The sequence below is a fragment of the Streptomyces sp. NPDC058457 genome (assembly GCF_042720695.1).
Taxonomy (GTDB): domain Bacteria; phylum Actinomycetota; class Actinomycetes; order Streptomycetales; family Streptomycetaceae; genus Streptomyces.
This window is the reverse complement of record NZ_JBHXLU010000051.1, coordinates 22,177-79,443: the sequence shown is the minus strand read 5'-3', so window position 1 is coordinate 79,443 and position 57,267 is coordinate 22,177. Positions and strand designations below refer to the sequence as shown.

Here is a 57,267-nt window from a genome sequence, read left to right as displayed (position 1 = left end):
CCGTTCACCACCAGTCCGTGGTCGGCGGGGTTGACGGTCCAGCCCACGCCCTGGGCGCCGTTGGTGTTGCCCACCTGCCCACGCCACAGCCATGTGTTGTCGAGGAGCACGTGATCGCTGTTGACCTCCACGCTCGTGGTGGCCAGACCGGGGCGGGGGCCGCCGACCCGGACGGAAAGGTCGTGGAACGTCGTCGGGTCGGCGGCGTGTCCACTGTGTCCGCCATGTCTGCCGTGCCCGCCCGGTGTGCCCACGCGGACCAGGACGTTGGAGCGGACGGGACCGGCGTCCACAGTGACGCCGGAGACGACCACTCCGTCGACGTCACCGATCTCCAGGGCGGCGGTCCCGCTGGTCGGGGTGAGCGTGGCGTAGCCGAGCCCCATGACCACCGTGTTCGGACGCGAAACGCGGATCGGCGCATCGAGGGAGTAGACGCCCGGGGTGAGCAGCAGATTCCTTCCGGAGGCCAGCGCCCGGTTGATCGTCTCCGCGGTGTCGGTGGGCCTGGCGATGTAGAAGCGGTCGATCGGGATCCGCCGGCCGGCGTTCTGCGCGGTTGACCAGTTCGCTCCCGCGGTGGCGGTCCTCGCGTAGGGGGCGAAGACCGTGTACCGGTTGTGGTCCAGGAACAGGAACGGCGCCTGCCGCGAGAGGGGCGTCCGGGAGAGCGTGGTCGTGCCGGCCGGGTCGAAGTCGCCCGCTGGAGCACCTTGCACGCCGGAGAAGACCAGGTTGACCCCGGTGCCGTTCCAGCCCCCGATCCGGCTGTCGCGCGTGTACCACTGGGCTTGCGCTCTGCCAGTCAGTCCGTCGCCACTGATGACGGTGCCACCGACCCGGCTGTCAGCGAGGTAGGACCCGAACCCGAAAGCGCCGTATCTGCCGTTGAGGTCGAGATTGCCCTCGATGTTGACACGGCGGAGCGGAGTGGCCTGTGACACGGCCCACCGCATGGTGTGGGGGTCTTCCAGTCCCTGCGGACGAGCACTGGCCGCGTCCGACCCCACGGGGCGCTGAATGGGGTTGATGGTCAGGTCTCCCAAGGACCGCCAGAAGTTCGTGAGCGCGATGTCCCCGACGCGTGGTGCTGTCTGCGGCTCGACATGCAGCGCGCCGTTGATGACGACGTCCTTCGGGGACGAGCCCAGTCCGGCGATCGATGTGTAGTAGCCGACCTGTGCGTTGACGATGCCTGTGGCGGTCGCGGGGTCGTCGGCGCCTGCGGCACTCCCGTAGGTGCCGGGCTCGAAGAACACTGCGTGCCGGTTCGCGCTGAAGGCGCCTTCCTGCGATATCGACTGCAGGTAGGCGTTGATCTCTTCGACAGGGGTGCTTGGGGAGAAGATTCTTACGTTCGGCCCGAAATCCGGGACGCTTCGGCCCGCTGCCAGGGCTGAGGAGGGTGACAGCCCGGCGAGCGTGAGCGCGGCCGCCGCACCGTGCAGGACGAGAGTCCGGACTCTCCCCCTCTGACTCATGAACACCTTCATGTATTTCCTTTTTGTGCTAATTGCTGAGGATGCTCTTGCAGGCGCAAGGGCGGAGCCATTCGGCCGCGGTGTCACACTCCCCACCGCGAAATCGCTGCTACACCGCTCCCCCGAGCCGGGTCGCCGTCCGGCGGCGGTCGAGCAGCAGACCGCCGGCCGTCAGAAGCGCGCCGAGGCCGAGGACGCCGACGGCGGTGGCCAGGCTGCCGATGGCCGATTCCAGGCCGATCAGGACGAGCGGGCAGATGAACTCGCCCGCGAAGAAGGCGGACAGCCACAGTCCGGTGCCGCGGCCCCGGTCGGCGTACTCCAGCCTGGACATCGCGATGGTGAGCAGCGAGGGCAGCAGCATGCCGGTGCCGAGGCAGTTGAGCACCGCGCCGACGATCACGACCGCCGGGCTGTTCGCCAGGGCGATCACCAGAAAGCCGGCCGCGCACAGGGTGAAGACCAGGGGCAGTCTGGCGGCCGGGTCGCCGGAGACTCTCGTGAAGGCGACGGAACCGGCCACGGTGGCGGCGCTGGCGACCGCGGTGGCCAGGCCGATGACGCCGGTGGACTTCACGCCGAGGTCGTCGAGCAGGTAGGACATCTCGACGGGCACGGTGTAGAAGACCATCGCGCCGAACACGGTGAGTGCGCAGATGCCCGCCAGCCGGCGCACGGGGAACGGCGTCTTCTCGCCCGTGGCTTCTTCCACGGGCGCCGTGACGCCTCCCGGCCGGGGCCGGGACAGGGTGAGCGCCATGGTGGGGGCCAGCAGCAGACCCACGGCGTAGATCCAGAAGGGGGCGCGCCAGCCCGCCGAGCCGGCGGCGCCGCCGATCACGAAGAACGCGGTGGCGGAGACGGAGGCACACATGGTCTGCAGGGCCAGATAGCGCTCGCGTTGCCGGCCGCTGTAGTAGTCGCCGATCAGCGTGATGCAGCAGGTCATGATGCCCGCCTCGACGATGCCGAGCAGCGCCCGGCTGATCACGATGGCGCCCAACGAGTCCAGCCACAGCGGGGCGGTGCCGAGCAGCGCGTACAGCGCCGTCGCCCAGACCAGCAGCCGGACCCGGCCGAGGCGGTCCACGATGACGCCCGCGAAGGGGGCCAGCAGGGCCAGGGCCAGGGCAGGGACGGTCAGGACGACCGGGACGAGGGCTTTCGCGCCGGGCACGGCCGAGAAGTGCTCCTGCATCTTCGGCAGGATCGGCGCGAGCAGGACGGCGCCCAGCACAGGCAGACAGCTGCCCGCCATGAGGAGCACGGCGCGCAGCGGCCCCGCACCCTCGGCGCTCGGGCGGAGACCGTCTGCGGCGGACGCGGGCGGGGAAACGGATCTGGACATGCCGGACTCCACAGGTGGCGGCGGGGGTGCGACGCCGAGCCGCTGCGGCTTGTCCACGCAGCGGGGCGCCTGAGCACCCGAGTGAGCACGCCCGGGACAGCGGGCGTCGGGGACTGCACCCGACTATGAGCCAGGCCTCACCCCGCGCCTACCCCTCGCGTGATCGAACTGCCGGATCCTCGTCATCCGTGCTGCGGATGGGGCGCGCCCGTACGGCCGACGCGGCGCGGGCCGCCGTGTCGCGCAGCCAGGTGTGCCCGGCGTCGTGGGTGTGGACGGGGTGCCACCACAGCGCCTCTCGCAGGGGGACGGTCTCGTAGGGCGGTGCCATGACCCGCACCGCCGCGATCCCGCGAAGACGTTCGGCGAGCAGCGCCGGGACGAGGGCGATCCGGCGGGTGCCGGCGATCAGGAAGGGCAGCACCGTGAAACTGTCGACGGAGACACTCACCCGCGGTTCGATGCCGAGGGTGCCGAGTTGGCGGATGGCCGGGCTGTCGTAGGCGCGCAGGTACGTCACCCACGGCAGCCGCGCCAGGTCGTCGTGGGAGAGATGGTCGCCCACCTCGGGGTTGTCCTCGGCGACGAGGAAGACCCAGCCGTCCTCGTACAGCTCGGTGGCGGGAAAGTCCCTGATGAGGCCGTGCGGCACGATCACACCGTCCAGGGTGCTCAGTACGGCGCCGGCCGTCTCGGTGATGCCGGCCGGGACCTGGACGAAGCGCACGCGGATGCCGGGTGCCTCACGGTCGAGGATCCGTGTGAAATCGCCCCCGAAGACGGCCACCGAGTAGTCGCTGACGCCCAGGGTGAATTCGCGGGACTCGACCGCCGGATCGAAGTCGGCCTGGCTGGTGAAGAGGCGTTCCAGCAGCTCGCAGGCGGTGGAGGTGCGGTCGAGCAGGACCTGGCCGAGGGCAGTCAGTTCGTAGTGGCCGCCGACGCGGGCGAGCAGGTCGTCGTCGAAGTGTCTGCGCAGGCGGGACAGCGCGCCGCTCATCGCGGGCTGGCTCAGACCGATGCGCCGGCCCGCCCTGGTGACGTTGCGTTCTTCCAGCAGGGCGCGCAGGGCGACGACCAGATTGAGATCAAGGCTTGCCAGGTTCACGGCGGGCTCACTCCAGCGTGCGAAAAACGGCGACGCGATAAGTCTGACGGATGACCGTCATCCAGATAATCGATTTCCCTTATCTCTAAGGCTGCGGCCAGATTAGTCCTGTCGCAATCAGGAGGACACGTTCGTGAAACCCGCAGCCGCGTCCGTCCCTTTCACCGGACCTTTCGCCCTCGGTACTCTCTCGGCCTCTGACGGGGTCCCGTTTCCCGCTCTCGTCACACCGGACGGCCGCGCCCTCGACCTGCGCGCCGTCCTCGGTGAGCGGCAGCCGACCACCCGCGCGCTCCTGGAGGACTGGGCCGGGACACTGCCTCGCCTGCACGCCCTTGCCGGGGACGACACGGCCGCCTGGCAGCCCCTGGAGGGTCTGCGGGTGCACGCGCCGATCGAGCCCCGGCAGATCTTCCAGTCCGGGGCCAACTACCGGCAGCACGTGATCGACCTGGAGGTCGCCCACCGCTCGCCCGACGACCCCCGGTCGGTCGAGGAGGCGCGTGCGGAGATCGCCGCGGTGATGGACCGGCGGGCGGCGGAGGACCTGCCGTACGTCTTCATCGGTCTGCCGAGCGCGATCACCGGCCCCTACGACGATGTCGTCCTCCCCGGTTGGGCCGAACAGCCTGACTGGGAACTGGAGTTGGCGGCCGTCATCGGCAGGACCGCTCATCGGGTGTCCGTCGAGGAGGCCCTGGAGCATGTCGCCGGGTACGCGATCGCCAACGACCTCACCGACCGGGCCGGCGTCTTCCGCCGGGACATGAAGGCCATCGGGACCGACTGGCTGCGCTCCAAGAACGCCCCCGGCTTCACCCCACTCGGGCCCTGGATCGTGCCGGCCGGATCGGTCGCCGACCCGGGTGATCTGCGGGTCACGCTGAAGCTCAACGGTGAGACCATGCAGGACGAGTTCACCAAGGACATGCTGTTCGGGGTCGCGCGGCTGGTGTCGTACATCTCGCAGACCGCCCGGCTCCTGCCCGGCGACCTGGTGTTGACCGGCAGTCCGGCGGGCAACGGCATCCACTGGGGACGGCTGCTGTGCGACGGCGACGTGATGGAGGCGTCCATCACCGGCCTCGGCACGCAGCGCACCCGATGTGCCGGGGAGTCCGAGTGAACCGGGACGACCCCGAGGGCGCGATCGCCGAGGCCGCCAAGGCGTACTCCAACTGGGGGCGTTGGGGCGAGGACGATGTGCTCGGCACGCTGAACTTCCTCGACGCGGCCAAGCGGCGCGAGGGCGCGGCGCTCGTCCGGCGGGGTGCGAGCTTCTCGTTGTCGCAGCGGTTCGACATGAACGGGCCGCAGAAGGGCTGGCGCCGGCGCACCAACCCCGTGCACACCATGCTGGACACCGGCACCGACGCGGCGCTCGGCAACCAGGGCTTCCCGCACGGCATCGGTGGCGCCGACGACGTGATCGCGATGCCGTTGCAGTGCTCCACGCAGTGGGACGGGCTCGGGCACATCTTCGACCACGGCAAAGCGTGGAACGGGCGGGCGGCCGAGAAGGTCGTCACCTCCGACGGCGACCTCGTCACCGGCATCGAGCACATGGCGCCGTACGTGGCGGGACGCGGTGTACTCCTCGACGTCGGCCAAGTCCTTGGCTTCGACGGCGAGTTGGCCGACGGGTTCGCCATCACCGAGGAGCATCTGACCGCGACCGCACAGGCGCACGGGGTGGCCGTGGGCCGCGGTGACATCGTCCTCGTCCGCACCGGACAGCTCGCCCGCGCCCGGCGCGACGGCTGGGGCGACTACGCGGGCGGGCCCGCGCCCGGCCTGTCGTTCACCACGGCCGGCTGGCTGCACCGCACCGAGATCGCCGCGATCGCCACCGACACCTGGGGCTTCGAGGTACGGCCCAACGAGTTCGAGCACGCCTTCCAGCCCCTGCACCAGGTCGTCATCCCCAACACGGGCCTGCTGATCGGCGAGATGTGGGATCTCGACGCGCTCGCCGCGGACTGCGCCGAGGACGGGGTGTACGAGTTCTGGCTCACCGCCGCTCCCCTGCCCATCACCGGCGCCGTCGGCTCCCCGGTCAACCCCATCGCCGTCAAGTAGCCCAGCGCATCGCGCTACCAGAGGAACGCAGGAGTTCCCCCATGAACACACCCCAGAGCACATCCCTGAGATCACCCCGTACCGTCCTGGTCGTCGGCGGCGGATCGGCCGGCAACGCCGTCACGATCCTGCTGCGCCGGGCCGGACTGACCGTGGACCTCATCGAGGGAAGGGAGGACTGGAACGCCACCGCGGGTTCCGGCATCACCGTGCAGGGCAACGCCCTGCGGGTCCTGCGTGAACTGGGCGTGTGGGAGCAGGTGCGGGCGTCCGGATTCGGATTCGGATCGCTCGGCATCACCGCGCCGGACGGCACCGTCCTGCATGTCGCCGAGGACATCCGCACCGGTGGAGACGACCTGCCCGCCACCATGGGCATGCAGCGCCCCCAGTTGCAGCGGATCCTCATCGACGCCGTCCGGGCGAGCGGTGCCTCGGTGCGCCTCGGTGTCCGCGTCGAGACCCTCGACCAGGACACCGACGGCGTACGGGTGCGCTTCACCGACGGCAGCGAGGGCCGCTACGACCTGGTGATCGCGGCGGACGGCATGGGGTCGACCACCCGGGCCGCGATCGGCATCCCCGACCGTCCGGTGCCGACCGGCATGGCAATCTGGCGCATCGCTGCTCCTCGTCCCGAGGGCCTGGAGCGCACCGACCTCACCTACGGCGGCAACGCCTACATCGTCGGCTACTGCCCCACCAGCCGGAACACCATCTACGCCTATGTCGTCGAGGCCAACCGCGACCGTGCGTCCCTGCCCCCCGAGAGCCACGCCGACGAGATGCGCCGTCTTCTGAAGGGGTACGGCGGCCACTGGACGGAGATCGTCGAGCACATCGACGATCCGGCGAAGGTCAACTACACGTGGTTCGACCGGATGCTGGTGGAGGGCTCCTGGCATCGCGGCCGGGTCGTGCTGATCGGCGACGCGGCCCACTGCTGCCCACCCACCATCGCCCAGGGCGCCGCGATGTCCCTGGAGGACGCGCTCGTCCTCGCCGAGCTGCTCACCGGCACCGACACGTGGGACGACCAGCTGCTGCTGAAGTACTACGAGCGCCGGATCCGGCGGGTGCGCGCGGTGGTGGAGGCCTCCGTGCAGATCGGGCAGTGGCAGCTCGACGGGGTGCGCGACGCCGATGTGCCAGGCCTGGTCCACCGTATGGCGACCATGCTCAGGGAGCTGCCGTGACCAGCCGCCCCCGTCCCACGGTCGATGTGCACGCCCATGTCCTCCTGCCCGAGGTCGAGGCGCTGGTGGACGGTCTGCCGGGCCTGGCCGAGGCGAGGGCGCTCGACGCCCGCCGCAACGGACCGGCCGCGCTCGCCGTCAACGGGCCCATGGTGCGCCGGCGGATACCCCGGCTCACCGACGCCGGAGTGCGGCTGGCCGCGATGGACGCCCAGGGCGTCGACATACAGCTGGTCAGCCCGTCCCCGTCGCACTACCACCACTGGACGGACGAGACGACCGCCAAAAACCTCTGCCGACTGGCCAACGAGGCGACGGCGGCGCACTGTTCGGCCGCTCCGGACCGGCTCAAGGGGCTCGGCCTGGTCCCCTTGCACCACCCCAGCCTGGCCGTCCCAGCACTCGAACACGCCCTGGAACAGCGGCTGTTGGGCCTGGAGATCTCCAGTCACGCCCCGGGCCGCGAGCTGTCGGACCCGGCGTACGAGCCCTTGTGGCGGCGGGCCGAGGAGACCGGGGCGATTCTCTTCCTGCACCCGTTCGGCTGCACGCTCGACGAGCGGCTCGACCGGTGGTACCTGTCCAACACCGTCGGCCAGCCCACCGAGAACGCCGTCGCGCTGTCCCACCTCATCTTCTCCGGGGTCCTGGACCGCCACCCGGACCTGAAGCTGATCGCGGCGCACGGCGGCGGCTATCTCCCCACCCACATCGGCCGCGCCGACCACGCCTGGTCCGCCCGCTCCGACGCGGGCCCGGACTGCGCCCATCTGCCCAGCAGCTACCTCAAGCGGCTCCACTTCGACTCCCTGGTCCACGACCCGCACGTGCTGCGGGAGTTGATCCGCGTCGTGGGCGCCGACCGGGTCCTGCTCGGCTCCGACTTCCCCTTCGACATGGGCACCGAGGACCCCGTCGGGGCACTGCGCGCCGCCCGTCTGTCCGAAGCCGACTTCCACGCGGTGCGGAGCGGCAACGCCGCCGCCCTGCTCGACCTCGCCTGAAAGGGAACCCCCATGAGCGACCGCCTGCTCACCCATCTGCGCCACGTCGACCTCGCCGTGCCCGACTACGACAAACAACTCGACTTCTACTCCGGCGTCTGGGGCCTGACCAAGGTCGCCGAGGACTCCGGCATCTCCTTCCTGGCCGCCGAGGGCTCCCCCGAGCAGTACGTCGTACGGCTGCGCAGGGCCGAGGAGAAGCGCCTCGATCTCGTCTCGTACGGCGCCGCCTCGGCGGCCGACGTGGACACCCTCGCCGAGCGGTTCCTCGCCGACGGCGTCCAGTTGATCTCGCAGCCGGGGAAGGTCGACACCCCCGGCGGCGGCTACGGCTTCCGCTTCTTCGACGTCGACGGCCGCACCATCGAGGTCTCCGCCGACGTCGCCGCCCGGCAGCACCGCAGGATCGAGGAGAAGGAGTCCATCCCGGTCAAGCTGTCGCACGTCGTCCTCAACTCCCCCGATCTGAACCTCACCCGAGAGTGGTACGAGCGCCACCTGGGCTTCCGGCTCACCGACACCCTCCAATCGCCGCACATGGGCGAGGTCATGCACTTCATGCGGATCTCCAACCAGCACCACTCCATGGCGATCGCGCAGGGCCCGCATACCGCCCTGCACCACGTCTCCTTCGAGATGCGCGGCATAGACGAGTACATGCGCGGCTCCGGCCGGGTGATCCGCTCCGGCGCCCACAAGGTCTGGGGACCCGGCCGGCACACGGCCGGCGACAACACCTTCACCTACTTCCTCGACCCGCACGGCAACACCGTCGAGTACACGACCGAGCTGGAGATCCTCGACGAGGACACCTGGCACCCCCATGTCTACGACTTCTCCCAGCCCGAGGTCTCCGACCAGTGGGGCACTGCCAACCCCATGAACGAACTCGTCGCCAAGGAGTCGTTCAACGACGTCGACCGCGGGGTGTTCGTCGCCCCGCCGGTCTGATCCCCACCCCGCACTCCGGGGGCGCGTCGGCCCTGTCCCTGCCCTGACCCGGCATCCGCGCCCCCGGCCCCCCATCCCCCGAGAACCCCGCAATCCCGAGTCTGGAGCCGCACATGCGTTTCGCCGCGTACGAGCACCGCCACCGGCGCCAGGTCGCCGTCGTCGGCGAGGACGGCCGCCTCCACCCGGTCCCCGGCGAGCGCACCCTCACCGAGCTGATCGCGGCCGACGCGCTCCCGGAGGCGGGGGCCACGGCCCTCGACGCCCCAGCCGGACCGCATGTCTCCCAGGTGCGGCTGTTGCCGCCGCTCCAGCCTGCCTCCGTACGGGACTTCGTCACCTTCGAGGAACACGTCGAGGGCGTACGCCGCTCGGTCGACGGGGCGAGCGGGGTTCCGGACGCCTGGTACACCGCGCCGACCTTCTACTTCACCAACCCCCACGCCGTGTTCGGGCCGTACGAAGACATTCCCGTGCCCCCGGGGTCCCAGGTCCTGGACTTCGAACTGGAGGTCGCCGCCGTCATCGGCCGCGAGGGCCGCGATCTCACCCCCGAGCAGGCCCGTGAGCACATTCTCGGCTACACGGTCTTCAACGACTGGTCGGCGCGCGACCTCCAGTCCGCCGAGATGAAGGTCGGTCTCGGCCCCTGCAAGGGCAAGGACACCGCCACCACCCTCGGCCCGTACCTGGTCACCGCCGACGAACTGGAGCCGTACCGCGAGGCCGACGGCTTTCTGCGCCTGGCGCTGACCGCCGAGGTCAACGGGGAGGTCGTCGGCACGGACCTGCTGTCCAACATGAGCTGGACCTTCGAGGAGATGGTCGCCTACGCCTCCCGGGGCACCCGGGTCGTCCCAGGTGACGTCCTGGGCTCGGGCACCTGCGGCAACGGCGGCTGTCTCGCCGAACTGTGGGGCGTACGCGGGGAGCGGACCCCGCCGCCGCTCAAGCCCGGCGACACCGTCACCCTCACCGTCGAGGGCATCGGCAGCCTCACCAACACCGTCGCCCCCGGCTCCGAACCCGTACCGCTCCCTGCAGGCCGGCGTCGCTCCCGGGAGCGGCCATGAGCGACTTCCACCCCGAGCGTCTGCTGGGCAAGGTCGTGGTGGTGACCGGAGCGGCCCGGGGCCAGGGTGCCGCCGAGGCCGAGGCCCTGACCCGCGAGGGCGCCCGTGTCATCGCCACCGACGTCGAACCCGCCGAGGGGTGCCGCCGCCTCGACGTCACCGACGAGCGGCAGTGGGCCGAACTCGCCGCCGAACTGCGGGAGTCGTACGGTCAGGTGCATGGACTGGTCAACAACGCGGGCGTCACCTGGCGCGCACGCGTCGGTGAGGTCCGGCCCGAGGACATGGCCCGCGTCCACGCGGTCAACGTCATCGGCCCCCTGCTCGGCATCCAGCACCTCACCCCGCTGATGCCGCCCGGCTCCGCCGTCGTCAACGTCGGCTCCTCGGCCGCCCTCACCGCCCACTACCCGGTCGCCTACACGTCCAGCAAGTGGGCGCTGCGTGGCCTGTCGAGGACGGCCGCGCTGGAACTCGGCCCACGCGGCATCCGCGTCAACACGATCCACCCGGGCTTCATCGAGACCGGGATGACAGCCTCGGCGGCCCCCGTCTTCCGCGATTCCAACATCCGCGAGACCCCGCTCGGCCGCACCGGGAGCGTCGACGAGGTGGCCCCGCTCGTGGTCTTCCTGCTGTCGGACGAGGCGTCCTTCATCACGGGCGCCGAGATCCCCGTGGACGGCGGTATGACCGCCCACGGCGGCGTCAAGTCCGTCTCGGACGCGCTGCTGCCGGGAGGCGCCGCGTGAGGCGGCCCGGTCCCGGGCGGCACGGGCAGGCCGTCGCCGCGTTCGGTGACGTGGGCACCGGATACGCCGGCGCAGGCGCCGTCCGCTTCGGGGCGACCGACGGTCAGCCGTACGACGACTTCGTGCCCGCCCCGCGCACCGAGCCGAACCCGGTGCGCGGCATCACCACTTGAAAGGACCTCCGCACGTGAACAAAGTCCAGGGCGGCGCCGCCGAGGCCGTCGCCGATATTCCGGACGGCTCTTCGTTGGCCGTGGGTGGCTTCGGGCTCAGTGGCGTACCCGAAGTCCTCGTCCGGGCTCTGTACGCGCAGGGCGCGGGCGGTCTGGAGGTCGTCTCCAACAACTGCGGAGTCGACGGCCGCGGTCTCGGCGTTCTCCTGGCCGCGGGCCGCATCGCCCGGGTGACCGGCTCCTACGTCGGCGAGAACAAGGAGTTCGCCCGCCAGTACCTGTCCGGCGAGCTGGAGGTGGAACTGGTTCCGCAGGGCACCCTCGCCGAGCGGCTGCGCGCGGGCGGCGCGGGCATCCCCGCCTTCTACACCCCGGCGGGCGTCGGCACCCAGGTCGCCCAGGGCGGACTTCCCTGGCGGTACGCGGCTGGGGGCACCTCCCGGACGTCGTCTGGGGGAGGCTCGGTCGCTCTCGCCTCCCCGCCCAAGGAGACCCGCGACTTCCACGGCCGTACGCATGTCCTGGAGCACGGCATCACCACCGACTTCGCCCTCGTGCGGGCCTGGCGCGGTGACCGGCACGGCAACCTCCGCTTCCGCGGGGCCGCCGCGAACTTCAACCCCCTCGCCGCCATGGCCGGCCGGATCACCGTCGCCGAGGTGGAGGAACTGGTCGAGCCGGGCGAGCTGGCTCCCGACGAGGTCCACCTGCCCGGCGTCTACGTCCAGCGGGTCGTCGCGCTCACCGCCGAAGAGGCCGCCGACAAGGAAATCGAGAAGAGGACGGTACGTTCCTGATGCCCTGGACCCGCGACCAGATGGCCGCCCGTGCCGCCGCCGAACTCACCGACGGCTCCTACGTCAACCTCGGCATCGGCCTGCCGACCCTGATCCCCGGTCATCTGCCGGCCAACGTGCACGTCGTCCTGCACTCCGAGAACGGCATCCTCGGCACCGGGCCCTACCCCACCGAGGACGAGGTCGACCCCGACCTCATCAACGCCGGCAAGGAAACCGTCACCGTCCTGCCCGGCGCGAGCTTCTTCGACTCGGCGCTGTCCTTCGGGATGATCCGCGGCGGGCACATCGACACCGCCGTCCTGGGCGCCATGCAGGTGTCTGCCGCCGGTGATCTGGCCAACTGGATGATCCCCGGGAAGATGGTCAAGGGCATGGGTGGCGCCATGGACCTCGTCCACGGTGCCCGGCGCGTCATCGTCCTGACGGATCACACCGCCAAGGACGGCACCCCCAAGATCGTCCGGGAGTGCACCCTGCCGCTGACCGGCGAGCGGTGCGTGCACCGGGTCATCACCGACCTCGGCGTCCTGGACGTCACGCCGGACGGCCTCGCGCTCGTCGAGACGGCCCCCGGGGTCACCGTCGAGGACATCCGCGCCCGCACCGGCGCGCCGCTGCACACCGACGCCCGTACGGCCGCCTGCTGATCCCCTCCCCTTGCCCGCCCCTTCCCGCCGCAGGGAGCCCCGAGATGACCCTCTTCCTCACCGACGCCGACGTCAGAGCCGCCTTCGACTGGGCCGCCGCCATCACGGCACTGCGGGACGCCTACGCCGCACCGCCCGACGGGGCTCGCTTCCCGCCCCGCGCGATGGCCCGCGGAGACGGCCTGTGGCTGCGCACGCTCAGCGGTGTGCCGGGCGACGGCAGCCCCATGGGGGCCAAGCTGATCGCCGCCTCACCCCGGCACCGGCGCGCCTCGTATCTGATCTCACTGTTCGACCAGGAGAGCATGGAGCTGACGGCGCTCCTGGACGGGAACTCCGTCACCGGCTTCCGTACCGCCGCCACCTCGGCGCTCGCCGCCGACCTGCTGGCCCCCGCCGGCCCCCTGCGCGTCGGGGTGATCGGCTCCGGCTTCGAGGCGCAGAACCACGTCCGTGCCCTGGCGGCGGTCCGCACGCTGTCCTCTGTCACGGTGTTCAGCCCCAACCCGGCCAGCCGCGACCGGTTCACCCGGGAACTCGCCGATCTGGGGCTGCCGCTCGCCACCGCGGAGAGCCCCGGGGCGGCCGTCGCCGATGCCGGTCTGGTGATCTGCGCGGCCCGCTCCCGGGACGAGCAGCCGACCCTGCGGGAGGTGCCGGCCGGCGTCACCGTCGTGTCGATCGGGTCCACCCTCCCCGAACAGCGCGAACTGGCGACCGAGGTGCTGGCCCACGCCACGGTGATCGTCGCCGACATGGCCGACGAGGTCGCCGAGGACACGGGAGACCTGATCGCGGCACGGAAGGCGGGCGTCGACCTCACGGGCCGGGTGGTCCCGCTCGCCGACGTCGTCTCCGGCCGCGCGCCCGGCCGGCCGGCGGACGATCCGGACGCGGTCGTGATCTACAAGTCCGTCGGTTCGGCGGCGCAGGACCTCGCCGTCGCCGCGATGTGCGCCCGGCGGGCCGCCGAACTGTCCCTGGGCACCGAACTGCCCGTCACCATCTCCCCCATATCGAAGTGAGCAGCACCATGAGCGACGCCGTGCGCCGAGAACTCGACGACCCGTCCCTGCTGAGGACCGCCGCATACGTCGACGGCACCTGGATCACCACCGACGCCACCCTCGCCGTGCACAACCCGTCCACCGGCGACCTGCTGGCCGAGGTGCCGCTCCTCGACCGGGCGCGCACGGCCGCCGCGATCGACGCGGCCCACCGCGCGCTCCCGGCCTGGCGGTCCCGCCCGGCCAAGGAGCGGTCCCGGCTGCTGCGGCGGTGGTTCGACCTGGTCACCGAGCACGCGCAGGACCTGGCGCGGCTGATCGTCCTGGAGGAGGGCAAGCCGTACGCGGAGGCCGTCGGCGAGGTCGCTTACGCGGCGTCGTTCCTGGAATGGTTCGCCGAGGAGGCCAAGCGCATCCGGGGTGATGTGATGGAGGCGCCGGAGGCCTCGCGCAGAATCGTCGTCCTGAAGGAGCCGGTCGGGGTGTGCGCGGCGATCACCCCGTGGAACTTCCCCGCCGCGATGATCACCCGCAAAGCGGGGCCCGCGCTCGCCGCGGGCTGCACGATGGTCCTCAAGCCCGCCGAGCAGACCCCTCTGACCGCCCTGGCACTCGCCGAACTCGCCGAACGGGCGGGCATCCCGTCGGGCGTGTTCAACGTGGTCACCGGTGATCCGCGCGAGATCGGCCCCGAGCTGACCGGCAACCCACTGGTCCGCAAGATCACCTTCACCGGCTCCACGGAGGTCGGCCGGCTGCTGCTGGCCCAGACGGCGCGGACGGTGAAGAAGGCGTCGATGGAGCTGGGCGGCAACGCGCCCGTCCTCGTCTTCGACGACGCCGATCTCGACGAGGCGGTCGAGGGCCTGATCGCCACCAAGTACCGCAACACCGGTCAGGCGTGCATCAGCGCCAACCGTGTCTACGTCCAGGACGGGATCCACGACGCGTTCGCGGAGCGGCTCGCCGAACGGGTCGCCGCCCTCGCCGTCGGCGACGGTTTCGAGGAGGGCGTCCAGCAGGGCCCGCTCATCGACGAGGACGCGGTGGTGAAGGTGGAGTCCCATGTCGCCGACGCCGTCGCCCACGGGGCCGTGGTCCTGCACGGCGGCAGGCGCCACGCGCGGGGCGGCCTCTTCTACGAGCCGACCGTGCTGACCGGTGTCACCGCCGGGATGGCCGTCACCCGCGAGGAGACCTTCGGCCCGGTGACCCCGCTGGTGCGGTTCACCGACGAGAGCGACGCCGTCCGCATGGCCAACGACACCGAATTCGGCCTCGCCGCCTACCTGTTCACAAAGGACGCCGAACGCGTCTGGCGTGTCGCCGCCGCCCTGGAGGCGGGCATGGTCGGCATCAACACCGGCCTGATCTCCAACGAGACCGCCCCCTTCGGCGGGGTCAAGCAGTCCGGTCTCGGCCGCGAGGGCTCGGTCTACGGCCTTGAGGAGTTCCTGGAGCTCAAGTACCTCGCCTGGGAAGGCGCGAGGTCCCCCGCCGCCGCTGCGGCCCCCGAATCCGTCTGAATCACACCCGAGGAGCACAGCATGGCCCGCTACACCCGCGCCGAAGCCCGTGACTGGGCACGCGAGAACCTCGTCGGCGTCGTCAACTGCACCATCCCGTCCTTCACCGCCGACCTGAAGGCGATCAACGAGAAGGCGATCCGCCACGACACCCGCCTCGCCGTCGAGCACGGCTTCATGGGCACCCTCGGCGTCTCGGAGGTCTCCATCCAGCTTCCCGAGTACCTGGACTTCCTGCGCATCATCAAGGACGAGGCGGGCGACCGGCTGCTGCTCACCCACCACGCCAGCTGGGGCGACCTGGAGCAGAACATCGAGGCCGTGAAGGGCGCGGAGGAGGCGGGCGCCGAGTTGGTGCTGCTGTCGTACCCGCCGAACTTCTACCCCGAGACCGAGCAGGAGATCTACGACTACACCAAGGCCGTCTGCGACGCGACGAACCTCGGCGTCATGCTCTTCCCGATGTACCTGTGGGGCTTCAGCCCGCGTATCCACCCCTCCGACATCCCCGTACGCCTGATCCGGCGGCTCATCGACGACTGCCCCAACATCGTCGCCATCAAGGCCGAGGGTGGCTTCCCCAGCATCCAGAGCGTCATCGAGTGCCACCGGCTCTTCGGTGACGAGGTCGTCATCTCGATGCCCATCGAGGGCGAGCTGATCCCGCTGTCGCAGATCATGCCGATCCAGTTCTCCGCGACCAGCGACCACGAGTACTACGGTCCGATGATCCCGCGGGTCTTCCAGCTGCTGCGGGAGGGCAAGTACGACGACGCCGCCGAGATCTACTGGCAGCTCCACCCGGCCCGCAAGATCAAGTCGGGGCTCGCCCCGGCCCTGCACGGCGGCGCGTTCATCAACCGCCAGGCATGGAAGTTCCAGGGCTGGCTCCAGGGCTACAACGGAGGCCCCCTGCGCATGCCCACCCAGCGCATTCACGACGCCCAGATGAACGCCCTGCGCAAGGGCCTCGTCGACGCCGGTCTCGAACCGAGCACGGACCCGTTCCGCGAGTTCTTCATCGGCCGCAACCCGGCTTGAGACGCGGGTTCTTCAGGTCCAGGTCGCCGGCCGTGGCGGTCAGCAGCGACCACTCCTCGTTACGGTTGCGCCCGGTGGAGCGCTTCTCGCGGCGCACCGCCTGTGTGACTCTGTGTTGTCGGCGGTCTGTGGCAACGAGAGGAACTCGCTTACGGAGCGGGGATGTCCACGACCCGCCATCTGTCCCTTCAGGACCTCGATGTCCCTCACTTCAGGAGGCCGTCGGCGAAGTTCCGCAGTCCGTGGCTCTCGTCCGTGCGGGCGTCGGCGATCCACTGGGGCAGTCGGTCCGCGCTGTGGGCGGCCATCGTGACAGCGAAGGATCGGACATGTCCGGTGACAGCCTCCAACTCCGGGCAGCGCGGAAGAATTTCCGAGAGTCTCTGCCGGTCGCCCTGGCTCACGCCGGACCATGGCAACACCGGTGGAGGACTGCGTCTACCACTGCTACGGCGACCCCGTCGCGATCGAGCAGCGGGGCGGGCGGGTCGCCGACAGGGACACGGTGCGCGCGAACTACCTGGAGAACATGGCCAACGGCATGCTGGCGATGGACAGCCTCGAAGTCGAGGTCGAGCACTTCTTCGTCAGCGACGACGCCATCGCCTGGGACGGCTACACGCGACTTCGGCTGCCTGGTACGGCGCTGGCCGAGGCGGGCGTGCCCCTGCCGGACGGGGGAACGGCCGACGACGTGTTCGTGCTCACGGCGAGGCAGGCCATCGTCATCCCGTTCCGCGACGGTCTGATGGTCGGAGAGGACTTCTACCTCGACGGTCAGGGCACCTGGGAAAAGGTGGCCTGACCGCTCGCCGGCCACGAGGGCGGAGCCACCATCCGCGGGCGGTGTCGGCGAGGGCGAAGGGGACGGCGAGTCAGCCGTACGGGCGGCGGGTCTCGTTCGCACCTGCGGCGTCGAATCCCGTCGGCCGGGCGCGCAGCGGCTCCGGAGGGCAGCGGGTGGCGCTCCTGCTCCGGTGTCAGCGGCCCTCCGGGGACTGGTTCGCGGCGGGTGGAGCGGCAGTCTCCGGGATCTGCCGCGTGAAGCTCCGGGAGAGGGCGTCGGCGCCGCGTGCCAGCAGGCCCACGTCCACACCGACCGCGGTGAACGTGGTCCCGAGGTCGATGCACCGTCGCGCGAACGTGGGGTTGGTCGTCAGCACGCCGGCCGGTCTGTCCGTCGCGCGCACGCGTCCGATTGCCTCCTCCACCGCCGCGATGACGCTCGGCGCGTTCGGGTCTCCGGGGTGACCGAGACTGGCGGCCAGGTCGCTGGGGCCGATGAAGATCCCGTCCACGCCGTCGACGGACGCGATTGCCTCGATCTGCTCGATGGCGTGCCGCGATTCGACCTGCACGAGGACGCACAGTTCGGTGTGTGCCAGCTCGGCGTAGTCCTTGACCCGACCGAACCGGGTGGCCCTGGTCAGTGCGGCCACACCGCGGACGCCCAGGGGGGCGTAGCGGGTGGCGGCGACCGCGGCGCGCGCTTCCTCGGCCGACTCGACCTGCGGTATCAGCAGCGACTGCGCGCCTACGTCCAGGAGCCGCTTGATCACGACGGGATCGTTGACCGGGGGACGCACCACTGGCGAGCAGGGATATGGGGCGACCGCCTGGAGTTGTGAGAGCACGGTCGCGACATCGGCGTGCGAGTGCTCGGTGTCGAGGAGCAGCCAGTCGAAGCCAGCGCCGGCGATGATCTCGGCCGGGTACGGGTCGGCCAGCGAGCACCACATGCCGATCAGCTGCTCGCCCCGGGAAAGCGCCGCCTTGAACGCGTTCGGCGGCAGCGGCCACCGGCCCGGCGCGGGCTGCGGCGCGCCTGTCGGCGGGTGGGGCGTGGTCACCGGAACGCCACCCCGATCGAGCCCAAGGGGCCGTAGTCGGCGTGGATGACGGTGTTCGGTTCGACCGAGACGGGTCGGGTGAACGAGCCCGACAGCAGCAGCTGACCGGCTTCGAGGTACCGGCCGACCGCGGCGAGCTTGTTCCCGAGCCAGGCGATGCCTGCCGCCGGGTGTCCCATGACGGCGGCCGAGACGCCGGACTCCTCGATCACCCCGTTCTTCGACAGCGTGGCGGCCACCCACCGGATGTCGACGTCCATCGGGCGTACGACGCGACCGCCGACGACCATGGCCGCGGCGGCGGCGTTGTCCGCGATGGTGTCGGTGATCGAACGCGGCACCTCGGTGCGGTAGTCGATGACCTCGAGGGCGGGGACGACGTACTCCGTCGCCCGTAGGACGTCGTGGACGCGTAGGTTCGGCCCGTGCAGGTCCGCGCCGAGCACGAACGCGAGCTCGACCTCCAGTCTGGGCTTCGTGTAGCGGTCCGCGTCGAGAGTGGCGCCGTCGCCCACGACCATGTCGTCGGTGAGGAAGCCGTAGTCGGGCTCCGTCATCTGCGAGGCCATCTGCATGGCGCGGGACGTCAGTCCGATCTTGTGTCCGACGAGCCGGGCGCCTGCCGCCACACGCTCCGCCGCCCAGAGTTGCTGGATGGCATAGGCGTCGACGATCTCGAGATCGGGATAGGTGTGGCTGAGCTGGGTGATCGGTCGCCGATCGCGGTCGGCCTGTATGAGGGCAGCCGCGGCCGCGCGACGTTCTGCTTCGGTGATCACTGGGTTCCTCTCGGTCGCGTCACGCGCTGTCCGGCTTGTGTCGCGCTTGGGCCGACACGGGCGGGGTCGGCAGCCATGCCTCACCCGGCTCGACGACGAAGGTGAACTCGAGGCTGTACCAGGGCTCGGTCACGTCCGGGTCCGGCGCCGGCTCGTTCTCGTGGCGCTCATAGGTACCGATGAGGCGCTGTACGACGCCGAACTGCGCGTCGGTCTCCAGAATGGGGTCGTCGTGGCTGTAGAGCTGGGAGGCGATGGTCTTGTAACCCGGTTTGTAGATCAGCGCATGGAGATGGGCCGGCCGGAAGGGATGGCGCTTCAGCGCGGCCAGGAGATCGCCCACGGGCCCGTCCGTGGGTATCGGGTAACCGGAAGGCTTGATACTGCGGAAGGCGAAGACCCCTTCCGCGTCGCTGAAGAACTTCCCGCGGAGATTCCACTCGGCCTGCTCGGGATCCTGGTTCTCGTAGAGGCCGGCCGGTGACGCATGCCAGACGTCGACTTCAGCGCCGGCGACCGCGTTCCCCTCGGTGTCGACGATCCGGCCGGAGAAGAACAGCGGCGGTCCCTCGGTGGGCGAGCGGACGATCGACTCGCCGTTGTCCATCCTCGGACTGCCCTGGCGCCAGAACGGGCCGAGCAGGTTCGCCGAGGTCGGATCGTCCTCGGTGCCGTTGTTCATCAGGGAGACCAGCGTCGACAAACCCAGCGAGCCCGCCATCAGCCTGACTTCGTTGTGACTGGACGTGGTGAGCCGCCCCAGCCTCGTCACGATGTCGAGAGAGGCATCGAACTCCTTCTCGGTCAGCCGTACTTCGCGGGCGAAGTCGTGCAGGTGCCGCACCAGAGCCTGGACGATCTCCTTGACGCGCGGGTCGCCGGCCCGCTCCGTCTCGGCAAGTACCGCTGCGGTGAGCTGCTCTTCGTCTTGGATGATCACGTCGGTGTCCCCTGGTGACGGCCGGCCGCCGACTCGCGGCAAGCACTGCCACGCGAGTATCCGAAGGCCGTCCGGCCCGCGCAACGCCACTGTTCATCCAGTGAACAACGAGGCGCCGCGACCTGTACGAAGCTCCGCAGACGGTGTTCGTTCAACGGTCACTGCTGTGGTCTCTCAAGCCGAGTCCATGCAGCATGGCCGGTCAGGACTTTCCACGGGCCTCGGGTTCGCGCGCCCAGGCTCGGAATGTCGGCGAGCCGCCGCACGGACAGGGAGGAAGCCATGTCCAGCCACGACAGTACTGCCCACGTCGGGCCCGAGGCCTCGTGCTGCCCTTACCCGCTCTATGACCGAATGCGAGAACAAGGTGTGGCCTTCGTCGAGGAGGCCAACGCCTTCATGGTCACTCGGGCCGACGACATCGACGCGGTGCTGCGTGATGTCGAGACGTTCTCCTCTCTCGACGCGCTCGGACTCCCGCCGATCGAGCCGGGGAACGAGCCGACGAGGACGGGGTTCTATCTGATCACCAGTGATCCACCGGAACACACCGGGCGCCGTCGCCTGGCGGCCAGGGCGTTCACGTCCCGCCGGATCGCACCCTTCGAGCCGCAGATCCGGGCGATGTCCACGGAGCTGATCGAGGGGCTGCGCGGGCGCGACGAGGTCGATTTCGTGGCCGACTTCGCCGTCAAGCTGCCCATCGCTGTCATCGCCACGGTGCTGGGCGTACCGGAAGCGGACACCGCCGAGATGCGGCGGCTCTCGGAGAAGGTGCTCGCCTTCCTCACCTACTCACCCGACCTGCAAGGCTTCATACGGGCCTGCGAGGAGTTCGGCGCGCTTCTGACGCCGGCACTGGAGGCGGCGGCAGGCGTCGAGGAGGAGACCACCATTCTCCATACGATCGCGGCATCCGGGCTCGGCGCGGAGGACGCCACCCGGTTCGTCCTCGAGCTGCTGTTCGCCGGCAATGTGACGACCGCCGATGCCATCAGCAGCGGCGCCAGGCTGCTGGCCGAGGATCCGCTGCTGGCCGACCAGTTGCGGCAGGACCCGTCGCGGCTGGCCACGTTCCTGGAGGAGTTGCTGCGCCTGGAATCACCGGTTCAGGGGCTGTACCGGACCGCGACCCGTGACACCGAGCTCGGCGGCACCCCGATTCCGGCCGGCGCTCGCCTCCTGGTGAGTTTCGGAGCTGGCAATCGTGACGCGAAGCTGGCCGAACGGCCCGATGAGATCGACCTGGACCGTGTCTCGCCCCACGCGCACCTCGCGTTCGGCCGGGGAGAGCACACGTGCCTGGGGCATGCCCTCGCCCGTGTCGAGGCACGCACGGCTCTGGAGGTGCTGCTGGGCACGGTGCCACGCTTCGAGTTGGCGATTCCAGCGGAGCAGCTCGACTACCAGCCCGGCCTCAACGTGAGGCATCTGCAGTCTCTGCCGCTTCGTCTGCGCTGGTCCTGAAGTACTGTGCGGAGAAGTTGCTGGGGCGGCCTTCCTCCGATCCTGTGCTCCGTCCGAGGCCGAGAGGCTTCCGCCGATGCGCGCACCGGAGGGCTGCCGCAGACGTCCACCACCTCCGCCGACCTGGTGGAGGAGGACGGCGACCAGCGCCTGGATTCGATGCGTACAGGGCGTCGGCGGACTCGTCGCCGCCATAGGAGTTGGAGACGACCTTGGCTCCGGGACGGACCGCGGTGTTCACGGCGGTCCCCAGGTCGTCGAAGCTCGCGGAGTCGGCGCCGGCGTAGAGGATCTTGCAGTCCGGGCAGGCGGCCGAGACCATCTCGAGGTCGAGCATCTCCTCGACGCCCCAGTTCACGTTGGCCTCCAGCAGTGTGGAGCCGCCGTCCTGGTTCACCTGGGTGATGTCGGCCGGTCCGAGACCGAACCGACTGCGGTAGATGTTGAGCGACGCCACCGCGTCCGGATTCGCGTAGGCATCGACGACCGCGGCTGTCGTCGCCCGGGACGCGCCCGTGAGCCCGTACGCTGTCTGCAACTGGGGCGCCGAGAGGCCGTCCTCGTAGTCGGCGGTGACCAGTGGCTGCTGGGACTGGTCGGCGGCTATCTTCACCCCGCAGGCGATGCCGTCCACCACCACGTCACCGCAGACCGACGCCGCCTGACGAGAGCGGTCCAGGATCGGATGGTCCCGTCCAGCCGTCGCGGACCTCGCCAGGTGCCGGGTGTCCGAGAGGTCGAGCAGCTCCTGAGCGCCCGGCGTGTGCGGGGAGACAGCGGCCCGGGAGGAGGACCGGGTACCGACCGGGGCGAGAAAGCCCGAGGGACGCGCGAGGTCGTAGACGTAACCGGCACCGGCGGGATAGTTGTACGAGACCGTGGGCGCGCCCAGCAGCGCGGTGCGGCCGTCGGTGGACAGCGAGACGGAATTACCGGCTCCGGCCAGCACCATCCATCCCGCGTACTCCGAAGGCACCAGCACCGCCTTCGGGGCGTAGTGCTCCCGACCGTTCGAAGACCTGGGCGGCGCCCTGCAGCGTGTTGCGGGCCGGGAGTCCGACCATCAGCGCGGAACCGTCGCACGACGCGGCCACGGAGACGGCGTCACTGGGGTAGTCGGACTTCTGGGTCGGCTGGAGGGTCTCGCCCGTGGTCCAGCCGTCGCCCCGGAGACGGTAGGCGTAGGCGAGACCGTGGCCGTGATAGGGCGCGCTGGCGATCAGCGCTTTCCCGTCACCCGCGAGGGCCACACCGTTGCCGAACCGCTCAGCCGGCACACCGTCGGCGCAGGTGAGCTCGGCGGTCGGGGACCATGCGCCACCGTCCCGGTCGAAGGTGTGGACGGCACCGTCATACTTGGACCGGCCCTTGGCGCCTACCGCGAGTCGTGAGCCGCCGGACGAGAGGGAGATCGCGGACCCGAAGAGGTCGTTGGGCGCGGAGTCGGTGCCGGCGATCTGGGTGGGGTTGGGCCAGCCGCCGTCGACCTTCGCGGAGACGAAGGCCGAGCCTCGCCTCGCGTCATCGAACTGGTCGGCGATGGCGATGGTCGTGCCGTCACCGGATATCGAGACGGAGCCTCCGAAGTCGTCGACCGTGAGCCCGGGCACGGTGAGGGTGGCGCTGAGCTGCCATCCGGCTGTCCGCGTGAGTGCGAACACGTAGGCCCGGCCGCCCTGTTGGAACGGCGCACCGGCCACGATCGTCCGGCCGTCGTCCGAGATGGCCACCGAGAACCCGAGCTTCTGGTACCGCGTGCCGGGAACGTCGAGGACCGTCGGCTGCGCCCAGCCGGTGCGTGTCCTGTCGTAGACGTAGACGGCTCCGTTCAGGTCGTCGGCGGTGGGTGCGTCCAGGACCGCCCGGCGCCCGTTCGCGGAGAGCGCCGAGGACCAGCCGATCGTCGTGCCTTCGGGTGCATCGGCGGTGAGGACGCCGTCGAAGACACCTCTCTCTGCGTCACCGTCGGTTCGGCGGCCGCTATGCCGTCCATGCCAGTGGACCCGAGAATCACCACGGCGGAGACCAACAGGGCCAGGCGGGCTCTGAGACGCCTGAACTTCTTCCGCATCGTCTGCCTTTCATCGGTGGTGCCGAAAGGCTCCCGCGTGTTGCGGGCACCGAGGTATGGCAGACGTGGGTGAATGTTGGGCAACGGGGGGGGTGAATCAACTCGTGCCGAACGGCGCGGGAGCTCCCTCCGGAATGCATCGGTCACGCTGTCACCGGCCAGCACGCCCGGGATTTCGCGGCCGCGTCCCCGCTGATGCCGGTGGCGATCACCGCGGCCCGGGAGAGGATCCGGTGGTTCACGCGCGCCTTGTGGCCACGGCGGCCGGTCCGGTTCCCGCACCATCCGACCACGCCCCGCGGGGTGGCACCCTCCCATGGGTGGACGGCGGGTGCTCGGGGGCGTGGGCCCGCGTGAATCTCCGCTCACCGGCGGACGAGTCATGCCCATCTCTGCCGTCGGGAACGGGAGTTCACGCGGACCCACTCGGAGTCGGAGAAACCGGAACTCTTCTCAGACCCAGCCGACGACCGGTACGAACCGGTTGACCAGGTGGGTGATCTGCCCGTCGGCGTTGACGGTGGCCTGCTCGATGCCGCTCTGTCCGATGAGGCGGCCGTCGGTCCCGCGGGCGGCCTGGATCCAGTGGCACTCCAGCCTGCCGTCGTCGAGCTCCGTGACGGTCCAGAAGTGCTTGCTGTCGGCCATGCCCTTGGCCAGGTGCTCATACACCGCCATGATCGCGGGCAGACCGGTCGCCGGTGGCATGCCGTCGGCGAGCTCGACGGTGGCGTCCGGTGCGAAGATCGACTCAAGCTCCTTCAGGGCCTCGGGCTCGTACGCCGTACGGTCGTAGATACTGATGTAGCGGTCGATGACGGTGTCCTTCACGGGGGTTATCCCGGTCGTTTCGGTCATGTTGTTGCCTCCGTCGTCTCTCAACTCGAACCGGAAACGCTCCGGTTCTGGACTGTGTGTTCTCTCGGGTCAGGTGGCGATCAGGGCGAGCACGGCGTCGCGTCGCTCGCGCAGCAGACGCAGGCCTTCCTCGGCGGCTGCGCGGGTCTCGGCCGGGCCGGCTTCCTCGGGGCCGAGCAGGGCCGTCACCGTGGCGGCCATGACCCGGTGGGGGTCGTCGACGGTGACGACGCTCGGGGCCTGCGGCCCGGTGACGGCGCAGAGGAAGCCGGTCATGAGTGCTTGCAGGGCGTAGGCCTGTTCATCGAGGGGCCAGTCGGTCCGTACCAGTCGGTGCTCGCGCCACACCGGCAGGACCGTGTACATCAGCGCTGTGGGGCCCAACAGGTCGAGCAGTTCCACGCTGCGCGGATGCTGGGCGAGAACGCCCAACAGGTCGTCGTCGCCGGTCTGCATCGCGCGCACGAACGGGTAGCTCACGGCGTTGCGGGCGATCTGCGGCAAGAGCACATGCGGACGGCAGATGGTGGGGTCCGCGCGCAGCGTTTCGATCTCACCCTCCAGGAACGTCAGGAAGTCCCTGGCGAACAGCCCGAACAGAAGGTCGTGCTTGGTGCCCCAGTACAGGTACACCGTGCCCTTGCCGACGTGTGCCTTCTCCGCGATCTCGGCAACGGTCAGCCCTTTGACGCCACGCTTGAGGACCAGTTTCCTGGTCGTGACGAGAATCCGGGCCGCCGTGGCGGAGTCGTGTTCGGCCAGTGCTGTCATCGTCGCTTCCTTGCTGTTTCGCGTGGGCCCATGGGCGCCGAGCCGGTCTCATACCAGGGCGAGGTCGCGGTCCTTGAGCAGGCCGGCCTTGTTGCCGGTCACCATCCGTTTGAGCAGGGGTGAGATACCTGGAGCCCGCATTCCCACGTTCAGGGCCTTGCGTATCGCCAGCTCTTTGCTGTTGGCGGGCACGAAGAACACGCGCTGGTCGAGGCCGTTCTGCTGGAACACGTCCACATGGGGGCGCAGGGTCTGTTCCCATGCGGACAGGGCATGGCGCACATCTGTGGGATTGCGGTCCAGCATCGTACCGAGGAGGTCCGCCCCGGTGATCCCCATCGAGACGCCCATGCCGGCGTAGAGGCTGACGCACCAGGCGGAGTCGCCCACGAGTACGACCCGGCCGCGACACCAGGTGTCCATCCGCGCCTGCTCGACCGAGTCGAACAACAGGTCGTCGGCGGTGTCGAGCGCGTCGAGCACCTCGCCCAGCAGGCGGCCGGTGGGCTCGGAACCGAACGCCGCGCGTACACGCCGGGCCGGCGTCTCGCTGAACTCTGCGTCCACATCGTCGGTGTGGTAGTTGAGCAGCACCGTCTGCAGACCACCGTTGAAGGGGAAGACCCACAGCGACCGGTTGGGCTCGAACAGGGTGGCGCCGTCGTCCGGATGGAGTTCGCTGAGCGGGCCGGGAAGCTGGTAGGCGACCGCCATGTAGTTCATCCGGTGCAGGAACTTCTCGTGTGGTCCGAACACGAGGGACCGCACGGTGGAGCGCAGCCCGTCCGCACCGACCACCAGATCGAACCGCTCCGTGACCGAGGTGTCGTCCATGGTGTCGGTCAGCGTGACGTCCACGCCATGGGCATCCTGTTCGATATGGGTCGGCACCGTCGAGTAGCGGATCTCGACATCGTCGGGCAACGCCATGAAGGCGGCCTCCTCGACATCGCCGCGCACCGTCATCCAGGGAGTGCCGGGCAGGTCGGCGTAACTGAGGGCACCACGCCGACGGCTCCCGGCGCGGTCGAACTCGTACTGGACGGTCCCCGAAGGGGTGCGGTTGCTCAGTTTGTCGAGGATGCCCAGGCGCTGTGCCGGGTGCCGGCCGCCACCGAACAGTGCGATGAAGTACCCGCCGGTGCGCCGGGCGGGGGCCCGCTCGACGACGACCGGCGTCCACCCGATCTGCCGCAGCCGCAAGGCGGCCGCGATTCCGCTGATACCGAGCCCGACCACAAGGGCCCGGCGTTCCTTGCCGCTCTGTACCTCCATGCCTCCATACCTCCTGAGCTGGCAGTTTGCATGAGCTGACCAAATTCGTCATTTGGTCAGCTCACGAGATGGTTCATACAGGAGGGCAGGGCCACGCCAGGCGTGCGAGGAGCCTCGGCCGTCCTGTGGGTGCCGGCGATGAGCCGCAGCTGTCCGCGGCGGGCCGGTCGACGAAGAGGCGGACTGAACCGCCCCGGGTTCGATGGAGTTGTCGGGCTGTCCCGACTCTGGTGGAACCGTGCGTCAGCCGGTGGACAGCGGCTTGATGTTGAAGTTGTGGCTGAACAGGTTGGTGGGGTCGTACTCCGTCTTGATCCTGCGGAGTCGCTCGTACTTGCCGGCTCCGAACACGTCGGCCAGCGCGTTCTCGCCCGGCTCGAAGTTCAGGTTCACGTAGGACGTGCTCAGGTCGAGCAGCGACTTGGTCTTCGTCCATGTGTCGCGGGTCCAGGGCACGATGCGCTCACGGTCCTCGGCGGTGGTGAAGCCGACCTCGACGCCGATGTGCCACTCGGCGGCCCGTCCGCTGTACGCGGTGGCGTCGTCGTCCAGGTCCTGGACCGCGCCGCCGAGCGACTGCACCGCGAAGACCTCGCGCTGGACAGCGCCGGACGAGATCTTGTCGTGGTACTCCACGGCGTGCTCGACCACACCCTCGACGAGGGGCTGGGACAGCTCGCGCGTCAGTCCGGACTTCATGTACCAGCCCGCGCCGTACCCCGCGATCTCGTCGAAGGCCGTCTGTATCACGCGGAAGTCATTGATCGCGACCGCGTCGAACAAGGGCTTGCCCACACTGCGCACCTCGCGCAGGATCTCGTCGTCCGGCTCCCCACGGTAGACGACGTTGGCCACGAGCAGCCGGTGTCCACCCGCCGCCTCCGTGGCGGGCGGGATCTGCTTGGCGTCCAGGCCCAGGGCGCAGGTGATGCTCAGCGTGCGGGGCGCCTGCTTCATGAGCTGCCCGAACCTGTACAGCACCTCGACGGCGTCCGCCATCGAGTAGACCAGCGGACCCCCCTGGACCGGCCCGAGAACCTGCGTATTGCATTCGAACTCGGTGACGACCCCGAAGTTGCCGCCACCGCCGCGCAGGGCCCAGAAGAGGTCGGGATTCTCCTCCGCGCTCGCGTGGATGATCTCGCCCTCGGCCGTGACCAGGCGCAGCCGGACGAAGGAGTCGCAGGTCATGCCGAACGACCGCGTGAGGTAACCGATCCCGCCGCCGAGAGCCAGGCCGGCCAGTCCGGTGTGGGACACGATTCCGGCCGGCATGACCAGCCCGTGCTGGAGGGTCGCGGTGTCCACGCTGCCGAGGAGAGCACCTCCTTGCGCGCGCACGCGCCGCGTCATGGGGTCCGCGACGACGTTCCCCATCCTCGACAGATCCAGCGTTATCCCGTCGTCGCACATCGAGTGGCCGGGGTAGCTGTGGCCGCCGCCGCGAATGGCCAACGGCAGTTCGGCCTCTCGGGCCAGTCGGACGGCGGCGACGACATCGTCGTCGTCGGTGGCCTTGACGACCGCCAGCGGCCTGCGGTCGATGTCCCCGTTCCACAGGCTGCGCGCCGTGTCGTACGAGGGTGACGTGGCCGTGATGACGTCGCCCTTGAACGTGGACAGAAAAGCGGCTCCCCCGGGGACTTTCTCGATCGAGCTCATGTGAACTCCTCTCGGCTGTGTTGGCTTGTGTCCTGATGGACCCGGGGTCAGTGCGCCGCTTCGCGCTTCATGAGGTCCGCGAGGTATTCGCCGACCATCATCGCGGTCGCGTTCGGACCGCGGGACGTGATCGTCGGGAAGATCGAGGTGTCGGCGACCCTCAGCCCGTCGATTCCGTGCACGCGCAGATGCTGGTCCACGACGGCCTGGTCGTCGGAGGCCGGTCCCATCCGGCAGGTGCCCGAAGGGTGGCCGCCGCCGACGCGGTCGAACGCCCATTGGTCCAGCTTCTTGTCGTCGCCCACCGTCTTGGCGTCCAGCCCGACGATCGAGGCGCCGATCCCGCGCAGCCCGGCGGAGTTGAAGATCTCGAACGCCACGCGGATCGCCGCACGGAAGCGAACATGGTCCTGCGGCTCGCTCAACAGGTTCCATCGCAGGTCGGGCAGCTGGTCGGGGTCGCCCGACACGAGCGTGACCGCGCCACGGCTCTCCTGCTTCTCGACGACGATCCCCAGCATCGCGTGTCGCAGCGCGCGCGCCTGCCGTGTGACGGCCTTCGCCGAGGTGCCGCGCATCGCCTTGGCGGCTTGGACGGGCCGCGCGAAGACGTCCGTCATGCCCAGCATGTCGCTGTTCTTCGTGACGAACGGAAGGATCTCCAGATCCGAGCCTTCGTCGGTCCAGTGGAGCACGGAGGTCATCGCACCGCGCTCGGGCTGCTTGACCAGATCGAGGCGCGAGTCCCACGCGGCGCTCACCATGGGATGGTCCGTCATGTGCCGGCCGACGCCGGACAGGTCGTGGACGACGTCGACGCCGTGTTCCCGCAGGTGTTCCGCCGGGCCGATACCCGAGACCATCAGCAGGTGCGGCGAGCGCAGCGCTCCGGCCGAGATGACGATCTCGTCCCCGCGGAAGACCTGAGGGCGGCCGTCGACGATGGCCTCGATGCCCACCGCGCGCGACTTCTCGGTCAGCACGCGCCGCGCGACCGCGTTGCCCACGATGGTGAGGTTCGGCCGGCCCGTCGCGGGCAGCAGGTAGGCGAGGGCGGTGCCGATCCGGCGGCCCTCGAAGATGTTCAGCGGGACGGGTCCCACACCGCCCTCGGGCCGAGGGTCGTTCTTGTCCGGGTCGGGCCCGAAGCCCAGGGCGTGACAGCCGTCGTCGAACGCCGACGTGAACTCCGGGGCCCGGTCCAGGGGCTCGCGCATGACCGGGATCGGCCCGTCGGAGCCATGGGCGTCCCCGTCGAAGTCGAGGTCACGCTCCATGCGCTTGTAGTACTGCTGAACCTTGTCGAAGGCCCACTCGTCGTTGCCGAGCTTGACCCAGGTGTCGAAGTCGTCCTTGAGGCCCCGGATGTAGTAGCACCCGTTGATCGAGCTGGAGCCTCCCAGCCCCTTGCCGCGCGGATAGGGGATGCGGAGGCCGGGCCGGACCTCTCCCATGTAGGCCCAGTTGTTCGGGTGCCCGGGTGCTCCGGCGGCGACGATGGCGGGGGCCAGCAGCTCCTGGGGCATCTCCTCGGCGGTCGAGTAGACCGGGCCGCCTTCCAGCAGGAGCACGGTGAGGTCGGGATCCTCACTGAGTCTCGCCGCGAGGGCCCCGCCGGTGGATCCCGCACCCACGATGATCACGTCAAATGTTCCAGCCACAAGTCCGCTCCGTTCTCGGGTTCAGACATGCGGGACGCGCTGATTGCGGCTCAGTCGTCCCTGTGCGGTCGCCGGCGGCTCACGGGAAGACTCCCGGGCATCCGTCGTCGGCGACTGACTGGCAGTCAAGTCTGCCCGAATACTGACACCCGTCAGACCGCGCGTCAACCGCCTCGTTCCGAGAGGTTTCGCCGCGATCGACAGCCCCCGCACAGGCTCGGGTCGGGGCATGCATACCTCTTGACGCCGCTGGTCGGCGGGGGCATTCTGTGGCGCACTGACTGGCAGTCAGTCCCCTTCGGCGGGGCCGTGCCTCCGACCGGACACGGAACAGGTCCGCAGTCTCCGGTCGCGGTGGCGCGAGCACCCCCGTTCATCAGTGGCGGCGTGCGGTCGCCGACCGACCCCAGTGCCGTGCGGTCTTCAGTCGATCCATGTCAGCCCTCCCGTCGAGAGAGCGACCGCGCATGCGGTCCGGTCACGGACGAGGCAGAGGCCGGTCCGAGAACCCCGTTTCTTGAGAGCGACTGATCCCGAGGCACGTGTGAGGAGAACCCGATGGCGATTGTTGACCAGTCCAAAACCAGGATCGACGGCAGGTGGGAGATCACGTTGCGCCCGGACCTGAGTCCTGCGCACAGCGCGGTGCTGGAGTTGTCCCGGGACGGCGACTCGCTGTCGGTGAAGATCGAAAGCGCCGACGGCTCGGGCACCGGCGAAGGGGTGGTGGACGGGAGCCGGCTCTCGTGGACGGGGACCTTCGGGCATCTGCCGGCTCCGTGGCGGTTCAGCGCGGAGGTCGACGGGGATGTCCTGCAGGGGCGAGCGGAGGCGGAGTTCGGCCAGTTCAAGATGATCGCGTCGATGGAGGGCGTGCGCGCCGGTTCCGATGCCCGGGTGGGGTTTCGTGAGGGCTCGGAGGCCCTTGTCGAGACACTGACCGCGTGCGGGGTGGAGTACGTCTTCGGCTACTCCGGCGGCATGACCACCTCCGTGCAGCGGAGCGTCGTCGGGCAGGGCGTGCAGAACATGAACGCCCGCAACGAGTTGTCGGCGGCATGGATGTCGTACGGCTACAACCGCGTGAAGCGGCGGGCCGCCTCGGCGACGCTGATGTGGTGTGTCGGCTCGCTGCACGCGGCGCCCGTGGTGCTCGCGGCCAAGCTCGACTCCACACCCCTGGTGTACATGCTGATGGAGAACTCGGCGGTGTGGGATCTTCGCGACGCGTTGCAGGACGGCACGGAGCTGTATTCGGCGTTCAAGCCTTTGGCGAAGTACGTCAGGCGGATCGTCGACGGCCAGGACCTGCCGCTGGCCGTGCGCCAGGCAGTGCTCGCGGCGAGCACCGGCAAGTTCGGCCCGGCGGTGCTCGACCTGACGCACGAGGCGATGTACCAGAAGACCACGATCAAGACCGAGCCGCTCACGCTGCCGTCGCCGCCCGCGGCGGACGAGGAAGCGGTGCAGCGGACGATCGAGCTGATCAAGTCGGCCACCAGGCCGGTGCTGCTCGCGGGCGCGGGGATCCACATGGCCGACGCGACGGCCGAACTGCGCCGGTTCGTCGAGGCCACCGGGATCCCGGTCGTCTCCAGCGGTCCGGGCGGTCGGGGGGTGCTGCCCGACGACCATCCCCTGTACGCGGGCGACATGACCGGCTGGGGCTACTTCGGCACCGGCACCCGACTGGCCGAAGAGGCCGACCTGTGGATCGCGGTCGGGTTCTCGTTCTCGCAGACGGCGACCGCGTCGTGGTCGCTGGCCAAGCCGGAGAAGGTCGTCCACGTCGATGTCGAGCAGTCGCAGCTGGGACGGATCTTCCAGCCGACCGTCGGCGTCGTCGCCGACGCCGGCAAGTTCCTGGCCCAGCTCAACGGCCGGCTGGAGGCATCCGGCCTCCAGCGTGCGGACGGCGGCGAACCGGCCACGCTGGCGGAGATCGCCCGGGCCAAGGAGTCCTACCTTGAACTCCTGCGCTCCTTCACCGGGGCCGACCCGATCATGCCCGCCGCCGTCGGCCAGGCGCTGTCGGAGGAGGTCCCGCCGGACACCATCCTCGTCAACGACGAGGGCTTCATGGTGCCCGGGATGGTCTTCCGGGAGGACAAGTACCCGTCCGGGTTCGCCAACCCGCTGGGCTTTCACTACGACTCGCTGGGGTCGACGCTGCCCGTGGCGATCGGCGCCAAGCTCGCCGCGCCCGACCGGCTGGTGGTCAGCGTCGGCGGCGACGGCGGCTTCTACTACGACTGCAGCGACCTCTCCGTGCTTGCCGAGCGCAACCTCAAGGTCGTGTGCATCCTGCTCAACAACGGCGGCCTGTACGGCGGCCGACGCGGCCGTGAGCACGGCGTCAACGCGCTGCCCCTGACACACTGGACGGACCTTCCCGAGGAGACCGACTACACCACGATCGCCAGGAGCATGGGAGTGCCCGGCGAACGGGTCGAGAAGGCGGACGACATCGCGCCGGCGATCCGGCGCGCGATCGAAGCGGACGGCCCCTACTTCATCGAGGTGATGACGTCAGGGAGCACCCTGCACCTCTCGCTCAACGGGTGGCCCGACCCGGACCCCAAGACCATCCGCAAATTCGGCCACGGCGACCGTTCCGTGGAGGGCTCGTGGCCGAGCTGACGCGCAACGGCCCGATGCGCTCGGTGACCTCTAGGTCTAGGTGCTCGCCGAGCGCACTCTCGCGGTCGTGTGCGTCCTGCTCAACATGGGTGCCCCGTAGGGCCGGTGGGCGCGGCCGCGCCATTCCGCTGCCCTTGGCGCTCGACAGAGGAGTGCCCGCCCGTAACACGTGTCAGCGCGTCCAGCTCCGCCGCGGCGTCCGTCGGCATCTTGTAGGCACTGCGGACGGAAGCCACCAGGACCTGGGCGCACATGTCGGTGACGTCTTCGGCGCTGAGCTGGTCGAGGTTGTCGAGGTAGGTCACCGTGACGGCGTCGACATAGCCGCTCCAGCCGGTGAGCGCCGCCTGCAGCTGCGGCGGCGGGCTTTCCGGGCATCCCAGTGACACGGAGATCTCGGCCAGCGCGTCGAGTCGGGCTGCCTGGAGCACCTCCCGGACCTTCTCATCCGCGTGGCCCGTCCTCATCATGATCGCGAATCGCTCGGGGTGCCGACGCGCGTACTCGAAGTGCCGGAACAGAAAGCCGTGGACACGCTCGACGGCCGTCAGCTCCGTGTCACGTGGCTTCTCATAGGAGACGAGTTCTTCCCATGCCTGCCGAATGGCGGCCGCAAAGAGGCCGCGCTTCCCTCCGAAGTGGTACGACAACAGGCCGTGCGCGACTCCGGCCCGCCCACAGACCTCGTCGACCGAGACGTCCTCGTACGGCTTTCTGGCGAACAGTTCAAGCGCCGCCGCGATGAGCGCTGCGCGGCGATCGACATTGCTCTCACCGACGGCGCCTTCGCCGGGCACGTTCTCGGCTTGTATCGGGGGCACTCTTCGAGTGTCACTGGTAGTCGCCACGGAGGGAATTCTAGGGCAGCGAAAACCTGCACCTGCCAAGTTCTCCCGTCACCACGTCGGCGACCGGGGCGGAGCAACCGCGAGACGGACGGCTCCCCCTCGCTCACGGTGCCCCCCTTCGAACGGAGCACGCGGGCCGGCTGTGAAACCTGAGTCGAGCCGGGCAACGACGAGCAGTCCCCCGACAGGGCCCTGCCCTGCTCCACGCGCGGCGAGACCGACCGCGCCATCGCCAACGAAAGGAATCGGCATGAAGATCATCGCTCTGGAGGAGCACTTCCTTACCCAGGCACTGCGGGAAGCGTCCGCCGACCATCCGGTCAGCCGTCTGTACGAGGAGACGATCCCTCACTTCATCGGCCCGCTCCTCGACCTGGGTGAGCGACGCCTCGCGGACATGGACGCCGCGGGCATCGACGTCCAGGTGCTCTCCCACACCGTGCCCGGCCCGGAGAGCCTCCCGGCGGACACGGCCGTACGGCTGTCCGTGGTGGCCAACGACGCCCTGGCCGAGGCGGTCGCCGCCCACCCCGACCGGTTCGCCGGCTTCGCCATCCTGCCCATGCCCGACCCCAGGGCCGCCGCGCGGGAACTCGACCGGGCTGTCACCGACCTGGGCTTCGTCGGCGCGATGATCAACGGCCATGTCGGCGGCCGTTACCTGGACGACGAGTTCTTCTGGCCGGTGTTCGAGGCCGCCCAAAGCCTCGGCGTGCCGGTCTATCTGCACCCCAACCGGCCGCCCGAGCCGGTGGTCCGGGCCTGCTACGCGGGCTTCGCCCCTGTCGTCAGCGAGATCCTGGCCAATGCGGCCTGGGGCTGGCACATCGATACCGGACTGCATGTGCTGCGGCTGATCCTGGGCGGTGTGTTCGACCGCTTCTCGAACCTGCAGATCATCATCGGGCATATGGGCGAGGCGCTTCCGTCGATGATCTGGCGGGCGAACTCGGTACTCAACGCGGTCGCCGGCCTGGACAGGCCCGTCGTCGACTACTTCACCGACAACCTCTACGTCACCACCAGCGGGCTGTTCGACTACGCGCCCTTTGCGGCGGCCCTGCACGCGCTGGGCACCGACCGCATCCTGTTCTCCGTCGACTACCCCTTCAGCGGCAACACGGCGGCTCGTGAGTTCCTCGACCGCCTGCCCTTGAGCCGACCGGACAAGGAGAAGATCGCCCATCTCAACACCGAAAAGCTGCTCAGGCTGGGCAAGTGATCCGCTGAATGTACCGGTGGTGAACCCGGCAACTGGGCCCTTCCTCCGCTCGGTTACCGCCTCCCTGGTCAACTGGTCCCGATCTTCCATGAGGGTCCGTCAGCTTGCAGACGGACCCTCTCCACCAGCCGCAGGCGCTTGGCCTCCTAGAGCCGGTCCCGCTGCCGGTGGTGCAGTTCCGGTTCGGTGATCGGGGTGCTCGGCGTTGGTGACGAAGCAGGTCAGCCGCATGCCGTCGGCGCCGATCTCGGCGAGCCGGGCGTCGGCGCGAATATCGCCGTCCGGCTCGACGGCCGGTGTCCCGCGGACGCATGGATCTTCGAAGGAGGACTGCCACCGCCCGCGTGGGGACTGCCGGCTGACGAACTCCTGGGTGCCGTTTACGAGGTCGGTCGAAGGCGACTGCAATGGCCTGCTCTGATGGTGAACAGCGTCCAAAGGTCGGGGACGGGTTGCTTCCTTTGGAGGGGTCACGCCGGTGGATCGCGCGGTTAGCGTCGGCGACGCTGAAGGCGAACTCGAGGAGGATCTTATAGTGTCCGCTGATTTCCTCTCGGAGGTCCAGAAGGATCTCGCGCAGGGGATGCTCTCGCCACGGGTGCTCAACGACCCCGACATCCACCGCGCCGAGCTGGACCGCATCTTCACCAAGTGCTGGGTGTTCGTCGGACACGTCTCGGAGATCCCCAGCCCCGGCGACTACGTACTGCGCTACATCGGCGAGGACCAGTTCATCCTGGCCCGCGACGAACAGGGCGAGATCCAGCTGCTGCTCAACAACTGCGTGCACCGCGCCTCACCCGTCTGCCGCGCGGAAAAGGGAAACACCTCGCACTTCCGCTGCCCCTACCACGGCTGGATCTACAAGAACTCCGGCGAATGGAACGGCGCCCCCTACCGCGCCAAGGCCTACCGCACCCTCGACACCACCCGCTGGGGCCTGCGCAAAGCACCCCACGTGGACAGCTACCAAGGCCTCGTCTTCGCCTGCCTGGACCCCGACGCGGTACCCCTGCGCGACTACCTCGGCGACATGTGCTGGTACCTCGACGTGATCTTCGGCCTCAACGAACAAGGCATGCGGGCCGCCGGCGACCCCCACCGCTGGACCGTCCCCGCCAACTGGAAATCAGGCGCCGAAAACTTCGTCGGCGACGCCTACCACGTCCAATCCGCACACAGCTCGCTCGAGGACATCGGCCTCCTCCCCGACCTCGGGCAGTCGCTCAGCACGCAGTTCCATGTCGCCCTCGAAGGCGGGCACGGGCTCATCATCACCCCGAATCTCCTGCCCGAACCGCACTGGGTCATGGACTACCCGGCCGAGGTGGCCGCGACCTTCGACCTCGCTCGGCTGAACGCCGGGCAGCGTGAGTTCCTGGAGTCCCGGTACGGGGTGGTCGGCTTCACGATCTTCCCGAACCTGTCGTTGATCCGGGCCGTCGCCTCGACCGAACGGGGCCGACCGCCGGTGTGCTTCACCGCTCTGCGGCAGTGGCAGCCGCGCGGGCCCGAGCAGTTCGAGCTGTGGAACTGGCCGATGGTGTGGAACTCGGCCCCACCGGAGTTCAACCAGGCCTCGTACGAGGGCAGCGTCTTCGGCTTCAGCCCCTCGGGGGTCTTCGAGCAGGACGACACCGTCGTCTGGCGCGGCGGCCCCATGGCGGGCCGCTCGGCGTTCGCCCGCCAGGACATGAAGCTCAACTTCCAGATGGGCCTGGACGGAATGAGCGACTACCAGACCAGGCCCGACTGGATGGGACCCGGCGAGGCCAGCACCTCGGTCTATGGCGAGAGGAACCAGCGCCGCTGGTGGCAGCGCTGGAGCGAAGCACTGGCGTCATCCTGACAAGGATGTTCCCTGTGCCGATGGCGGCAGAAGAGCCCGCACCGGCAGCTCGTCCGGTGCGGGCTCAGCAGTGTTGACCTGCCGGAGTCTCCTCATGCGGTCCGTGGCGTCGTCTCGTACGGCTTGATCATGTCGTAGATGAAGTCGCCGCCGTCGCGATAGGCAGTGGCCCCCGTCCGGTCGAGTGCGCGCTCCATCGCGACCGCCACGGCCTCGGGCGTCAGGTCCGGGTTCGGGGGTGTGGCGGTGGTCTGGCTGATGAACGCCTCGTTGAACGAGCCGGCGGATGATTCGATCACCTTGCCGGTGATCGTGCAGTCCTCGTGGGCGAGCCATGCGGCGACCGGGGCGACGACATCGGGGGTCAGCCCCGCCGCCTGGTTCTGCTTGCTGGCCTCCGCCGTGAGCATGGTCTGCAGTGCCACGGTGTCGGCGTAGGGCGAGATGGCGTTCGCCCTGATCCCGAGCTTCGCTCCCTCGGCCGCCAGCGAGCGGGTCAGCCCCACGACGCCGAGCTTGGCGGCGGCGTAGATCGACTGGGTGGGCAACCCGGCAAGCCCCACGCCCGAACTGACGTTGACCAGGCGCCCGTAGTTCTGCGCGGTCATGTGCGGCCAGGCTGCGCGGGTCATCCATATGTGTCCCATGAGGTGGACGCCGATGACGCGTTCGATGTCCTGGTCGGTGATCTCGTCGAATGTCGCGAACGGTGCGATGCCGGCGTTGTTGATCAGGATGTCGACCCGGCCCCAGGTGTCGAGAGCGGTGTCCACGATCGCCCGCGCACCGTCGCGCTCGGCCACCGAGTGGCCGTCGCCGACGGCCTCGCCGCCGGCCTTGCGGATCTCCTCGACCACCGCCTCGGCACCGGGACCGATCTGCCCGCGCCCGTCGGGACCGACACCGAGATCGTTGACCACGACCTTCGCCCCTCGCGATGCCAGAAGCATCGCGTACGACCGTCCGAGCCCGGGGTTGCTGCCCGCGCCGGTCACGATCGCCACTCGTCCATCGAAACGAAACTCGTCCGCGCTCAATTTGCCCTCCATGGTGACCTCGGGGTTGACCCGCCCCCGGGTGCGGACGCACGACGACCTCCGACAGGCGCACATCGTGCCCGGATCGGCCGGGGGACACGCTGCGAGGCTAGGACCGCGTCACGGCCGTCACCAGCGTCCGAAGGTAGGGCACAGGGCGCTTCCTTTGGGGGGTTTACGCCGATGAACCCGCCGGGCGAGCCTCGGATCACCGCAGCCAGCGGGAGCTCGCGGGACAGCTCGCGGGGAGGAGAGACAGCGTATGCCGGTGCAACGTCCGGGACGAGATGCCGTCCCCAACATGACGGACTACGACGCCGAGCGGGCCCGGTTTCGCTGGGAGGTTCCACAGCGGTTCAACGCCGTCCTGGACATCCTCGAGCGCCGGGCGGAACAGAGCCCGGACGAACTCGCCCTGGTGACACTGCGCCGCGACGGCGGGGTCGCCGTGTCGTACACCTTCCGCGAACTCAACCTGGCCAGTCGGCGCATGGGACACGCCCTCGCCGGGATCGGTGTCGGCAAGGGCGAGCGGATCTTCGTGATGCTCCCCCGGATCGCCGAATGGTACGTGGCCCTGCTCGGCGCGATCCGGATCGGCGCCGTCCCCGTCCCCGGCACCCCGCAGCTGACCTCCCGTGACATCGAGTACCGCGTCGACCGGGCGGAAGCCGTCGCGGTCGTCACGGACACTGACGGGGCGGTCAAGGTCGACAAGCTCACCGACCGCCTGCCGACGCTCGCACACCGCATCGTCGTCGGGACCGCGCCGTCCGCCGGCTGGCACACGATGGACGGGCTGCTGGCGCGGGCGTCGGACGGGCCGACCCCGGCGGACCCGACCGCCGCCGACGACATGATGCTCGTCTACTTCACGTCCGGCACGGTCTCGTACCCCAAGATGGTCGCGCACACCCAGGCCAGCTTCGGTCTCGGCCACATGGTCACGGCCCGCTACTGGCAGGACCTCCGGCCCGGGGATCTGCACTGGACCCTGTCGGACACCGGGTGGGCGAAGGCCGCGTGGAGCAAGCTCTTCGGGCAGTGGGCCCAGGGCGCGACCGTCCTGGAGATGGACCTGGGCAAGTCCGACCCCGATCTGATCCTCGACACGATCGAGCGCCACGGGGTCACGACACTCTGCGCGCCGCCGACCCTGTACCGCTCGCTGGTCGTCGCCGATCTCGCGAGCTACGACCTGTCCCGGCTGCGCCACTGCGTCTCGGCCGGCGAGCCGCTCAATCCCGAGGTGATCCGGATCTGGGAAGAGGGAACGCGCGGGCTTGTCGTCCACGACGGCTACGGCCAGACCGAGACGGTCAACGTGCTCGCCAACTTCCGCTGCCTGCCGGTACGCAGCGGGTCGATGGGCAAACCCGTTCCCGGGTTCGACGTCGACGTGGTCGACGACGACGGCGCATCGGTGCCTGTGGGCGACGAGGGCAATGTCGCCATCCGCGTGCAACCCGAACGGCCCGCCGGGCTGTTCACCGGCTACTGGCGCGATCCTGACGCCACCGCGGCCGCATTCACGAACGGCTGGTACTTCACCGGCGACAAGGCGCGCCGTGACGAGGACGGCTACTTCTGGTTCGAAGGCCGGCAGGACGATGTGATCACGTCCTCGGCGTACCGCATCGGCCCGTTCGAGGTCGAATCGGCGCTCGTCGAACATCCGGCCGTCATCGAAGCCGCGGTCGTCGGACAGGACGACCCCGATCGGACCCAGATCGTCACCGCGTTCGTGATCCTGCACCCCGACGCCGACCCTTCACCGCAACTCGCCGAGGAACTGCAGGACCACGTCAAGCGCCTGACCGCCCCCTACAAATACCCACGCCAGATCCACTTCGTCAGTGATCTGCCCAAGACCGTGTCAGGCAAGATCCGCCGCGGCGAACTGCGCGACCGGCTACGCGGCACCACCCACACCTGAAATCCGCCGGCATGAGGCACGTGGAGGAGCATTCGATGACAACTGCTGACGAGGCCGCGACGCGGATCGGTGGGACGTGGGACCTCACCCTGCGCCCGGGGGCGTTCCCGCCGCAGAGCGGTGTGCTCACTCTGACCCCGGACGGCGACTCGCTGTCGGTGCGGTTCGAGACCCCGGAGGGCGCCAGCACCAGCGAGGGAGACATCAAGGGGCGGCGCCTGTCCTGGACCATCGCCGTCGGCAGCAACCCGGCCCCGCTTCGTTTCGAGGCGGAGGTCGAGGGCGACATTCTCCTGGGCCACGTCGAGCTGGGCGTCGGGCCGTTCAAGGAGCGAGCCCCGGTGGAGGGCGTGCGAGTCGGGTCGGGCGCCCGGTTGCCGTTCCGGGAGGGATCGGTCGCTGTCGTGGAGACGCTCACCGCGTGCGGGGTCGAGTACGTCTTCGGCTACACGGGCGGTGTGTCCACGAGCCTGGAGCGCAGCATCACCGCGCACGGCATGAAGGACTTCAACGCGCGCAACGAGCTGTCCGCGGCGTGGATGTCCTACGGCTACAACCGGGTGAAGCGGCGGGCCGCCTCCGCGGCGCTCACGTGGTGCGTCGGCGCGCTGCACGCCGCGCCGGTCGTGTACGCGGCCAAGCTCGACTCCACCCCCCTGGTTCTCATGCTGATCGAAAGCGCGGCGGCGTGGGACATGCGGGACATCCTGCAGGACGCGACCGAGCTGTATCCGGCGCTCAAGCCCCTGTCGAAGTACATCAAACGTGTCGTCGACGGCGAGGACCTGCCGCTGGCCGTCCGGCAGGCGGTGCTCGCGGCGAGCACCGGCAAGTTCGGCCCCGCGGTGCTCGACCTCACCCAGGGTGCGATGTACCAGAGGACCACGGTCAGGACCGAGCAGCTCACGCTGCCGGAGCCGCCCGCGGCGGGCGAGACGAGCGTACGGCGGACGCTGGAGTTGATCGAGGCCGCCGAGCGGCCCGTGATACTGGCGGGAGCGGGCATACATCTCGCCGACGCAACGGGCGAGCTTCGCCGGTTCGTCGACGCGACCGGCATTCCGGTGGTGTCGAGCGGGGCGGGAGGCCGCGCGGTCCTGCCGGACGATCACCCGCTCTACGCGGGCGACATGAGCGGCTGGGGGTACTTCGGGACGGGCACCAAGGTGGCCGAGGAGGCCGACCTGTGGGTCGCGGTCGGGTTCTCCTTCTCCCAGACGGCCACCCTGTCGTGGTCCCTCGCCAAGCCGGAGAAGGTGGTACAGGTCGACATCGAGGAGTCTCAGCTCGGCCGGATCTTCCAGCCGACGCTGGGCATCGTCGCCGACGCGAAGGCGTTCCTCGGCCAACTCAACGACAGCCTGCAGGCCTCCGGTGTGGAGAGCCGACACCGCGCGGACGAGGTGCGGACAGCGGAGATCGCGACGGCGAAGGACTCCTACGCCGAGACGCTGAGGTCCTTCGTCGGCACCGACCCGATCATGCCGGCAGCGATCGGCCAGGTCCTCTCGGAGGAGGTTCCCGCAGGGACCATCTTCGTCAACGACGAGGGCTTCCCGGTGCCCGGGATGGTGTACCGGGAGTCGAAGTACCCTTCCGGCTTCGCGGCACCGCTGGGCTTCCACTACGCGGCGCTGGGGTCGTCCCTCCCGGTGGCGATCGGCGCGAAACTCGCCGCACCCGACCGACTGGTCGTCAGCGTCGGCGGCGACGCCGGCTTCTACTACGACTGCAGCGAGCTCTCGGTGCTCGCCGAGCGCAATCTCAAGGTCGTGAGCATCGTCCTCAACAACGGTGGCCTGTACGGCGGCCGGCGCGGCCGCGAGCACGGAGGCCCGGGCTCGGTGCCGTTCACGCACTGGACCGACCTTCCCGAGACCGACTACACCGCGGTCGCCCAAGGCATGGGCGTACCGGGCGAGCGGGTGGACAAGGCGGACGAGCTCGCGGCGGCGATCCGTCGTGCGATAGCCGCTGACGGCCCCTACTTCATCGAGGTGATGACGGCCGCGAGCACGATGCACCTGCACATGGCCGGATGGCCCGATCCGGACCCCAAGACCACCCGCAAGGCGGGCCATGCCGACCTGTTCGTCGACGGCTCATGGCCGAACTGACGAACAACGCGGCATCCCACAATCGATCTCCAGGAGGACACCATGACGACTGTTGAACGACAAGAGGAATCGGCGCATACAGGGGCCCGCCTGCCCGACATGGCCAGGTTCATCGACTTCCTCGAAGCCCGGAAGGCCGAAACCGAGAACCCCAGGCATGCCGCGATGATCGACTTGCTCATCGAGCACTCGCTCGCCGAGGTGCGCGACCACGACATCGACCGGACGATGGCGACACTGGTGGACGACTGCGTCTACCACTGCTACGGCGACCCCGTCGCGATCGAACAGCAGGGCGGGCGGGTCGCCCACAGGGACACGGTGCGCGCGGACTACCTCGCGAACATGGCCAACGGCAGGCTGGCCATGGACAGCCTCGAAGTCGAGATCGAGCACTTCTTCATCAACGACGACGCCATCGCCTGGGACGGCTGGACGCGCCTCCGGCTGCCTGGTGCGGCACTGGCCGAGACGGGCATGCCCCTGCCGGACGGAGGAACCGTCGACGACGTCTACGTGCACAGGTCCAGGGCCGCCATCGTCATCCCGTTCCGCGACGGTCTGATGGTCGGCGAGGACTTCTACCTCGACAACCACGGCACCCTGGAAAAGGTGACCTGACCGCCCACCGTCTACGGGGTCGACAGGCTCCTGTTCAAGTACTGCCGTCCCGACGGTGCGAAGGGTCTTCGCAGGCGAGAGCCTGCGGGGCCCCTTTTTTGTTCGTATGGCCCGGGGGCTGGTCGTGCTGTGCACGCACTAGGAGGGCGCAGCTGGATCAGGCTCCGCGGCCGCCCTCCGCACCTGTGGCGAGCAGTCCGTTGACCACCAGCGTCGCCAACCGCTCCGCCGTGGCCGTGAGTTGCTCCGACGAAGCGGGGTCCGGCCTCCCCAGGCGTCGCGCCAAAGGCCCGTCCAGCATGCCCGAGACCGGAGGGATGACGGCGAAGAACATGACGTCCATCGGGATGGGCGCCATGCGTCCGGCGGCGACGAGCCGATCAATACTCGGCACCATGAGCTGCAGAGTCGGAGCGATGTACTGCTCGTAGAGGTAGTCCAGCCGCTCCGTGTCCCGGGAGAACTCGTCGACGAGGACCCGTCCGATCAACGGCGTGTCCCCCGCGCTCCGGTAGAAGCCGACGATGATCAGGCGCAGTTGCTCGGCATCGTCGAGTGAGGGATCCGTCTTCGGCAGGCACGCCAGTTGCGCCCTCAGGGCAGCGTCGACCACCGCACGCCAGAAGGCCGCCTTCGACCCGTACCGGTCGTTGATGAAGTTGTGACTGACTCCCAGGCGGCGGGCCAGCACCCGTGCGGAACCACCGTCGTACCCCAGCTCGGCGAAGGCCTCGAGCCCGCGCAGCAAGATGCTCTCCTCGTCGGGCACAGCACGAGTGTCCCGGCTCGGGCGCCCCGGCCGTCGGGCGGGTTCTGTTCTGGCTCCCACCATTGTCTCCTCACCGATCGCCCCGGACCTCTGGGACTCGCCACCAGCTTAGGCGGCTCGCCAACACCTTACTTGACAGATGTCAGAATACAGCTAATCTGACAGGCGTCAGACCATTCGTGGCGTGAGGCAAGCAGTCGAGTCAGCCGTTCCTCGCAGGGCTGACCCACACCAGTCACCACCGGAACCACCGCTCCCCCACCACGCTCGGCCTGCTCCGTCATATGCCGGAGCAGGCCGAGCGCTCTCCGAAAGTGAGTGCCACATGACCGCGCACCCCCCGCTCCGAAAGGCCCCCGACCACGTGGTGACCCTGATCACCGCCGGGGATCCCCTCGCCGATGCCGTCGTCGCCGAACTGGACCAATACGGCGCGCAGGCACGGCGTGCTCTCGACGCGGGCCTCACGAACGGCCTGGCAAGCCTGGACGCGGAGCCCCCCACGGCCGTAGCCGCGCTGCTGCGTCAACTGGAAACGCCTCCTTCCTGGGTCGACCCCTTGATGCTTCATCGCGGCGATGTCGCGAGCCTGTCCGTGCCCCCCATGTGGTTCCAGCTCTGCTCGCTGACCAGTGCGCTCGCGCACTCCTATGCCTCTCCTGCCACCGCACGACAGCTGGTCCGGACGGGCAGTGCGACGGACATTGCTGCGCGTCGGCTCGCGGGGAGCGGTGTATGGGCACGGCAGACCGTCCGGCCGGGAGGGCTGCTCCGCGGACGGCCTGGCTACCTGGCCACCGTCGAGGTCCGGTTGCGCCATGCCCGGATGCGGGCCGACGCCGTCGAGGACTGGGACCGGGGCGCCGAGGGCCTGCCGATCGGCCAGCTCGACATGGCCCGTACCTGGCTCGGATTCACCTTCACCGCCTTCCGGGCCCTCGATGCCGTCGGCATCGGCATGAGCCCGGAAGAGGAGCACTACCTCTACCAGTACTGGTCGTACGTCGCCCATCTCCTGGGACTCGACGAGCGCCTATACCAGGACGTCGGTGACCACGCCGGCGCGTGCCGGCTGCTGGACCTGCTGGACTTCACGACGCCCGCGCCCGATGAGAACTCGACGACCCTGACCTCGGCCATGATCGGTGCACAGGCCCGCGCGATGGCCGACGCTCCGGGCGTCGGGCTGTCCGAGGAGCAGCTGCGCCACCTCATCCACAGCGTGCTCCGGCGGACCTTCGGAGAGGAGTGGGGGGATCACCTGGGTATCCCCGTCGTCCCGTCCGCGACCGATCTCATCCCGCTGATCAGCCAGCTCAACCGCCAGGCCCGCTACTGGCAGACCTACTCCCCCGCCTCGGCCCAAGAGGCCCGCCGTCGAGCGCTGGCGGAGCCCGGGCCGCACCTCAAGGCGGCCCTCCCTCCTCGCGCCCGCTCGTGCCGCAAAGCCACAGAAGGTGATCGCCCGGGCGTCCGGGCGGCCTGATTCGCCTTCCCCCCTTGCCGGCCACCACAGCACAGCACATGACGAGCTCCGACGACGCAGCCGTCCCGCACCGTTCAACTGTTCCTCTTCCTCTCCCTTCAGGAGTTTCGTCATGTCCGAAACATCAGCCCCCGCGTCGGACACGGCCACCGTGTCCATGCTCCCTCCCTCTGACGCACCGCCACGTCACCGCTGGTGGATCCTCGCCGTCATAGGCGTGGCCCAGCTCATGGTCGTCCTGGACGCGACCATCGTGAACATCGCCCTGCCCTCGGCGCAGAAGGACCTGGGCTTCTCCGACGGCAACCGGCAGTGGGTGGTCACCGCCTACGCCCTCGCCTTCGGCAGCCTGCTCCTGCTCGGCGGCCGGATAGCCGACCTGTTCGGCCGCAAGATGACCTTCCTCGTCGGCCTGGTCGGCTTCGCCGGTGCCTCCGCCCTCGGCGGCGCCGCCACCAGCTTCGAGATGCTGGTCACCGCCCGCGCCGCACAGGGCGTCTTCGGCGCCCTGCTCGCCCCCGCCGCCCTGTCCCTGCTCACCGTGACCTTCACCGACGCCAAGGAACGCGCCAAGGCCTTCGGTGTCTACGGCGCCATCGCCGGCGCCGGCGGAGCCATCGGCCTGCTGCTCGGCGGCCTGCTGACCGAGCACCTCGACTGGCGCTGGACCCTCTACGTCAACCTCGTCTTCGCCGCCGTCGCCTTCGCCGGCGGAGCGCTCCTGCTCAAGCGCGCCACCCGCGACAGGACCGCCACCCTCGACATCCCCGGCGCGCTTCTCGTCGGCGGCGGCCTGTTCTGCCTTGTCTACGGCTTCTCCAACGCCGAGAGCCACGACTGGAGTTCGGTACAGACCTGGGGTTATCTGCTGGCCGGTGGCATCCTGCTCGCCGCGTTCGCCTGGTGGCAGACCCGCTCCACCCACCCCCTGCTGCCCCTGCGCGTCCTGCTCGACCGCAACCGTGGCGCCTCCTTCGTCTCGGTGCTGATCAGCGGCGCCGGCATGTTCGGTGTCTTCCTCTTCCTCACCTACTACCTCCAGCAGAGCCTGGGCTACACCCCCGTCAAGACCGGCCTGGCCTTCCTGCCCATGGTCGCCGGGCTCATGCTCGCCTCCACCCTCGCCACCACCGTCCTCATTCCCCGCATCGGCCCCAAGCCGGTCGTGCCCCTGGGCATGGGGCTGGCCGCCGCCGGAATGGTCTGGCTCACCACCCTCGACCTCAACAGCACCTACACCACCGACGTCCTGCCCCCGCTGGTCATCGCGGGCCTCGGCCTCGGTCTGGTGATGCCTCCCGCCATGAGCCTGGCCGTCGCCGGCGTGGCCGCCGAGGACTCCGGCGTGGCCTCCGCCGCCGTCAACACCATGCAGCAGGTCGGTGGTTCCCTCGGCACCGCCCTCCTCAACACCCTCTCCACCACCGCCGTCACCACTTACCTCGACGGCCGCGACGCCAAGGACCCGATGGTCCTCGCCCACGCCGGCCTGGAGGGCTACTCCACCGCCTACTGGTGGTCCGCCGCCTTCTTCGCCGCAGGCCTGGTCATCAGCGCCCTCCTCTACCGCCGAGGCGTCCCCGCGCAAGACCCGGACGCGGCACCGGTCGTCCACATGTGAGTCCCGGCCGCACAAGCTGCTCCCAGGGCCAAGGCGCTCTCCGGGGGCAGCTTGTGCATGTCGTCGACGCGGCGATGGCGGGATGCTGTCAGCCGGACTCTGCGGGCCCAGGAACGGGTGACTCGCCGTGCTGAGCCCGCCCAGTGCAGCGGCCGTTCACGACGTGCCGGGTTACGGCGTGCGCGGGGCCACGGCCGTGGTGGGCACGCCGAACGACAACGGCTGCGGCGTCTGTGGCCACCCGGGCGACGGGCCCGGGCCGGTCGGTGACGGTTCGGCTTCTCTCCCCCTCCTCCCGCTCGCCACCGGAGGCCGGGAAGCTCCCCGTTCCGTCAATGAATGTGGGACCCGCCGTTGACGTCGTACGTCGCACCGATGAGGTAGCCCGACTCGGGCCGGGCCAAGAAGGCGATCACTCCGGCCACGTCCTCGACGCCCCCGATCCGGCGGACCGGAACGTCCGCGATCATGGCGGCCTTGCGTTCCTCGTCCCGCTTGCCTTGCGTGATGTCGGTATCGATCAGGCCCGGTGCGACGGAGTTGACGGTCACGCCGGTAGGACCGAGTTCGCGGGCGAGCGACCGGGCGAAGCCGAGGAGCGCCGCCTTGGCCGCCGAGTAAGCCACTCCCCCGAACACCCCGCCACCGCGTTCGGCCGAGACCGACGAGAGGAAGACGATCCGGCCAAAGCCCCGATCAGCCATCCCCGCTGCCACGCGGTGGGTTACCAGGAAGCCTCCCCGGACGTTGACGTCGAAGATCTTGTCCCACTCGGTGGATGTGACGTCGAGGAAGCGGGTCGGTAGGTGATCCCCGCGTTGTTCACGAGGACGCCGATCGGCGGAAGTGCCGCATCCGCGAACGCGGCGTCCACGGCAGCCGCGTCGGTGACGTCCGCCGCGAGGCCCAGGGCTTCCACCCCGTGCCGGGCGGCGATCTCCTGAGCGGCGTCCTCGGCGGCGTCCTCGGCGAGATCGAGTACGGCGATGTGGTAGCCGGCGGCGGCAAGGGCGTGTGCGGTGGTGCGTCCGATACCGCGACGGGAGCCGGCGCCGGTGACGACGGCGGTGCGGGGGGGTGAGTTCAGTGGACATGCGGTTCTCCTGGGAAGGGGAAAGGCGGGAACGGGGATCAGAGTTCGCGGCGCACACGCTCCTTGATCGCCGCGACGGAGAGCCCGTAGCGGTCGTGGAGCGTGGGCAGCGCGCCCGCGGCGAGGAACTCGTCCGGCAGACCGATGGGCACGATGCGTGCCGCCTGCTGGGCGAAGGCCAGACAGGCTGACCAGCCCATCCCTTTCCAGGGTGTTGACCAGTGCCGACACGGCCGCCCTGCTCATGCCGGACAGCTCCGCGGCCTTCTTCGCCTCGACCGGGCCCGACAGCCAGATCGCGAACAGGACGCGGACCCCGGGCCATGACCAGCCGCGGGGCCGGTGGGACCAAAGCCGTGGAACCAGTGGTGTTCAGCGGCCGGGGATGAAGCCGTGGTCGCCGCCGGAGTGGTCGGGATCGATGGCGTGCAGGATGCGCTGTCCGATGTCGGTGAGGTGGCGGACCTGGGCCTTGGTCAGGGGGTCGAAGACCAGCCGTCTGACCTCCTGGACATGACCCGGAGCGACGTCGAGAACCGTCTCGTACCCTTCCTCGGTCAGGGCCGCCAAGGTGTAGCGGCCGTCGGTGGGGTCGGGGCTGCGGTGCACGTATCCCTTGCGTTCGAGACGGGCGACGACCTGGGACAGGCGGGAGAGCGAGCCCTCGGCGTAGGAGGCGAGCACGCTCATGCGCAGCGTCCGCTCCGGCGACTCCGACAGCGCCGCCAGCACGCCATAGTCGAAGTAGTTCAGCCCTGCCGACCGCAGTTGCGCGTCGAGGGCACTCTCCAGGCGCAGCATGATGCCGGCCAGGCTCAGCCATGCGCGCCGTTCCTGCTCATCGAGCCATCGGGGGCCCTCTTCGGCCGGGATCTTTGTCACGCCCCCAATCTACCGTCACTTCACACTTGAAGCGAAAGTCGGGCCGAGATCACTTGATGCTTGAAGTCATAGCGCGCTACATTTCACTTCATCATTTAAGTGACTGCCCGGGTCTGTGCCGAGCAGCGAACTCCGTAGGAGACCGTCGTGAAGCTGCTCGTTCTCGGCGCCACCGGCGCCACCGGCCGCCTGGTCGTCGACCAGGCTCTGGCGGCCGGTCACACCGTGCGCGCCCTGGCACGCTCCCCCCAGAAGCTGGACGCCGCCCGGCCCGGACTCGACGTCGTCTCCGGCCAGGCCACGGACGCCGGTGACGTCACGCAGGCCATGGTGGGCGTGGACGCGGTGATCAGCGTCCTCGGAGCCGGTGGGGGAACCGTCATCACCGACGCGACGCGCGCGGTCATCGCCGGTGCGGCCAACACCGGCGTCAGCCGCTTCGTGTACCTCTCGTCGTTCGCCGTTCTGCACGATCGGCTCAGCGGTCCGGCCAAGGCCATGGCCGGCCTGGCGATGAGGGCGATGGTCAAGGACAAGGCCGCGGCCGAGGACGTGCTCCGCGCCAGCAACCTCGACTGGACGATCGTCCACGCAGTCCGCCTCACCAACGGACCCTCCACCGGTGGCGCCAAGCCCCTCCCGGACGCGGCCACCCTGCGCATGGGTGACACCGTAAGCCGCGCCGATGTGGCCGCCTGGATGCTGGCCGCCGTCACGAACGTCTCCACCAGCCGCCGCTCCGTCGTCATCGCCGGCTGAACCTCCTTCCCCCTTCGCCAAATCGCCCTGTTCTGATTCGGAGAACACCATGAGCGGACAGCTCGCCACCCGTTCCGCCCGCCCCAACGGCCTCATCATCGCCGGGGGTCTGGTCGGGACCGCAGTCGTCGCCATAGCGCTCAACGCCGTCGTCGCCGTGTCCGCACGCGCGGCCGGCGCCTCGGGCGACTTCCAGCCGCTCCACCTCACCGCCTACGCGCCCCTCACCGTCTTCGGGGTCCTGGTCGGCGCCGCCGCCTGGGCGATCGTCCGCGCCCGCTCGGCACGTCCCGCCGGTCTGCTGCGCACCCTCGTACCTGTCGTCGTCCTCGTCAGCCTTGTCCCGGACGTTCTCGTCGGCGCCTCCGACAGCAAGCCCGGCACCAGTTGGGGGGCCGTCATCGCCCTGATGGTCATGCACTTCGTCGTCGCGGCTGTCGCCGTCCCCGCCTTTCGGCGATTCCTCCCCCTGGACGGCCGCCAGGGCTGACGCCTCCCCCGGGATACACAACCCCCGGTCGCGGCGATGATCGTATCGACGGAGTAGTCTGCGTCCGGCCAAGGCATTCAGCACATGCGTGCGAATGCCTTGGTTCCGTTTACCCGCAGGGACGGATGAGAGGCCCACATCGATGACTGCGGTCTCCCACCACGACGTCGCTTTCGCGCGGCTTCTCGTGTCGAGCTACCAGCGGTTGACCGGCGCCCCGTTGTGGCCGTCCGGGCCCTCGCACGACGGCGAGACGGCCCGCCGGCTCTACGAGGACGCACCGTTCGGGCTGCTCGCGCACGACACGAGCGCGGATCCGATCTTCATCTACGCGAATACGACCGCCCAGAGGTGCTTCGAATACACCTGGCAGGAGTTCGTGCGGCTCCCGTCCCGGCTGTCCGCGGCTCCAGGGGGACAGAGCGACAGGGCGGGGTTCGTGCGATCGGTGGCGGAGCGCGGGTACGCGTCCGGCTACCGCGGCCTGAGGATCGCCAAGTCCGGCCGGGGATTCTGGATAGAAGACGTCACGATGTGGAACCTGCTGGACGCCGACGGCACACACCACGGTCAGGCCGCCGTGTTCCGGTCGTGGACGGACGTCTCGGAGGACCGGACAGGCGGCTGATCATGTCCGACGCGTCAATGGGCCCGCGGCTGTTCGACAGACCGTCCGCTCTCGCGAACCGACCCGTGTCCAGGGAATCCGGTCAACGCAGACCGATGACAGCCCCTCTTCGAGAGGCCGCTCAGGCAGCTCTACCGCATCGGCGGGCGCGGAATGACTTCGCTGTCACGCCGCGCCCGATCCGCCCATACTCTGGGGCAGTTCGCCGGGTGACGAACACCTCGACGCACGGGCGTCCCGGCGGCCCGTCGCGGAGGTCCTAGCGGCGCGTGCTGCCCCCGTCCGTGACGATGAGCTGCCCGGTGATGAACGCGGCGTCGTCGGAGGCGAGGAACGTCACGACGCCCGAGACGTCGGACGGCATCTGCACCCGCTTGATGTTCTGCCCTTGCACGGCCTGCTCGAAGAAGGACTCGTCCGTGTTCTCCACGGCGGCGGCCGTCCGGACGAGACCCGCGGCGACGCCGTTCACGGTGATGTTGTGGGCGCCGAGGCCGGTGGCCAGGACGGAGGTGAATCCGTTCAGGGCGCCCTTGGCGGAGATGTAGGAGACGAAGGGCGGCGGCGCGGTCCAGTAGCTGGCCGAGGTGATGTTGATGATCCGACCCGACCCGGACTCCTTCAGGTGCGGCAGGAACGCCTTGGAGGTCAGGAAGGGTCCGTCCACGTTGACGGCGAAGGTGCGACGCCACTCGTCGTAGGTCACGCGGTCGAAGTCGGCAAGCAGAACCACGGCAGCGTTGTTCACCAGGATGTCGACGGGACCCAGTTCATCGCGGACCCGCGCGGCGAAACCGTGGATCGCCTCCTCGTCGGAGATGTCGACCTTGTCGCTGACGAATCGTCGTCCGGTCTCCGCGACGAGTGTCCGCGTCTCGTCGGCCGGATCGATGTCCGCGACCGCGATGTCCGCGCCCTCCGACGCGAGCCTGCGGGCGATCTCCTGCCCGATCCCCCTACTGCCTCCGGTCACGACGGCGATCTTGCCGGTCAGTTTCCCAGCCATGACGCATCTCTCCTCGGCCAGCGCTCGAACGGTCTCACTCCTGGATGGTGCGCATCGACGCCGTCGACAGGAGGTGGCTTGTCCGTCCAATGAACATGTCCATTGAGCGTGACGGGGGTCACTTCCTACCTTGTCGCTACTCGCTGATTGGTCACCGTGCTGTGCGTCCTGATTCAGGTTTGACCGAAGAGCCACGCGGAGGAACTCCGCGAGGGCACCAGGGCCGGTTCGGCAGCGGTGCTGCCGGGATGGCCGAGAGCCGAGAGACAAGCACTCGCAGCAAGGTCCGGCGGCGAACGTCGGTTCCGACAGCAGCGCTCTGTGCGCAGGGAGTCGCCCATGGTTCAGATCGAAACACCCGGTGCGAAAGAGGGAGAGGGTGGCAGATACACCCTGAGCTCAGGCACTCTCGCCGCGGTGGTGCTCGCTGTGTGCCTCTCGCAGATAGCCCTTTCCGTCCCCTCGCTCATCACCGGGCTGATCCAGCAGGATCTCACGCCGACCTCGGCCCAGCTGACGTGGATCGTCGACGCCTTCTTCATTCCCGTCGCCGCGTTGGAACTGGGCTTCGGCGTGTTCGGTGACCTGTTCGGCCGCAAGCGGCTGCTCATCGGGGGCGCCGCGCTCATCGTCGTGGGCTCGACCCTCGCGGTCCTGGTGCCGGGTGAGGGATCGTCGACCGGCACGCGGGTGACGTTACTGATCCTGGCCCAGGTCCTCAACGGCATCGGGGCCGCGGCGATCTTCCCGACGAGCCTCGCCATGGTGGCGGCCGGCACGCACACCACTGGCCGCCGCGCGCGCGGCGTGGCGGTCTGGGCCTCGGCGCTTTCGGTCGGCGGCTTCTTGGGGCCGCTGCTGGCAGGCGTCGCCGCCAAGATCCACACCGGATGGGCCGGGAGCGCGAACTGGCGCTGGGCGTACGTCGGTGTCCTTGCCATCGCTGTGGTGAGCGTGGTCCTGTCGCTGGCCCTCGCCCAGAACTCGGCGTCACCCGGGGGCCGATCCATCGACTGGCCGGGGCAGATCACTGTCGCGCTCGGCCTGTTCGCTCTGCTGTACGCAGTGATCCAGGGCCCCGAGAGCGGCTGGGGGAGCCCACAGATCGTCATCGCGTTCATCCTCGCGGCCGTCTTCCTCGTGCTGTTCGTCTTCGCGGAAGGTCGCGTGGCCGCGCCGCTGCTTCTCCTGAGCGCCTTCAAGAACCGGGCGTTCGCCGTGAACTCGGTGGTCACCGTGATCGGCATGTTCGGCTTCCTGGCGATCATGTACTCCACCAGTATCCGCCTCACCACCATTCAGGGGTTCAGCCCGCTGAAGAGCTCCGTCGCCTACCTCTTCTTCGGGGGCATCGGCCTGGTGCTGTTGCCCCTCACTTCCAGGCTGCTGGAGCGCTACAACCCCCGCTGGGTGCTCTTCACCGGCCTAGGCCTCGTCGGCGTCAGCGGGCTGTGGTTCGCCGGCGTTCCGGCGAGCGACCGGGCACTTGGCGCCGTCGTCGGGCCTCTGATCCTCGCCGGCGTCGGTTCGGGACTCGCCTTCGCCGCCATCAGCGCGGTCGCGGTCAACACGTTGCCCAACCACCTCGCCGGCATGGCAAGCGGTGCCACGAGCACGTTCCGGGACCTCGGGTTCGCCCTCGGCCCCGCGATCACGGGTGCCGTCGCGCTGGGCCAGGCTGCCAAGGAGATCGCCCGCAACCTGGCCGACAATCCTGGCCTGAGCAAGGCCTATGCGGCTTTCCAGGCCGCTCCGGCCCATGCTCCCGCGGATCAGAGACCGCAGCTCGAGGCGGCGGTTCATGCCGTGGCCTCAGGCCCCCTGGGGGCCAACTCGGTGCCGGCCAGTGTCATCACGCCCGATGGTCAGGTCGTGCCCTTCAACCCGCTCAAGGACGTCGCCTTCCACGCCCTCAGCCACAGTTACTCCCACGCATACGTGCTCGGTGGCATGGCTGCTCTCATGGCGGCGGCACTCACTCTCGTGGGTGCGCGCGGTGGTGTGGGCGAGATCCATCTCGACGACGACCCGCACCCTCGACGGCTGATGCCCGACGAACGCACCGGCGCCGGGACATGAGTGACAAGTCGGCCAGGACGGCCGGAGCGCCCGTCGTGACCTCTCTTCCTGAGCAGCAGCCGCGACGGGCCATGGCGTACACAGAAAAACGCTCAAGAGATTTACTCGGACAGGAGTCGGACCAATGACCACCACACAATCGGCACCGAGCAGTACGGACGACGTCCGCGCGCCGGCCACGGTCGCTCAGGCGGAGGCTGCGTGGCTCATCGCGATCACAAAGGGCGACGAGGAGCAGCGTCACCTCATGCTCCGCGACTGCGTGATCGTTCACGGCCCGGTCGGCAATGTCCACGACCGCGAGCGTTTCCTCCGCTACAACGCGTCGATGGGGGCCACTCTCGAGGCCGAGACCAGCGAGGTGACGTGCCAAGAGCGAGAAGGACGTGTCATCGTGACGTGCTTTCAGAAGATGCGCATCCGGCGCGTGCCCGACCTGCCGCCCTTCTTGGTGCAGGCCGTGGCGACTCGGGTGTGGTTCTCGACCGACGAGGGATGGCGCCTCGGTCACATGCAGCTCTCCCGGCGCCAGCCGTCGGCATGACGTGCCGGTTTCGTCGCCCTGCGGGCTACGAGGTGCGGATGGGAATGCCCGGCCGCCAGCCGAGGCTCCTGGACAGTCCCAGTCCGCTCGCGACCAGCGAGGGAACCACCGCCTGCAGTTTGATCGAGCCCGCGGCCACCACGACGGACAGGGCCGCGACGACTTTGCCGCTGCCGTCGACGATGCGCGTCGCGACCGACTCAGCCCCTTCGGTCAGCTCTTCCTTGACGACCACCGTTCCGGTCGAGCGGCAGGACGCCAGTTCGCAACGGAGTTCGGCCGGGTCCACGATCGTCTTGGGAGTGAAGCGTTGCAGCCTTCCCGCCAGTACTTCATCGATGAAGGCCGGACTGCTGTAGCTCAGCAGCACCTTGCCGACACCGGAGCAATGCAAGGGGAGAAGGCCGCCGACCTGCGACGTCAGGCCGACGGCGTGAACCGCCGACAGTCGCTCGATGATCACGGCCTGGCCGCCCTGGAGGACCGCCAACTGCACATGCTGGCGAAGAGCCGTGTACAGGTCCTCCACGAACGGCTGCGCGGCGCTGCGGAGCGTCTCGGCGCGCGGCGCGAGGGTTCCGAGGCGCCACAACGGCAGGCCGATCGCGAACCGGTTGTCGCTGCTGCGCTCCAGCGCGCCGACCTCGACGAGTTCGAGCGTGAGGCGCCTAGCGGTGGCGTGCGGCATGCCTGTGCGTCTCACCAGGTCGGCGAGGCTCAGCTCGGTGTTGTTGGGGTCGAAGGCGAACAGCAGGTCCCACAGCCGGGAGCTCACCGAGCGCCCGGGTTCGTTCGCGCGAGGCATAAACCTCTCCTTTGTCGAGCGTGACCCCGCTCACCCTACCTTCAATGTTCGTTGGATGGATAGCCCTGTTCTATCAATGCGCATTTCACCGAACCCTTGCATACAGCCAGTTACCACCTCGCTCGAGGTCCACGGGAGTGAAAGAGCATGAGCACAGAAGACGGCCCCAAGATCGCGATCCTGGGCGGCGGCATCGGGGGTCTCGCTACCGCGGCGTTCCTTCGCGACCAGGGCTTCGAAAGCGACGTCTACGAGCAGGCGGCCGCGCTCACCGAAGTGGGCGCCGGCCTGGTGATCGCACCCAACGCCGCCCGCCTGCTACGACGCCTCGGCGTGCTGGACCGGTTCATCAAGCGCGCGGTGCGCATGGAGATCGGCTGGGAGTTCCGGCGCTGGGAGAACGGCGCCGTTCTCTCCGCGGAGAACCTGGACGAGGGGTGCATACGCCTGTACGGCGAGCACACCTACGCCGCCCACCGTGCCGACCTGCTCGACGCCTTGAGGTCGGCGGTACCCGAGCACTCGGTCCATCTCGGCAAGCGCTGCGTCTCGGTCGAGTTCGAAGCCGACCAGGCGGTCCTTCACTTCGAGGACGGCGAGACGGTCCGCCCGGACATCCTCATCGGCGCCGACGGAGTCCACTCACGCGTGCGCGGCGCCATCGTCGGGCCGACCCAGGCCAGGGAGTCGGGCATCTGTGCCTTCCGGGCTCTCGTGCCGGCGGAGCAGGCACCCGACTTCGCCAGGCGGCGCGCACAGACCCTCTGGATCGGCCCCGACCACCACCTCGTGCACTACCCCGTTTCCGGCGAGGAGTACATCAACCTCGTCGCCTTCGCACCGGCCGGGACCAACAGTGTCGAGTCGTGGACGGCCACTGCGACGCTCAGGGAACTGCTCGACGAGTTCGCCGGCTGGGATCCGCGTCTGGTGGAGCTCATCACGGCAGCCGACACGCCGGGGCGTTGGGCGTTGCTCGACCGCGAGCCCCTCGACCGCTGGAACCGTGGAAACGCGACCCTGCTGGGTGACGCGGCCCACCCGATGTTCCCGTTCTTCGCCCAGGGCGCCGCCCAGGCGATCGAGGACGGCGCCGTTCTGGCCCTCTGCCTTGCCGAGGACCCGGACAACCCGATCGCGGCGCTGGGACGCTACGAAGAACTCCGCCGACACCGTACGGCACGCCTGCAGGAGGTGTCGCACGGACGGTCCCACATCAACCACCTAGCGGACGGCCCCGAGCAGCAGGCACGCGACCTGGAGTACTCACAGGCCGACCCGCTCAAGACGAACGGCTGGATCTACGAGTACGACCCCGAGACCGCCGTATCGGCGTCGGTGTGATGCGGAGGTAGACATGAAGATCACGGCCGCGGTGTCACGCGAGAGTCGGACCGTCCCCGAACTCGAGCAGGTCGACCTCGGGGATCCGAGGCCGGACGAGGTCCTGGTGCGCATCGTGGCAACAGGCATCTGTCACACCGACATCAATTGTCACAACGGTCATGGGGTTCCCGTACCTCACCCGATAGTGCTCGGGCACGAGGGCGCAGGGGTCGTGGAGGCGGTCGGTCCGGGGGTGACGCGCCTGCGAGCCGGTGACCATGTGGTGCTCTCGGGCAACTCCTGCGGTGTGTGTCCCAGCTGTCTCGACGCGCGGCCCACCTACTGCCGGGAGGCGATGCGTGCGGCCTTCGGTGGGGCGCGATTCGACGGCAGCTCGCCGATCACCCAGGCCGGAGACCGTGTTGCGGCCGTGTTCTTCGGACAGTCCTCCTTCGCGACGTACGCGGTGGCGCCCGCACGGAGCGCGGTCCTCCTCCCGAAGGACGTCCCTCTGCACCTGATGGGACCGCTCGGCTGCGGCGTCGTCACGGGGGCGGGCTCGGTTCTGGAGTCGTTCAGGTTGCGCCCCGGACAGTCGATCGCGGTGTTCGGCACCGGAGGCGTGGGGCTCGCGGCCGTCATGGCCGCCCGTCTCGCGGGCGCCCGGTGCATCGTCGCCGTCGACATCAGCCGCCCCCGGCTCGAGCTCGCCGTGGAGCTGGGCGCGACCGACACCGTGCTGGTGGGTGACGGCGGTGAGGAGGCGGCACTGCGACAGATCGAGCCTGACGGATTCGACTTCGCGTTCGTCACCGCGGACGTGCCGTCCGTCTACGCGACCGCGACGACGTGCCTGGACGTCGAAGGCACCCTCGGCTACGTGGTGGCACCCGCGGGCGAGTGGGTCCCGGACACCGGTTTCCTCCTCTCCGGCGGTCGCAGGCTTCAAGGGATCATCGGCGGCTCGGCCAACCCCCACGCCTTGATCCCGCAGCTGGTCGAGTACTGGCGGGCGGGCCGGTTCCCCTTCGACCGGATGATCGAGGAGTTCTCCTTCCACGACTTCGCCAAGGCGTGGAAGGCGGCCGGTTCCGGGCGGGTGATCAAGGCCGTGCTCAGAATGCCGGAAGCCTGACATCGCTTCCGCGAACAGTCCCGTCAATGCGATGTCGATCTTTCCAAGGCGAACAAGGCATTGACCGTCCAACGAACACAGCCGTTGTCCTCGCCCAGACCGCACCCGAGACTGCGGTACGGATCGCCCGAGATGCGGCCCCACACGCAGCTTTTTGTTGAAACTCTGAATACGCCCAGAGAGGCGGACCATCGAATGGCAACCGCAACCGGTAGTGGACTCGTCGTGCGAACGCTGCAGCGGGCCGGAGTCAACGTGGCCTTCGGCCTGCCCGGAGCACACATCGACGGCATCCTCCAGGACGCCCTCGATGCCAAGCTCCGGATCGTCGACGTGCGCCACGAGATGAACGCCGGCCACGCGGCCGAGGGCTACGCGCGGGTCACCGGAAACCTGGGGGTCGCCGTCGTCACGGCCGGCGGCGGCTTCACCAATGTCCTGACCTCAATCGCCAACGCCCATCTGGACCGGACCCCGGTCCTCTACATCGCGGGCTCCGGTCCTCTGGAGACGGACCAGGTCAACGACCAGCAGGCCGGATTCGACCAGGTCGCCATGGCCGCCCCGGTGACCAAGTTCGCGCATCGCGTCACCCGCACCGAGCTGATCCCCCGCCTGGTCGCCCAGGCGATCCGCACCGCACAGTCGGAGCCCAAGGGCCCGGTGCTCCTCGACATTCCCTGGGACGTCCTCCGCCAGTCGGTCGACGTCGACGATGTCGAGGACTACCGCGTCGAGGGGGGGGGCGCCCCGGGGTGACCCCCCCCGGGGGGGCGCCCCCCCGGGGGGGGGGGAGGGGGCCCCCGGCCGGCGGGGGGGGGGGTGGGGCCGGAGCTTGTTGCCCCCGGGGGGGC

At 69.3% G+C, this 57,267-nt stretch carries 51 protein-coding genes and 1 pseudogene (1 of these 52 only partly in view); 31 read left to right on the top strand and 21 right to left on the bottom strand.

The genetic code is table 11. The annotated features are described in order from the left end of the window. The 3 genes from ACFWPS_RS32665 to ACFWPS_RS32655 form a co-directional block, all read right to left on the bottom strand. Window positions 1-1,259, bottom strand: the 5' portion of a protein-coding gene (locus ACFWPS_RS32665) for a coagulation factor 5/8 type domain-containing protein (RefSeq protein ID WP_383711569.1). Its footprint begins 448 nt before the window's first position; 1,259 of the gene's 1,707 nt are visible here — the first part of the coding sequence; its start codon is at window positions 1,257-1,259; the stop codon falls past the left edge of the window. Between the two features lie 331 nt (window positions 1,260-1,590). Then, window positions 1,591-2,829, bottom strand: coding sequence for an MFS transporter (locus tag ACFWPS_RS32660; protein ID WP_383711567.1), 1,239 nt, complete (start codon window positions 2,827-2,829; stop codon window positions 1,591-1,593). 148 nt (window positions 2,830-2,977) lie between these two features. Next, a complete protein-coding gene (locus ACFWPS_RS32655; RefSeq protein WP_383711564.1) occupies window positions 2,978-3,937 on the bottom strand; it encodes a LysR family transcriptional regulator in 960 nt (319 codons plus the stop codon). 133 nt (window positions 3,938-4,070) lie between these two features. On the opposite strand from ACFWPS_RS32655, the gene ACFWPS_RS32650 reads away from it, so the two are divergent. The 14 genes from ACFWPS_RS32650 (at window position 4,071) to ACFWPS_RS32585 (ending at window position 16,991) form a co-directional block, all read left to right on the top strand. Next, entirely contained in the window at window positions 4,071-5,063 is a 993-nt protein-coding gene (locus ACFWPS_RS32650; RefSeq protein ID WP_383711561.1) for a fumarylacetoacetate hydrolase family protein, read from the top strand. Beyond that, complete coding sequence (locus tag ACFWPS_RS32645) at window positions 5,060-6,016, top strand: cyclase family protein (RefSeq protein ID WP_383711559.1); 957 nt, start codon at window positions 5,060-5,062, stop codon at window positions 6,014-6,016. Before ACFWPS_RS32650 ends, ACFWPS_RS32645 begins: the two co-directional genes overlap by 4 nt. Window positions 6,017-6,081: 65 nt before the next feature. Beyond that, complete coding sequence (locus ACFWPS_RS32640; protein WP_383711586.1) at window positions 6,082-7,212, top strand: FAD-dependent oxidoreductase; 1,131 nt, start codon at window positions 6,082-6,084, stop codon at window positions 7,210-7,212. Continuing rightward, a complete protein-coding gene (locus ACFWPS_RS32635) occupies window positions 7,209-8,216 on the top strand; it encodes an amidohydrolase family protein (RefSeq protein ID WP_383711556.1) in 1,008 nt (335 codons plus the stop codon). Before ACFWPS_RS32640 ends, ACFWPS_RS32635 begins: the two co-directional genes overlap by 4 nt. Before the next feature lie 12 nt (window positions 8,217-8,228). Beyond that, window positions 8,229-9,167 (top strand): VOC family protein, encoded by a 939-nt coding sequence (locus ACFWPS_RS32630; RefSeq protein ID WP_383711554.1) that lies wholly within the window; start codon window positions 8,229-8,231, stop codon window positions 9,165-9,167. A 113-nt stretch (window positions 9,168-9,280) separates the two neighbouring features. Next, entirely contained in the window at window positions 9,281-10,240 is a 960-nt protein-coding gene (locus ACFWPS_RS32625; protein WP_383711551.1) for a fumarylacetoacetate hydrolase family protein, read from the top strand. Then, a complete protein-coding gene (locus tag ACFWPS_RS32620) occupies window positions 10,237-10,992 on the top strand; it encodes an SDR family NAD(P)-dependent oxidoreductase (protein WP_383711549.1) in 756 nt (251 codons plus the stop codon). The genes ACFWPS_RS32625 and ACFWPS_RS32620 overlap by 4 nt, the downstream gene beginning before the upstream one ends. Further along, window positions 10,989-11,165, top strand: coding sequence for a hypothetical protein (locus ACFWPS_RS32615; RefSeq protein WP_383711547.1), 177 nt, complete (start codon window positions 10,989-10,991; stop codon window positions 11,163-11,165). Before ACFWPS_RS32620 ends, ACFWPS_RS32615 begins: the two co-directional genes overlap by 4 nt. A 14-nt stretch (window positions 11,166-11,179) precedes the next feature. Then, complete coding sequence (locus tag ACFWPS_RS32610) at window positions 11,180-11,962, top strand: CoA transferase subunit A (protein WP_383711544.1); 783 nt, start codon at window positions 11,180-11,182, stop codon at window positions 11,960-11,962. After that, window positions 11,962-12,612, top strand: a complete 651-nt coding sequence (locus ACFWPS_RS32605; RefSeq protein WP_383711541.1) for a CoA transferase subunit B — start codon at window positions 11,962-11,964, stop codon at window positions 12,610-12,612. The genes ACFWPS_RS32610 and ACFWPS_RS32605 overlap by 1 nt, the downstream gene beginning before the upstream one ends. 44 nt (window positions 12,613-12,656) lie before the next feature. Then, window positions 12,657-13,637: an ornithine cyclodeaminase family protein gene (locus ACFWPS_RS32600; protein ID WP_383711539.1), complete on the top strand. Its 981-nt coding sequence runs from the start codon at window positions 12,657-12,659 to the stop codon at window positions 13,635-13,637. A gap of 8 nt (window positions 13,638-13,645) precedes the next feature. After that, window positions 13,646-15,145, top strand: coding sequence for an NAD-dependent succinate-semialdehyde dehydrogenase (locus ACFWPS_RS32595; protein WP_383711536.1), 1,500 nt, complete (start codon window positions 13,646-13,648; stop codon window positions 15,143-15,145). A gap of 21 nt (window positions 15,146-15,166) precedes the next feature. Then, window positions 15,167-16,186: a dihydrodipicolinate synthase family protein gene (locus tag ACFWPS_RS32590; protein WP_383711534.1), complete on the top strand. Its 1,020-nt coding sequence runs from the start codon at window positions 15,167-15,169 to the stop codon at window positions 16,184-16,186. Window positions 16,187-16,598: 412 nt separating this feature from the next. Continuing rightward, window positions 16,599-16,991, top strand: a complete 393-nt coding sequence (locus ACFWPS_RS32585) for a hypothetical protein (protein WP_383711531.1) — start codon at window positions 16,599-16,601, stop codon at window positions 16,989-16,991. 175 nt (window positions 16,992-17,166) lie between these two features. Here ACFWPS_RS32585 and ACFWPS_RS32580 read toward each other — a convergent pair whose 3' ends face one another. The 3 genes from ACFWPS_RS32580 to ACFWPS_RS32570 are packed head-to-tail and all read right to left on the bottom strand — an operon-like array spanning window position 17,167 to window position 19,755. Further along, window positions 17,167-18,036 carry an aldolase/citrate lyase family protein gene (locus ACFWPS_RS32580; protein ID WP_383711528.1) on the bottom strand — a complete coding sequence of 290 codons (870 nt, stop codon included), beginning with the start codon at window positions 18,034-18,036 and terminating at the stop codon, window positions 17,167-17,169. Further along, window positions 18,033-18,815, bottom strand: a complete 783-nt coding sequence (gene hpaH / locus ACFWPS_RS32575) for a 2-oxo-hept-4-ene-1,7-dioate hydratase (RefSeq protein ID WP_383711525.1) — start codon at window positions 18,813-18,815, stop codon at window positions 18,033-18,035. The genes ACFWPS_RS32580 and hpaH overlap by 4 nt, the downstream gene beginning before the upstream one ends. A gap of 19 nt (window positions 18,816-18,834) precedes the next feature. Further along, window positions 18,835-19,755 (bottom strand): dioxygenase, encoded by a 921-nt coding sequence (locus tag ACFWPS_RS32570; RefSeq protein WP_383711523.1) that lies wholly within the window; start codon window positions 19,753-19,755, stop codon window positions 18,835-18,837. Window positions 19,756-20,037: 282 nt separating this feature from the next. Between ACFWPS_RS32570 and ACFWPS_RS32565 the strand changes: the two genes are divergently transcribed. Beyond that, window positions 20,038-21,222, top strand: coding sequence for a cytochrome P450 (locus ACFWPS_RS32565; RefSeq protein ID WP_383711521.1), 1,185 nt, complete (start codon window positions 20,038-20,040; stop codon window positions 21,220-21,222). Here ACFWPS_RS32565 and ACFWPS_RS32560 read toward each other — a convergent pair. From ACFWPS_RS32560 to mftG, 7 genes are all read right to left on the bottom strand, one after another. Further along, a complete protein-coding gene (locus ACFWPS_RS32560) occupies window positions 21,173-22,198 on the bottom strand; it encodes a hypothetical protein (protein ID WP_383711519.1) in 1,026 nt (341 codons plus the stop codon). The genes ACFWPS_RS32565 and ACFWPS_RS32560 overlap by 50 nt on opposite strands. Then, on the bottom strand, window positions 22,152-22,952 hold the full coding sequence (locus tag ACFWPS_RS32555) for a hypothetical protein (protein ID WP_383711516.1): 801 nt from the start codon (window positions 22,950-22,952) through the stop codon (window positions 22,152-22,154). Before ACFWPS_RS32555 ends, ACFWPS_RS32560 begins: the two co-directional genes overlap by 47 nt. Window positions 22,953-23,746: 794 nt before the next feature. Then, complete coding sequence (locus ACFWPS_RS32550; RefSeq protein WP_383711513.1) at window positions 23,747-24,151, bottom strand: nuclear transport factor 2 family protein; 405 nt, start codon at window positions 24,149-24,151, stop codon at window positions 23,747-23,749. Between the two features lie 69 nt (window positions 24,152-24,220). Further along, window positions 24,221-24,922 carry a TetR/AcrR family transcriptional regulator gene (locus tag ACFWPS_RS32545; RefSeq protein ID WP_383711510.1) on the bottom strand — a complete coding sequence of 234 codons (702 nt, stop codon included), beginning with the start codon at window positions 24,920-24,922 and terminating at the stop codon, window positions 24,221-24,223. 48 nt (window positions 24,923-24,970) lie between these two features. Then, window positions 24,971-26,197 (bottom strand): FAD-dependent monooxygenase, encoded by a 1,227-nt coding sequence (locus ACFWPS_RS32540; protein WP_383711507.1) that lies wholly within the window; start codon window positions 26,195-26,197, stop codon window positions 24,971-24,973. A 243-nt stretch (window positions 26,198-26,440) separates the two neighbouring features. After that, window positions 26,441-27,859: an FAD-binding oxidoreductase gene (locus tag ACFWPS_RS32535; RefSeq protein ID WP_383711505.1), complete on the bottom strand. Its 1,419-nt coding sequence runs from the start codon at window positions 27,857-27,859 to the stop codon at window positions 26,441-26,443. Window positions 27,860-27,906: 47 nt separating this feature from the next. Further along, window positions 27,907-29,520, bottom strand: coding sequence for a mycofactocin system GMC family oxidoreductase MftG (mftG, locus tag ACFWPS_RS32530; protein ID WP_383711502.1), 1,614 nt, complete (start codon window positions 29,518-29,520; stop codon window positions 27,907-27,909). Window positions 29,521-30,078: 558 nt separating this feature from the next. Here mftG and ACFWPS_RS32525 point away from each other — a divergent pair. After that, window positions 30,079-32,160 (top strand): thiamine pyrophosphate-binding protein, encoded by a 2,082-nt coding sequence (locus ACFWPS_RS32525; protein WP_351716191.1) that lies wholly within the window; start codon window positions 30,079-30,081, stop codon window positions 32,158-32,160. An 80-nt stretch (window positions 32,161-32,240) separates the two neighbouring features. On the opposite strand, the gene ACFWPS_RS32520 is transcribed toward ACFWPS_RS32525, so the two are convergent. Next, a complete protein-coding gene (locus tag ACFWPS_RS32520) occupies window positions 32,241-32,981 on the bottom strand; it encodes a TetR/AcrR family transcriptional regulator (protein ID WP_383711500.1) in 741 nt (246 codons plus the stop codon). A 277-nt stretch (window positions 32,982-33,258) separates the two neighbouring features. Between ACFWPS_RS32520 and ACFWPS_RS32515 the strand changes: the two genes are divergently transcribed. Then, window positions 33,259-34,230 carry an amidohydrolase family protein gene (locus ACFWPS_RS32515; RefSeq protein ID WP_351716195.1) on the top strand — a complete coding sequence of 324 codons (972 nt, stop codon included), beginning with the start codon at window positions 33,259-33,261 and terminating at the stop codon, window positions 34,228-34,230. 535 nt (window positions 34,231-34,765) lie between these two features. After that, window positions 34,766-36,079 carry a Rieske 2Fe-2S domain-containing protein gene (locus tag ACFWPS_RS32510; RefSeq protein WP_383711497.1) on the top strand — a complete coding sequence of 438 codons (1,314 nt, stop codon included), beginning with the start codon at window positions 34,766-34,768 and terminating at the stop codon, window positions 36,077-36,079. 92 nt (window positions 36,080-36,171) lie between these two features. Here the strand turns inward: ACFWPS_RS32510 and ACFWPS_RS32505 are convergent, their stop codons facing one another. After that, window positions 36,172-37,083, bottom strand: a complete 912-nt coding sequence (locus ACFWPS_RS32505; RefSeq protein ID WP_383711494.1) for an SDR family NAD(P)-dependent oxidoreductase — start codon at window positions 37,081-37,083, stop codon at window positions 36,172-36,174. Window positions 37,084-37,417: 334 nt separating this feature from the next. On the opposite strand from ACFWPS_RS32505, the gene ACFWPS_RS32500 reads away from it, so the two are divergent. Genes ACFWPS_RS32500 through ACFWPS_RS32490 form a run of 3 tightly spaced genes read left to right on the top strand, consistent with a single transcriptional unit; the run spans window position 37,418 to window position 41,790 of the window. Then, the gene (locus tag ACFWPS_RS32500; protein WP_383711493.1) at window positions 37,418-39,052 is read left to right on the top strand and encodes an acyl-CoA synthetase; all 1,635 of its coding nucleotides are present in this window, start codon (window positions 37,418-37,420) and stop codon (window positions 39,050-39,052) included. A 35-nt stretch (window positions 39,053-39,087) separates the two neighbouring features. Then, window positions 39,088-41,169 (top strand): thiamine pyrophosphate-binding protein, encoded by a 2,082-nt coding sequence (locus ACFWPS_RS32495; RefSeq protein WP_383711490.1) that lies wholly within the window; start codon window positions 39,088-39,090, stop codon window positions 41,167-41,169. Window positions 41,170-41,211: 42 nt separating this feature from the next. Further along, window positions 41,212-41,790: a hypothetical protein gene (locus ACFWPS_RS32490; protein WP_383711487.1), complete on the top strand. Its 579-nt coding sequence runs from the start codon at window positions 41,212-41,214 to the stop codon at window positions 41,788-41,790. Between the two features lie 157 nt (window positions 41,791-41,947). Here the strand turns inward: ACFWPS_RS32490 and ACFWPS_RS32485 are convergent, their stop codons facing one another. Beyond that, window positions 41,948-42,559: a TetR/AcrR family transcriptional regulator gene (locus ACFWPS_RS32485; protein ID WP_383711485.1), complete on the bottom strand. Its 612-nt coding sequence runs from the start codon at window positions 42,557-42,559 to the stop codon at window positions 41,948-41,950. Window positions 42,560-42,884: 325 nt separating this feature from the next. On the opposite strand from ACFWPS_RS32485, the gene ACFWPS_RS32480 reads away from it, so the two are divergent. Continuing rightward, window positions 42,885-44,045, top strand: a complete 1,161-nt coding sequence (locus tag ACFWPS_RS32480) for an oxygenase MpaB family protein (protein ID WP_383711482.1) — start codon at window positions 42,885-42,887, stop codon at window positions 44,043-44,045. Between the two features lie 112 nt (window positions 44,046-44,157). Then, window positions 44,158-45,666 (top strand): MFS transporter, encoded by a 1,509-nt coding sequence (locus tag ACFWPS_RS32475; RefSeq protein ID WP_383711479.1) that lies wholly within the window; start codon window positions 44,158-44,160, stop codon window positions 45,664-45,666. Between the two features lie 332 nt (window positions 45,667-45,998). Here ACFWPS_RS32475 and ACFWPS_RS32470 read toward each other — a convergent pair. From ACFWPS_RS32470 to ACFWPS_RS32460, 3 genes and pseudogenes are all read right to left on the bottom strand, one after another. Further along, window positions 45,999-46,699: pseudogene (locus ACFWPS_RS32470) on the bottom strand (SDR family NAD(P)-dependent oxidoreductase). Between the two features lie 98 nt (window positions 46,700-46,797). After that, a complete protein-coding gene (locus ACFWPS_RS32465) occupies window positions 46,798-46,959 on the bottom strand; it encodes a hypothetical protein (RefSeq protein WP_383711589.1) in 162 nt (53 codons plus the stop codon). Window positions 46,960-47,131: 172 nt separating this feature from the next. After that, window positions 47,132-47,641 carry a MarR family winged helix-turn-helix transcriptional regulator gene (locus tag ACFWPS_RS32460; protein ID WP_383711476.1) on the bottom strand — a complete coding sequence of 170 codons (510 nt, stop codon included), beginning with the start codon at window positions 47,639-47,641 and terminating at the stop codon, window positions 47,132-47,134. Between the two features lie 147 nt (window positions 47,642-47,788). On the opposite strand from ACFWPS_RS32460, the gene ACFWPS_RS32455 reads away from it, so the two are divergent. From ACFWPS_RS32455 to ACFWPS_RS32445, 3 genes are all read left to right on the top strand, one after another. After that, window positions 47,789-48,400: an NAD(P)-dependent oxidoreductase gene (locus ACFWPS_RS32455; protein ID WP_383711474.1), complete on the top strand. Its 612-nt coding sequence runs from the start codon at window positions 47,789-47,791 to the stop codon at window positions 48,398-48,400. A gap of 49 nt (window positions 48,401-48,449) precedes the next feature. Then, complete coding sequence (locus ACFWPS_RS32450) at window positions 48,450-48,890, top strand: DUF6069 family protein (protein ID WP_383711472.1); 441 nt, start codon at window positions 48,450-48,452, stop codon at window positions 48,888-48,890. A gap of 142 nt (window positions 48,891-49,032) precedes the next feature. Then, window positions 49,033-49,518 carry an MEKHLA domain-containing protein gene (locus ACFWPS_RS32445; protein WP_383711470.1) on the top strand — a complete coding sequence of 162 codons (486 nt, stop codon included), beginning with the start codon at window positions 49,033-49,035 and terminating at the stop codon, window positions 49,516-49,518. A 259-nt stretch (window positions 49,519-49,777) separates the two neighbouring features. Here ACFWPS_RS32445 and ACFWPS_RS32440 read toward each other — a convergent pair whose 3' ends face one another. Next, the gene (locus ACFWPS_RS32440; protein WP_383711467.1) at window positions 49,778-50,524 is read right to left on the bottom strand and encodes an SDR family NAD(P)-dependent oxidoreductase; all 747 of its coding nucleotides are present in this window, start codon (window positions 50,522-50,524) and stop codon (window positions 49,778-49,780) included. 339 nt (window positions 50,525-50,863) lie between these two features. Here ACFWPS_RS32440 and ACFWPS_RS32435 point away from each other — a divergent pair, with 339 nt between their 5' ends. Together ACFWPS_RS32435 and ACFWPS_RS32430 are read left to right on the top strand one after the other, a co-directional pair. Beyond that, on the top strand, window positions 50,864-52,603 hold the full coding sequence (locus tag ACFWPS_RS32435; protein ID WP_383711464.1) for an MFS transporter: 1,740 nt from the start codon (window positions 50,864-50,866) through the stop codon (window positions 52,601-52,603). Window positions 52,604-52,727: 124 nt separating this feature from the next. Next, complete coding sequence (locus ACFWPS_RS32430; protein ID WP_383711461.1) at window positions 52,728-53,147, top strand: nuclear transport factor 2 family protein; 420 nt, start codon at window positions 52,728-52,730, stop codon at window positions 53,145-53,147. A gap of 25 nt (window positions 53,148-53,172) precedes the next feature. Here ACFWPS_RS32430 and ACFWPS_RS32425 read toward each other — a convergent pair whose 3' ends face one another. After that, on the bottom strand, window positions 53,173-53,952 hold the full coding sequence (locus ACFWPS_RS32425; protein WP_383711459.1) for an IclR family transcriptional regulator: 780 nt from the start codon (window positions 53,950-53,952) through the stop codon (window positions 53,173-53,175). Between the two features lie 147 nt (window positions 53,953-54,099). Here ACFWPS_RS32425 and ACFWPS_RS32420 point away from each other — a divergent pair, with 147 nt between their 5' ends. The 3 genes from ACFWPS_RS32420 (at window position 54,100) to ACFWPS_RS32410 (ending at window position 57,172) form a co-directional block, all read left to right on the top strand. Beyond that, window positions 54,100-55,296, top strand: coding sequence for an FAD-dependent monooxygenase (locus tag ACFWPS_RS32420; RefSeq protein WP_383711456.1), 1,197 nt, complete (start codon window positions 54,100-54,102; stop codon window positions 55,294-55,296). Between the two features lie 13 nt (window positions 55,297-55,309). Then, window positions 55,310-56,413, top strand: a complete 1,104-nt coding sequence (locus ACFWPS_RS32415; RefSeq protein ID WP_383711454.1) for an NAD(P)-dependent alcohol dehydrogenase — start codon at window positions 55,310-55,312, stop codon at window positions 56,411-56,413. A gap of 132 nt (window positions 56,414-56,545) precedes the next feature. After that, a complete protein-coding gene (locus tag ACFWPS_RS32410; RefSeq protein WP_383711452.1) occupies window positions 56,546-57,172 on the top strand; it encodes a thiamine pyrophosphate-binding protein in 627 nt (208 codons plus the stop codon). Window positions 57,173-57,267: the final 95 nt, after the last annotated feature.

What these genes read in the sequence shown, in the direction of transcription:
- ACFWPS_RS32660 (WP_383711567.1), bottom strand. Translation starts at nt 2,829, where the DNA reads ATGTCCAGATCCGTTTCCCCGCCCGCGTCCGCCGCAGACGGTCTCCGC.
- ACFWPS_RS32630 (WP_383711554.1), top strand. Translation starts at nt 8,229, where the DNA reads ATGAGCGACCGCCTGCTCACCCATCTGCGCCACGTCGACCTCGCCGTG.
- ACFWPS_RS32625 (WP_383711551.1), top strand. Translation starts at nt 9,281, where the DNA reads ATGCGTTTCGCCGCGTACGAGCACCGCCACCGGCGCCAGGTCGCCGTC.
- ACFWPS_RS32620 (WP_383711549.1), top strand. Translation starts at nt 10,237, where the DNA reads ATGAGCGACTTCCACCCCGAGCGTCTGCTGGGCAAGGTCGTGGTGGTG.
- ACFWPS_RS32605 (WP_383711541.1), top strand. Translation starts at nt 11,962, where the DNA reads ATGCCCTGGACCCGCGACCAGATGGCCGCCCGTGCCGCCGCCGAACTC.
- ACFWPS_RS32600 (WP_383711539.1), top strand. Translation starts at nt 12,657, where the DNA reads ATGACCCTCTTCCTCACCGACGCCGACGTCAGAGCCGCCTTCGACTGG.
- ACFWPS_RS32595 (WP_383711536.1), top strand. Translation starts at nt 13,646, where the DNA reads ATGAGCGACGCCGTGCGCCGAGAACTCGACGACCCGTCCCTGCTGAGG.
- ACFWPS_RS32590 (WP_383711534.1), top strand. Translation starts at nt 15,167, where the DNA reads ATGGCCCGCTACACCCGCGCCGAAGCCCGTGACTGGGCACGCGAGAAC.
- ACFWPS_RS32585 (WP_383711531.1), top strand. Translation starts at nt 16,599, where the DNA reads ATGGCAACACCGGTGGAGGACTGCGTCTACCACTGCTACGGCGACCCC.
- ACFWPS_RS32565 (WP_383711521.1), top strand. Translation starts at nt 20,038, where the DNA reads ATGTCCAGCCACGACAGTACTGCCCACGTCGGGCCCGAGGCCTCGTGC.
- ACFWPS_RS32550 (WP_383711513.1), bottom strand. Translation starts at nt 24,151, where the DNA reads ATGACCGAAACGACCGGGATAACCCCCGTGAAGGACACCGTCATCGAC.
- ACFWPS_RS32545 (WP_383711510.1), bottom strand. Translation starts at nt 24,922, where the DNA reads ATGACAGCACTGGCCGAACACGACTCCGCCACGGCGGCCCGGATTCTC.
- ACFWPS_RS32540 (WP_383711507.1), bottom strand. Translation starts at nt 26,197, where the DNA reads ATGGAGGTACAGAGCGGCAAGGAACGCCGGGCCCTTGTGGTCGGGCTC.
- ACFWPS_RS32535 (WP_383711505.1), bottom strand. Translation starts at nt 27,859, where the DNA reads ATGAGCTCGATCGAGAAAGTCCCCGGGGGAGCCGCTTTTCTGTCCACG.
- ACFWPS_RS32525 (WP_351716191.1), top strand. Translation starts at nt 30,079, where the DNA reads ATGGCGATTGTTGACCAGTCCAAAACCAGGATCGACGGCAGGTGGGAG.
- ACFWPS_RS32515 (WP_351716195.1), top strand. Translation starts at nt 33,259, where the DNA reads ATGAAGATCATCGCTCTGGAGGAGCACTTCCTTACCCAGGCACTGCGG.
- ACFWPS_RS32500 (WP_383711493.1), top strand. Translation starts at nt 37,418, where the DNA reads ATGACGGACTACGACGCCGAGCGGGCCCGGTTTCGCTGGGAGGTTCCA.
- ACFWPS_RS32495 (WP_383711490.1), top strand. Translation starts at nt 39,088, where the DNA reads ATGACAACTGCTGACGAGGCCGCGACGCGGATCGGTGGGACGTGGGAC.
- ACFWPS_RS32490 (WP_383711487.1), top strand. Translation starts at nt 41,212, where the DNA reads ATGACGACTGTTGAACGACAAGAGGAATCGGCGCATACAGGGGCCCGC.
- ACFWPS_RS32480 (WP_383711482.1), top strand. Translation starts at nt 42,885, where the DNA reads ATGACCGCGCACCCCCCGCTCCGAAAGGCCCCCGACCACGTGGTGACC.
- ACFWPS_RS32475 (WP_383711479.1), top strand. Translation starts at nt 44,158, where the DNA reads ATGTCCGAAACATCAGCCCCCGCGTCGGACACGGCCACCGTGTCCATG.
- ACFWPS_RS32465 (WP_383711589.1), bottom strand. Translation starts at nt 46,959, where the DNA reads ATGGGCTGGTCAGCCTGTCTGGCCTTCGCCCAGCAGGCGGCACGCATC.
- ACFWPS_RS32450 (WP_383711472.1), top strand. Translation starts at nt 48,450, where the DNA reads ATGAGCGGACAGCTCGCCACCCGTTCCGCCCGCCCCAACGGCCTCATC.
- ACFWPS_RS32445 (WP_383711470.1), top strand. Translation starts at nt 49,033, where the DNA reads ATGACTGCGGTCTCCCACCACGACGTCGCTTTCGCGCGGCTTCTCGTG.
- ACFWPS_RS32440 (WP_383711467.1), bottom strand. Translation starts at nt 50,524, where the DNA reads ATGGCTGGGAAACTGACCGGCAAGATCGCCGTCGTGACCGGAGGCAGT.
- ACFWPS_RS32435 (WP_383711464.1), top strand. Translation starts at nt 50,864, where the DNA reads ATGGTTCAGATCGAAACACCCGGTGCGAAAGAGGGAGAGGGTGGCAGA.
- ACFWPS_RS32430 (WP_383711461.1), top strand. Translation starts at nt 52,728, where the DNA reads ATGACCACCACACAATCGGCACCGAGCAGTACGGACGACGTCCGCGCG.
- ACFWPS_RS32425 (WP_383711459.1), bottom strand. Translation starts at nt 53,952, where the DNA reads ATGCCTCGCGCGAACGAACCCGGGCGCTCGGTGAGCTCCCGGCTGTGG.
- ACFWPS_RS32420 (WP_383711456.1), top strand. Translation starts at nt 54,100, where the DNA reads ATGAGCACAGAAGACGGCCCCAAGATCGCGATCCTGGGCGGCGGCATC.
- ACFWPS_RS32415 (WP_383711454.1), top strand. Translation starts at nt 55,310, where the DNA reads ATGAAGATCACGGCCGCGGTGTCACGCGAGAGTCGGACCGTCCCCGAA.
- ACFWPS_RS32410 (WP_383711452.1), top strand. Translation starts at nt 56,546, where the DNA reads ATGCGGCCCCACACGCAGCTTTTTGTTGAAACTCTGAATACGCCCAGA.